This window comes from Bradyrhizobium sp. BR2003, assembly GCF_009720285.1.
Lineage (GTDB): Bacteria > Pseudomonadota > Alphaproteobacteria > Rhizobiales > Xanthobacteraceae > Bradyrhizobium > Bradyrhizobium elkanii.
In genome coordinates this window covers 54,666-111,096 of record NZ_SMYJ01000024.1, presented here as the reverse complement: position 1 = coordinate 111,096, position 56,431 = coordinate 54,666, and the positions used below count along the sequence as shown (strand labels likewise).

Sequence of the window (56,431 nt, the reverse complement as noted above, 5' to 3'; positions counted from 1 at the left end):
GTCGGCGATGTCGTGGACGGTGTGCGGCGCGTGGCGCAGCGGCGAGGCCTCGACCTTCCAGCGGCCCTTCTCGATCTCCGCGATTTCGTCGCGGATCGCGATCATGGCGTCGCAGAACCGGTCGATCTCGAACTTCGATTCCGATTCCGTCGGTTCGATCATCAGCGTGCCCGCCACCGGGAAGCTCATGGTCGGCGCGTGGAAGCCGTAGTCGATCAGCCGCTTGGCGATGTCGTCGACGGTGACGCCGCTGGTCGTCTTCAGCGGCCGCGGGTCGACGATGCACTCATGCGCGACGCGGCCGCGCTCGTTGCGGTACAGCACCGGGAAGTGCGGCTGCAGCCGTGCGGCGATGTAGTTGGCATTGAGGATCGCGATCTCCGTGGCGCGCGTGAGGCCTTCGCCGCCCATCATCAGGATGTAGATGTAGGAGATGGTCAGGATCGACGCCGAGCCGAACGGCGCGGCCGACACCGGGCCGATGGCGTGCGCCGTCGTGCCGTCGGTTGCGGGATGGCCCGGCAAATAAGGCGCAAGATGCGCCTTCACGCCGATCGGGCCCATGCCCGGGCCGCCGCCGCCATGCGGAATGCAGAAGGTCTTGTGCAAATTGAGATGGCTGACATCGGCGCCGTAATCGCCGGGCCGCGACAGTCCGACCTGCGCGTTCATGTTGGCCCCGTCGAGATAGACCTGGCCGCCATGCGCATGCACGATGTCGCAGATCTCGCGGATATGCTCCTCGAACACGCCGTGGGTCGACGGATAGGTGATCATGACAGCCGCAAGGTTGGCGGAGTGCTTCTCGGCCTTGATGCGGAGATCATTGACGTCGACGTCGCCGCGCGCATCGCACGCCACAACCACGACCTCCATGCCGACCATCGCGGCCGAGGCCGGATTGGTGCCGTGCGCGGAGGAGGGGATCAGGCACACCTTGCGGTGCGGTTCACCGCGCGCCAAGTGATAGCCCCGGATCGCCAGCAGCCCGGCATATTCGCCCTGCGCGCCGGAGTTCGGCTGCAGCGAGACCGCGTCATAGCCGGTGATGTCGCACAGCCACTGCTCCAGCCGCTTGAACAGCGCGTGATAGCCCTTGGCCTGATCTGAGGGCGCGAACGGATGCAGATTGCCGAACGCCGGCCAGGTCAGCGGGATCATCTCGGTGGTGGCGTTGAGCTTCATCGTGCAGGAGCCGAGCGGGATCATCGCGCGGTCGAGCGCGAGGTCGCGATCGCTGAGCTTGCGCATGTAGCGCAGCAGCTCGGTCTCGGAACGATGCGTATTGAACACCGGATGGGTGAGGAAGGCGCTCGAGCGCCGCAGATCCTTCGGCAGCGCCTCGTGCGCGCCGGCCTCGATCTCGGCATAGCTGAGCTTGCCGCCGAACACGCGCCACACCGCCTCGACCGTCTCCGGCGTCGAGGTCTCGTCGAGCGCGATGCCGAGCGTGGTCGCGCCGACGCGCAGATTGATCCGCTCCGCCAGCGCGCGGGTGACGAGCTCGCTCTGCCTGCTACCTGCCTCGACGGTCACGGTGTCGAAGAACGCTTCGCTGGTCGGCGCGAAGCCGAGCTTGCGCAGGCCGGCGGCAAGCACGGTGGCGCGGCGATGCACGCTGCGTGCGATATGGGTCAAGCCCTCGGGACCGTGATAGACCGCATACATCGAGGCGATCACGGCGAGCAGCACCTGCGCGGTGCAAATGTTCGAGGTCGCTTTCTCGCGGCGGATATGCTGCTCGCGGGTCTGCAGCGCGAGGCGATAGGCGGGCTGCCCACGCGAATCCACCGAGAGGCCGACGATGCGGCCGGGCAGCGAGCGCTTCAGCGTATCGCGCACCGCCATATAGGCGGCGTGCGGTCCGCCATAACCCATCGGCACGCCGAACCGCTGCGCCGAGCCGATCGCGATGTCGGCGCCGAGCTCGCCGGGCGAGGTGAGCAGCGTCAGCGACAGCAGGTCCGCCGCGACGATCGCAAGCGCGCCCTTGGCACGCAGCGACGCGATGGCAGGCTTGAGGTCGCGCACCGCACCCGATGTTCCCGGATACTGCAGCAGCGCGCCGAGCACATCGGCGTTGTCGAGCTCGGTCAGGGGATCGCCGACGACCAGCGCCCAGCCCAGCGGCGCGGCGCGCGTGCGCATCACCGCCAGCGTCTGCGGATGCACCTCCTTGTCGACGAAGAACACCTTTGCCTTGACCTGCGAGTGGCGCTCGGCGAGCGCCATCGCTTCCGCCGCTGCCGTCGCTTCGTCGAGCAGCGAGGCGTTGGCGACGTCGAGCCCGGTGAGGTCGCAGATCATGGTCTGGAAATTGAACAGGGCCTCGAGCCGGCCCTGACTGATCTCCGGCTGGTACGGCGTATAGGCGGTGTACCAGGCCGGGTTCTCCAGGATGTTGCGCTGGATCACCGCAGGCAGAATGGTGCCGGAATAGCCCTGACCGATCAGCGAGGTGAACACCTGGTTCTGCGCGGCGAGCTCGCTCATATGCGCGAGCGCCTCGGTCTCGCTCAGCGCGCGGCCGAGATCGAGCGGCGCCTTCTGGCGGATCGACGCCGGCAGCGTCTCATTCATCAGCGCCTGCAGGCTCGCGGCGCCGACCGTCTCCAGCATCGCGGTGATGTCGCGCGGCGACGGTCCGATATGGCGGCGGACGAAATCGGTGGCGGCTTCGTTGATCGGCTTGAAGGGCGCGTTCATGGGTGATCCTCGGGGTGATCCTTTAGGCGGTGTGCGCGGCGTAGGCGGCCTCGTCCATCAGGCCGCCGAGCTCGCCCTTGTCTGCAATCTTCATCTTGAAGAACCAGGCCTTGCCGCCGGCGTCCGAATTGACCAGCGCGGGCTCGGCGGCGAGCGCGTCGTTGACCTCGACCACCTCGCCGGTGATCGGCGCGTAAACGTCGGAGGCGGCCTTGACGGATTCGACGACCGCGGCGGCCTCGGCCTTCTTCAGGCTGCGGCCGATCTTGGGCAGTTCGACGAACACGACGTCGCCGAGCTGCGACTGCGCATAGTCGGTGATGCCGATCGTGGCGACGTCGCCTTCGATGCGGAGCCATTCGTGGTCGGACGTGTACAGCGTCGTCATGGGGATCGATCCTTTGGCGTTTAGCGTTTGTAGGTATTGGGGACGAAGGGCGTGGCGGCGACCTTCAGCGGAAGCCGCTGGCCGCGCACTTCGGCGAAAACGGTGGTGCCGACCGTGGAAAGGGCGGTGGGCAGATAGCCCATCGCGACCGGCGCATTGAGGCTCGGGCCGAAGCCGCCCGAGGTCACCTTGCCGATCTGCTCGGTCGAGGCGGCATCGGCGAACAGTGCGGCGCCTTCGCGCACCGGGGCGCGGCCGTCGGGCTTCAGGCCGACCCGCCGGCGCGCGGCGCCATCTGCGAATTGCGCGAGAATCTTGTCGGCGCCCGGGAAGCCGCCGGCGCGGGCGCCGCCGCTGCGGCGAACCTTCTGCACCGACCATTCCAGCGCGCCTTCGACCGGCGTCGTCGTGGTGTCGATGTCATGGCCATAGAGGCACAGCCCGGCTTCGAGCCGCAGGCTGTCGCGCGCGCCGAGCCCGATCGGCAACACGTCGGGATTGTCGAGCAGCGCGGTGACCAGGGCTTCCACCTTGTCTGCGGGCACGGAAATCTCAAAGCCGTCCTCGCCGGTGTAGCCGGAGCGCGAGACGAAGCAGTCGACGTCGCCGACGCGGCGCGGACCGGCGTCCATGAATTTCATCGAACTGACATCTGCACAAAGTTTCGCCAGCGCCGATTCGGCCTTCGGCCCCTGCAGTGCGATCAGCGCGCGGTCGGCCAGCGATACGATTTCGCAAGCGTCGGCGAGACTAGCGCGCAGATGCGCCTCGTCCTCGGCCTTGCAGGCGGCGTTGACCACCAGGAACAGGTGATCGCCGAAATTCGCCACCATCAGGTCGTCGAGCAGGCCGCCGTCATTGTTGGTGAATTGCGCGTAGCGCTGCCGTCCCGGCGCGATACCGACGATGTCCTGCGGCACCAGTTTCTCCAGCGCGAGCGCCGCGTCGGCGACCTTGCCGGATTTGGCCTTCAGCACCAGCTGGCCCATGTGCGACACGTCGAACAGGCCGGCTTCCTTGCGGGTGTGCAGATGCTCCTTCAGCACGCCGGCCGCATATTGCACCGGCATGTCATAGCCGGCGAACGGCACCATCCTGGCGCCGCGCGCCAGGTGCAGCGCGTGCAGCGGGGTCTGTTTCAGCGGGGAAGTTTCGTGTGCAAGCATCACAGGGCCCTCGCGGTTCCCGTCGGGGATCTATTTCCCCTTGAGAAACCTGCAGAAAGCCCCATCTGTCGCTGTGCCTGAGAGTATTATCCCGTCGGCGGACGCATCGGGGCGAACCCCAGCGTCTCTTTCCAGATGTCAGACGTCACGCGGTCCTTTTGCCTGAGAGTTTCCGGGGCGGTTGCTCCTTCGGCGCCGGCGATAAGGCCGGTCTCTCCCGACGTGACTAGGTATAGGTAGGTAGAAAACACGGCGCCACCAAGACTGTCAACGCAGCTGCAGCAACTATCCAATGGGCTTTGTGCTGCCGCGGCAAGCCCATGATCCGCCTGCACAGTTTCTGGACACCGCAGCTGGCAATGTCTAAAAGCGTTCGGCCGGAAAATGACGCCTTTTTGCGGCTGGCCGGCCCCTTTTTCCGATTGGATGAACATGAGCAGCGTCAACGACATCAGGTCGACATTTCTGAACTTCTTCAAGGAGAACGGGCACGAGATCGTGGCCTCGTCGCCGCTGGTTCCGCGCAACGACCCGACCTTGATGTTCACCAATGCCGGCATGGTGCAGTTCAAGAACGTCTTCACCGGCGTCGAGAAGCGCGGCTATCAGCGCGCCACGACGTCGCAGAAGTGCGTGCGCGCCGGCGGCAAGCATAACGACCTCGACAATGTCGGCTATACCGCGCGCCATCTCACCTTCTTCGAGATGCTCGGCAACTTCTCGTTCGGCGATTACTTCAAGGAGCGCGCGATCGAGCTCGCCTGGAATCTGATCACGAAGGATTTCGGGCTGAAGAAGGACAAGCTGCTGGTCACCGTCTACCACACCGACGACGAGGCGGCCGGCTACTGGAAGAAGATCGCAGGCTTCTCGGACGACCGCATCATCCGCATCCCGACCTCGGATAATTTCTGGGCGATGGGCGACACCGGCCCGTGCGGTCCGTGTTCCGAGATCTTCATCGACCGCGGCGAGCACATCTGGGGCGGCCCTCCTGGCACTCCGGAGGAGGATGGCGATCGCTTCCTCGAATTCTGGAACCTGGTGTTCATGCAGTACGAGCAGGTGACGAAGGAGGAGCGCGTGGCGCTGCCGCGTCCCTCGATCGATACCGGCATGGGGCTGGAGCGCATGGCCTGCATCCTGCAGGGCGTCGAGAGCGTGTTCGAGACCGATCTGTTCCGCAACCTGATCGATGCCGCCGCGTCCACCCTCGGCCACGGTCCGAACGAGCAGAACGTTGGGTCGTATCGGGTCATCGCGGACCATCTGCGCTCGTCGGCGTTCCTGATCACCGACGGCGTGCTGCCGTCGAACGAGGGCCGCGGCTACGTGCTGCGCCGGATCATGCGCCGCGCGATGCGCCATGCGCAGCTCCTGGGCGCGAGCGAGCCGCTGATGCATCGCCTGGTCTGGGCGCTGGTCCGCGAGATGGGCCAGGCCTATCCGGATCTGGTCCGCGCCGAGAAGCTGATCGAGGAGACGCTGCGGCTGGAGGAGACGCGCTTCCGCAAGACGCTGGCGCGCGGCCTGTCGATCCTCGACGAGAAGAGCGCCGGCCTCAAGAAGGGCGACATGTTCGACGGCGACACCGCGTTCACGCTGTACGACACCTACGGCTTCCCGCTCGATCTGACGCAGGACGCGCTGAAGTCGCGCGGCATCAGCGTCGACCAGGCAGCGTTCACCGACGCGATGGAGCGGCAGCGCGTGAAGGCGCGTGCCTCCTGGGCCGGCTCGGGCGAGGCGGCGAGTGAGGCAATCTGGTTCCCGCTGCGCGAGAAGCTCGGCGCGACGGAGTTCTTGGGCTACGAGACCGAGAGCGCGGAAGGTGCGGTGACGGCGCTGATCAAGGACGGCGCCGAGGTCGAGAGCCTGAAGGCCGGCGAGAGCGGCGCGATCGTGCTGAACCAGACCCCGTTCTACGGTGAGTCCGGCGGCCAGGTCGGCGACACCGGCGTGCTGACCGGCGAGGGCGTCAAGTTCCGCGTCACCGACACCCAGAAGAAGGCCGGCGATGTGTTCGTGCATCTCGGCACGGTGGAGCAGGGCACGCTCGGCGTCGGCACCGCGCTGCAGCTCGAGGTCGATCACGCCAGGCGTTCGTCGATCCGCGCCAACCATTCGGCGACGCATCTGTTGCACGAGGCGCTGCGCCAGGTGCTCGGCGATCACATCGCGCAACGTGGCTCGCTGGTGACGCCGGACCGGCTGCGCTTCGACTTCGTGCATCCGAAGCAGATCACGCCGGAAGAGCTCGCCCGGATCGAGGACATCGCCAACGATGTGGTGCTGGAGAATGACGAGGTCACCACCCGGGTGATGGGTGTCGACGATGCCCGTGAGGCCGGCGCCCGCGCGCTGTTCGGCGAGAAGTACGGCGACGAGGTCCGCGTCGTGTCGATGGGCAAGGGTGCCCGCGATCACGGCCAGAATGCGCTTGGCTGGTCGGTCGAGCTCTGCGGCGGCACCCATGTCCGCCGCACCGGCGACATCGGCATGATCTCGGTGACCAGCGAGGGCGCGGTGGCGTCCGGCGTGCGCCGCATCGAGGCGCTGACCGGGCATCATGCGCGCAAGCACGCCAACGACACCATCGCGCTGGCCAAGACCGCGGCGCTGGAGCTGCGCACCACGATCGAGGACGTGCCGGCGCGCATCGCCGCGCTGATGGAGGAGCGCAAGAAACTCGAGCGCGATCTGTCTGACGCCCGCAAGAAGCTCGCGATGGGCGGCGGCGGTACGTCGAACGGCGCCACCTCGGCCGTTCGCGAGGTCGGCAACGTCAAGCTGCTCGCGCGCGCGGTCGAGGGCGTCGAGACCAAGGATCTCAAGAGTCTCGTCGACGACGGCAAGAAGCAGATCGGTTCGGGCGTGGTCGCGATCGTCGGCGTCACCGAGGACGGCAAGGCCGGCATTGTGGTCGGCGTCACCGCCGATCTGACCGCGCGGTTCAACGCGGTCGAGCTCGTGCGCAAGGGCTCCGAGGTGCTCGGCGGCAAGGGCGGCGGCGGCCGGCCCGACATGGCGCAGGCCGGCGGGCCCGACGGCGCCAAGGCGGACGCCGCGCTGTCGGCGATCGAACAAGCGATGGCCGGCGCCTGACGGAGAGGCTGATCGTGACGATGGCTCCGCTCAAGCCCACGATCAGCGATCCCCGGCTGCGCGACCGTCTCTACGAGCTGCTCGAGCGCGATGATCTGCCGCATTCGGGCGGTTTGCGGTTTGCCCGGACCATCATCGCCATCATCGCCGTTGACGTGCTGGCGGCGATCCTGGCCTCCATGCCCGAGATCGACGTGCAGTTCGGCTGGCTGCTGACGACCATCGAGATCGCGGCGGTCACCGCCTTCGCGCTGGAATATGCCGCGCGGCTGTGGAGCGTGGTCGGCCACTCCCTGCGCGACATGACGCCGGCGCGGGCACGGCTGGAATACGCCTTCTCGGCGCTCGGGGTGATCGACCTGCTGGCCTTCCTGCCGTCGGCCATTGCGCTCGCAATCGGCGACAAGACCGCGCTGGTGCTGCTCGGCATGCTGCCGTTCCTCAAGCTGGTGCGCTATTCGACCGCGATGCGCTCGCTGCTGGCGGCGCTGCATGCCGAGCGGCGCACGCTGTTCGGCTGCGTGGTGATCCTGACCGGCGCGGTTCTGCTGTTTGCCTCGCTGCTCTATGCCATCGAGCACAACGTGCAGCCGGACAAGTTCGGCACCATGCCGCAGGCGATGTGGTGGGCGATCGTGACGCTCGGCACCGTCGGTTACGGCGACGTCGTCCCGATTACGCCGCTCGGCCGGACCGTCACGGTGGTCGCGATCGTGGTCGGCTTTGCGATGATCGCGCTGCCGGTCGCGATCATCTCGACCGCGTTCGCCGACGAGGTCCGGCGCCGCGACTTCGTCGTGACCTGGGGCATGCTGGCGCGGGTGCCGCTGTTCTCGCATCTCAACGCAGCTGATATTTCCGACATCATGCGCCTGCTGCGGTCGCAGACCATCGAGGCCGGCGAGGTGCTGGTGCGGCGCGGCGATGCGGCCTCATCGATGTATTTCATCACCGCGGGCGAGGTCGAGATCGACCTGCCGAGCCAGCTTGTGCGGCTTTCCGACGGCGCGTTCTTCGGCGAGATCGCGCTGCTGCGGCGGACCAGCCGCTCCGGCACGGTGACGGCGACGCGCAAGACCAAGCTCCTGGTGCTCGATGCCCAGGACTTCCATGCCCTCATCGAGCGCATGCCGGCGCTCGCCGCCCATGTCAGGGAGACCGCGGAGGCGCGGCTCGCCGATCCGCTCACGGCCGGCGGTGACCTGGCCGCTGCAGAGATCGCCCAGGCGCCGCGCGAGGCCGACGGCGGCATCCGCGATTAGTCGCGGCGCAGGAAGACGTAGTCGGCGGAGTAGGCCGCGCCCTTCAGCGCGCCTGGTTTGTCGCAGGCGCCGCTGAGCTCGCCGCCCGAGGTGTTGATCCGCTGCACGGTAGCCACACCGGAGAGCAGGCCGTTGCCGCGGTGGGCAATCACCTCGAGCTTCAGCCAGGGAATATCAGCGGCGGTGGTGCCGGGTGCGCTGCCGGCGGTGCGGGCGGTCACGGCGCTGCCGTCGACATGCTCCCAGTTCGGACCCGCATAGTGCCGGCCGACCGTGCGGCCATCGGCGATCAGGGTGGCGATCGGTTCGCGGAACGACCAGGCAAGCTTGCCGTCGGTGATCGGCTTGCACTCATAGACCTGCACGCCCTCGGCATGGACCGACAGAACCGGGGACTCGCCGGGCGCCGCGACGGCGTCGGGCAGTGGACCGGCAGCGAAGGCCGCCGACCCGGTGAGCGAGAACGATGCGAGCACGACGGCTCTGACAAGGGCCATGGTCATGCTCGCACCTGTCTTCCCAGGATGACTGCCTCAGGCCGCCATCGCCTTCACGAGGTTATCGGACACCTTGTCGAGGAATCCGGTGGTCGAGAGCCAGCGTTGGTCGGCGCCGACCAGGAGCGCGAGGTCCTTGGTCATGTAGCCCTCCTCGACGGTCGCGACGCAGACCTTCTCCAGGGTGGTGGCGAACTTCGCCAGCGCCTCGTTGTTGTCGAGCTTGGCGCGATGGGCGAGGCCGCGGGTCCAGGCGAAGATCGACGCGATCGAGTTGGTCGAGGTCTCCTTGCCCTTCTGGTGCTCGCGGTAGTGGCGGGTCACGGTGCCGTGGGCGGCCTCGGCTTCCACGGTCTTGCCGTCCGGGGTGAGCAGCACCGAGGTCATCAGGCCGAGCGAGCCGTAGCCCTGGGCCACGGTGTCGGACTGCACGTCGCCGTCATAGTTCTTGCAGGCCCAGACATAGCCGCCGGACCATTTCAGCGCCGAGGCCACCATGTCGTCGATCAGGCGGTGCTCGTAGGTCAGGCCCTTGGCGTCGAATTCCTTCTTGAACTCGCGGTCGAACACGTCCTGGAAGATGTCCTTGAAGCGGCCGTCATAGACCTTCAGAATCGTGTTCTTGGTCGACAGATAGACCGGGTAGTTGCGCATCAGGCCGTAGTTGAACGAGGCGCGGGCGAAATCGGTGATGGAGTCGTCGAGATTGTACATCTCCATCGCGACGCCGGCGCCGGGCGCCTTGAACACTTCCTTCTCGATCACGGTGCCGTCCTCGCCGACGAACTTCAGCGACAGCGTGCCCTTGCCGGGGAACTTGATGTCGGTGGCGCGGTACTGGTCGCCATAGGCATGGCGGCCGATGATGATCGGCTTGGTCCAGCCGGGAACCAGGCGCGGCACGTTCTTGCAGATGATCGGCTCGCGGAAGATGCAGCCGCCGAGGATGTTGCGGATGGTGCCGTTCGGCGACTTCCACATCTGCTTCAGGCCGAACTCCTTCACCCGGGCCTCGTCGGGGGTGATGGTGGCGCATTTGACGCCGACGCCGACCTTCTTGATGGCTTCGGCGGCGTCGATGGTCACCTGGTCGTTGGTCTCATCGCGGTATTCCATGCCCAGATCGAAATAGAGCAGTTCGACATCCAGGAACGGGTTGATCAGCTTGTCCTTGATGTACTGCCAGATGATCCGGGTCATCTCGTCGCCATCGAGTTCGACGACGGGGTTGGATACCTTGATTTTTGCCATGACGGGGAGGCCCTCTTGGGAACGGCGCGCTTTTGACGGCGGGGGTGGAAAATACGCCTGCGCTATAGCACCGCCCGGGGGCGGGCGGAAGCGGAGGGGGTATGCACTTTAAGCCCATCTTTTCAGCTAAAACGCCGCCTGCGTCGCGGTCCCGGCCACGATGTACCAGGTCACGAACAGGCCCGCGATCAGGGCCCCCGGCAGGCTCGATCCGGTCCGCCGCCAGGTGAAGGTCGCGATCACGGCGACGATCGCGAGCAGCGGCACGAACTGGATCGCGACGATGGTCGAGAGCGGCACGAAACCGGGGTCCGGGACCGGGTTGAACAGCTTTCCCGTCAGCCACAGCGTGCCGTATTGCAGCACCAGCAACACGATGAAACCGAACGTCAGCGCCAGGATGTTGGTCAGGTACAGCGCCCCGCGCGGCGCATCCATGGTCGAGAAATTCCGGTGCAGCACGTGCAGCGCCACGACGAAAAACGCCGTGAACGGAATCAGATAGATCAGGAAGATGAGGAATTGCTTCGCGCTCATCAACTTGAGTGCGACAATCCAGAAGCGGAAGTCGATCTTGAAGGCGAGGTCGGCGAGCCACAGCGCGGCGTAGCCGACCGCGACCGAAGCCAGCGCGATCACGACGGATTGACCGACGAGGCCGGTCCGGCTGGCGCGCTTCGGGGCGAACCGCATCAGGGCGAGCGTGATCAGGCCGTTGATGATGGCCCAGACCAGGATCTGGTTGGTGATGCCCTGCGGCAGGAACGCGCTCGGGGTGACGAAAGTGCCGCCCAGCGCAAAGGCCGGGTAATAGGTCAGCGCCGGGATGAAGGCGGACAGGATGAACGCCGTGGTCCAGCGCCGGCCGCTGGCGGCCTGATGCGGCGGCATGGTGCCGTCGGCAACCGCCGGCAGCCGCAGGCGGGAGAACGTCCTGGCTTCCAGCAAGCCGTCGAACGTCCCGATGACCAGGGCGATGAAGCCGATCAGCGCAACCAGCGTGCCGATCTCCTTGCGGAACCAGATCTGGTCGTCGACCGGCCGCGGCGTGCCGCCCTTCAGTGTCTTGGCGAACCAGTCGAGGCTGTAGCCGATCGCCTCATGCGAGATGTGCTCGGCCGGATGGGTCAACGCGGGGGTGTACAGCACTCGCGCCGTGCCGTTGGCCGGATCGCCATAGAGCTTGCCCGGTTCGACCGCGCCTTGCGTGCCGAACAGCGCCCAGAGCTTTGGGCTCTTGGTGACGTCGCGGGCGAGCTGGACGCTCCACATCAGGTCGGGGAATTCCTCGTACTGCGCGAACACCAGCGCGGTGTTGCGCGGCCAGCTCACGGTGCCCTCGGCGGCGAATGGCTTGCCGGTGGACGAGCCCTCGAGCACCATCGACTTGTAGTCGTTGGGCATCGCTGCCGCGGCGGCGAGCACGGTCCAGCCGCCCATCGAATGGCCCTCGAGCCCGATATTCTCCTTGTCGACGAATTGGAGGCTGCGCAGATAGGCAAGGCCGTCAGGTCCGCCAAAACCGTTGGCAAAGGAGGGCGGGTCGCTATAGCCGTGGCCGGTCTGGTCGAGCGCCAGCACCACGTAGCCGCGGCGGGCAAACTCGATGGCGAAGCCGTCCTGGGTCTCGCGCGAATTGATATAGCCGTGGACGGCGAGGATGCCGGGCGCCGGAATCTGCGGCGTGGCATTCGGTGGGATGTAGAGCAGGGCGCTCATGGTATTGCCCTTGGCGCCCTTGAAGCGCACATCCTCGATCCGGATGCCGCCGGCGGTCTGCGTGAAGTGGGCGAGCAGGCCCCCCGCCACGATCAAGACCAGGCCCACAACCGCCAGCGTCCATCTGCCCCGCATCGTCGTCCCCCCAAGGTGCCTCGCCGTTCAACCGGCGTCTCAAGCGTGCCTTTACAGCTTCGCTTTGGTTGTGGTTGATAGCCTATCCGAAGGCCAAGTGCGCGCAAGCGGCAGCCTTCGCTTCGTGCGATCGGGACTCCGATTGAGGATTCGCAAACGCCGCTAACCCTGTTATCTCCTTGGCGAAAATGGTCCTGCGCAAAACCGGTGCAAAGCTGGTTGCGCCGCCCTGCATGAGAGTTTGAATCAGCCGCTTCGGAAGCTGATTCAAAATCTTCAGACGTTGAATCAGAAAGTGAAGTGAGATGTCCGGCACCGACAAGACCAAGGCAGGGCACGACCTTGCCGGTCCCGTCGTCATCCTGGTCGAGCCGCAGCTTGGCGAGAACATCGGCATGGCCGCGCGTGCGATGGGCAACTTCGCGCTGTCGAGAATGCGCATCGTCAACCCGCGCGACGGTTGGCCGAACATTGCCGCCCAGCGCGCCGCCGCCGGCGCCGACCACATCATCGGTTCCGTCGAGCTGTTCGACACCGTCGAGCAGGCGATCGCCGATCTCACGCTGGTGTTTGCGACCACCGCCCGGGCCCACGACCAGGCCAAGCCGGTGGTCGGGCCGGAAGGCGCGGCGGGCGAGATCGTCAGTCATGTCGCATCCGGCGGCGGCGCCGGCATCCTGTTCGGACGCGAGCGCGCCGGCCTGACCAATGAGGAGGTCGCGCTCGCCAACCGCATCATCACCTTCCCGGTGAATCCAGGCTTCGCCTCGCTCAATCTGGCGCAGGCAGTGCTGTTGATGGGGTACGAGTGGTTCAAGCTGTCGACCGCGGGGGCGCTGCCGTTCGCGATGCCCGAACGGTCCGAGCCGGCCTCCCAGCACCAGATGCAGGCGTTCTTCGACAACCTCGTCGCCGAGCTCGACAAGGTCGAGTTCCTGCGGCCGGCGGAGAAGCGCGACACCATGCTGGTGAACCTGCGCAACATCTTCACCCGGATGGATCCGACCAAGCAGGACATGCACACGCTGCATGGGGTGGTGATGGCGATCGCCGAGGGCCGCAAGGGCCCCGCCAAGGGCGGGGTGCTCGACGGCGCCCAGGCGACGCGCTTGCGGGCGCTGCTCGCCGAGCAGGGGCAGGGTGGCGCGACCGCCGACAGCAGCAGCACCGTGCGCGGGCTCGCTCGGCTGCTCCGCCGCAACCCGACCGACGCCGAACGGATCTTGTGGCAGGCGCTGACGCGGGACCGCCGCTTCGCCGGCCAGTTCAAGCGCCAGACCCCGGTCGGCCGCCACATTCCCGACTTCGTCTCCTTCGTGCACCGGCTCGCGATCGAACTGGTCAACCCGAACGAGAGCGAGGCCATCGGAGCCGACCGCGCCAAGCGCAGAGCCTGGCTCGAGGCGCGCGACTATCGGGTGGTCGACATGCAGGTGGCCGAAGTCGAGCGCGATCTCGACGGCGAGCTCGCGCGGCTGGAGGCGGGGCTGCGGCAGGGGCGGTAGCATGGCAACACCTCCTCAAGGAAGTGTTGCACTTCATTTGTGAACTCAGGGGATCCATAACCACCGCATTGGATTGTGAAAGGGATCGTGGCCGCAGCGTCGCGCAACAATTGAGATCTGGGGTAATGGATTCCTGCTTTCGCATGGACGACACGGTGTTTGTTGCGCGGCCGGTGAGTCTCACATACGCGTTCTCGCGACGCGCTTCGCCCGAGCCACAGGCGCGGTGCGGCGCGGATGGCGTGATAGCTGCCTTTACAGTCCAGAAGGCGGCGTCTCGCTAGGCTGACGCCGACACGAGCCAGAGACCCACATGCAGGCCGCGCCCATCCGCTCCGATGCTTGCGGCGAGCGCGTTGCGTACCGCTTCCATGGCGCGATGACGTTGATCGACCGTGGCATTCTCGAGCAGCGCAGGCAGCGGGCCGGCCTGCGTGATGAAGGCCATGCTTTGCGCGATGTCGCCGCCATGGATCGGCACGTCGATGGCCTTCAGTGCAATCTCGTGAAACCCCGCCTCGGTCAGGATACCGCGAACGCGCTCCTCGCGCGCGAACGAAAACATCCCAGGCGCCAATGGATCGAGCGGCGGCTGAGGCGGCACGTGCGGTCGCGCCGCCTCGATCGGCACGCGAAACCACGGCGACTCCGGCATGGTGCGAAAACAGACGAACACCAGCCGCCCGCCCGCCTTCATGCCGCTGCGGATGTTGGCGAAGGCCTTGACCGGGTCATCGAAGAACATCAGGCCAAAACGCGAATACACCAGATCCGCCCGGCGAGGTTCGAAGCCGTAGATCGTCGCGTCGGCCAGTGCACAAGTGACGTTGCCAAGTCCCGCCTCGGCGACACGATGCCTGGCCAGATCCAGCATCGGAACCGAGATATCGACGCCCAACACGGCACCTGACGGACCAACAATCCTGGCGAACGCCAACAGTGTGTCACCGGTGCCGCATCCGATATCGATCACATGATCACCCGGTTTTGCCGCCGCAGCACCCAAGCTGACGCTGGTGACCGACGTGAAGACATCGCTGATCACGGCTTGCTGTGAAACCCATGAGTGCCCCATGGTGCTGTTCCAAAACTCTGCTCCTCGGGGGTTTGCGGTAGGTGTCTGCATTTGATCAATCTCCTGGTGCTGAAAATCCGACCGAGTGTCGGCTGAAATAAACTTCAAAAATTCCAAATGGATGCGAACTACAGCCGGCGGGCAGCTGAATGGAGGTTGAGTTGGCCCGACTCACTTGCCCACTGCCGCGTGGACGGCGCGGCAATGTTGTACCAGAGCTTCGTGCGAGACCACGAATTGCTTCAGCGGCGTGTTGATGTCGTAGAAGTAGATGTTGGCCACGAAGCCATAGATGCCGGCATCGACGGTCGTCGGTTTGTCGCCATGCACATAGCCTTGGCTCGGGATCAGGCTCGCCAGTGCGGCGAGATCGGCGAGCCCGCGGGCCATCGCGGCGTCGGGCTCGAAGCGGCCGATGCCCTGATAGTAATAGCGCCGGGCGTTGAACTCCTTGGCCTTCATCAAGCCGTCGTCGGTGAGGCCCGGATGCTCGCGCTTGAGCGCATCGCGGAACAGGGGCCAGTAGCGCTCGTCCTGCCAGCGCGAATAGGACATCACCCAGTAGAGATCGTCGAGCGTCCGCGTGACGAGGAAATTGGTCGTGCGCTGCGCCGGCGTCAGCGCGGCATCCAGCGTCACGCCATATTTTCCGGTGACAAAGGCGAGGATGGTCTCGCTGTCGCCGACAGTGTCACGGCCGTCGACGATATAGGGCAATTGCTGGCGCGGTGCCTTCGAGGCATCGAAGATGTGCTCGTGCCGGAACGGCACACCGGCGAGCTTCAGAAAGGCGAATACCTTCAGGCCATAGCCATTGTTGTCGGCGACGCCGAACAGCGGCGGATAGGAATAGAGCGTGAGCATGGCGGCTCGTCACGTTCAAGGGTGGCTGCAGGCTACCTCAAAACTGGTCAGCTGGAAATGACAGGCAGGGAAGGCCGCGTCGGGACAAGACGGCACAAACACTGCCTCGGGTCATAAGCCGCGGATGACGATCGGGCTGAACATCGTCGGCTTCGTTGCCGGAAGCCGACGTTGATGAGTACACGTCCCCAAACGATCAAGCCTTCGAGATGCCGCCGTCGATCACCGGCCCCAGGATCTCGTAGCGTTCGCCGCTGAAGCGCACCAGTTGCAACTGCTCGAGCGGGTAGTAGTCGGTCGGCGAGGTGTTGACCTTGATGCCTGACAGCAGGAGGTCGGATTCGAAATCCCTGAGGTTCGCCGCCTGTTTGATGATGCTTTCGGACGAGACATCGTCGCCGCACTGCTTGAGCACCTGAACCATGACCTGGCTGACGACATAGGCGATCGCGGCGTAGATGTCGTTCTTGGCCGCCGCCGGATCGTATTTGTCGAGAAACGCCCGCCACTTCACCACCGCGGGATCGCTGTCCCAGGCGGCGTCGACGGGGTCCTTCATGTAGGCGCTCGAGATGATGCCCTTGGAAATGTCGAAGCCCGCGGCCTTCAGCGTCGAGCCAGCGGAGGAGGCGTTGTTGCCGATATAGTGCGTCGGCTGCCAGTTCAGCTCGGCGACCTTCTTGATGCCCTGGGCCGCGAATTTCGGCGTCGTCATGCTCATGAACACGTTGGCGCCGGCGGATTTGCATCGCACCACCTGGCTGTCGATGGTCGGATCCGACGTCTCATAGGACAACTCCGCCACGATCGACGATGTCCTGCCGCCAAGTCCGTCCTTGAACCCCTTCAAGACGTCGCGGCCGAAATCGTCGTTCTGGTAGATGATGCCGATCCTGGCATCGGGCTGGGTCGCGAGTACGTGCTGCGCGAAGGTCCGCCCCTCGATCTGATAGCAGGGCATGAAGCCCATCGTGTACGGGAAGTTCTTGTGGTCGCCGAACTTGGTCGCGCCGGAAGCGATGAACAGATGCGGGATCTTCTTCTGGTTCATGTATTTCATGATCGCCGCATTGGTCGGCGCACCGAGCGGCGAGAACAGAACGTCGATCTCGTCGCCTTCGACGAGCTTGCGCGCCTGCTCGACGGTCTTGGCCGGGCTGTAGGCGTCGTCATAGGTGATGTATTTGATCATGCGGCCGTTGATGCCGCCTTGCTCGTTGATCATCTTGAAATAGCCGCCGGGCGTGCGGCCGATCGACGAATAGACCGCAGCCGGTCCCGAATAGGCGTCGATATTGCCGATGACGATCTCGGTCTTGCCCTCCGCCTTGCCCTTGGCGATGGCGGGCTTGCCGAACAGCAGCGTGGCTGACGTGGCGGCGGCGCCCTTGATGAGATGACGGCGGGTTGGCCGGGGTGAACGGGGCCTTGTCATTGTGTTCCTCCGCTTCTTCTTGTTGGCCGTTTGGCATTATTGGCCGTTTTGGCAGCCTCTGACGGGCATGTCGGCGTGAAGCATTTCACAGTGCCCAAGCCGGATCAAACCAGTCTATGAAAGGAGCGCGGTGGAACTTGTGCGCAGTCGCTATCATCAGAAATATTCGGCAGCCGCCGCGGCGCGACGGAATGCTTTTCCACCCTCGGTTACCGAAACGCCGCCCCGAATTGCTATACTGCGGCAGATATCGTGGCGATTTCGGCAGGGTGGACCGATGGCGAAAGCACTGGAAGGCAAGGTGGCGGCCGTGACCGGCGCGGCGTCGGGCATTGGACGGGCGAGCAGCGAGGCGATGCTGATCGCGGGCGCGCGCGTGGTGATGGTCGACCGCGACGCCGCCGCGCTGCAGGCGCTCGGGCGCAAGCACGGCGATGCGGCAATCCCGCTGTTGCTCGACCTGCTCGATCCCGGCGATTGCGCGACGCTGCTGCCGAAGGTGCTCGAGAAGGCCGGCCAGCTCGACATCCTGCACGCCAATGCCGGGACCTATGTCGGCGGCGACCTCGTCGATGCCGACACCGCTGCGATCGACCGGATGCTGAACCTCAACGTCAACGTCGTGATGAAGAACGTGCACGATGTGCTGCCGCACATGATCGCGCGCGGCACCGGCGACATCATCGTCACGAGCTCGCTCGCCGCGCATTTCCCGACGCCGTGGGAGCCGGTCTATGCGTCGTCGAAATGGGCGGTCAACTGCTTCGTCCAGACGGTGCGCCGCCAGGTGTTCAAGCACGGCATCCGAGTCGGCTCGATCTCGCCCGGACCCGTCATCAGCGCGCTGCTGGCGGACTGGCCGCCCGAGAAGCTTGAGGAGGCCAAGGCGGCCGGAAGCCTGCTGGAAGCCAGCGAAGTTGCCGAGGTCGTGATGTTCATGCTGACCCGGCCGCGCGGCATGACGATCCGCGACGTCGTGATGCTGCCAACCAATTTCGATCTGTAGCGCGGCGGGTGCTTCACGCGGCGCCGCGCTCGGCGGCCGTGGCGGGGCGCTTCTGCGAAAGGCGGCGGAGCGCGGCGACGTTGGTTGCGACGGACGCCATGCGGCACCGTGCCTTGCCCTCCAATTTCGCTTCGTAAAGTGCGGCATCGGCAACGGCCAGCAACTCCTCGGCCTCCGTGCCGTGCTCGGGCGAGATGGCGACGCCGACACTGACGCCGACTTGCGCCGTGACGCCGCCCGCGAGCTGGTAGGGCATCGCGACCGTCTGGATGATGCGCAGCCCGACCGCGCGGGCCTGCTCGGCGGTGACGCCATTCGCCAGCACCACGAACTCGTCGCCGCCGAGCCGCGCGATCACGTCAGTCTCCGGCAGCGCGCGCAGCAGTCGCTCGGCAGCCAGCATCAGCACCTGGTCGCCGGCCGCATGGCCATGGGTGTCGTTGACCGGTTTGAAATTGTCGAGGTCGAGGAACAGCAGTGCGAACGGCCTGCAATTTGCAGCCGGGGCCGCCAGCTTCGCGTTCAGCGCGGCGACGAAGCCGGCGCGATTGCGCAGGCCGGTCAGGGTGTCGTGATGGGCGAGATGGCCGTTCTCGCGCTCCGCGCGCATGGTCGCGATCAGCATCTTGTTGAGGCGGAAGGCCGCGACCGTCATCGCCGACAGATAGAGCGGCACTTGCAGGAAGACGATGAAGAGCAGCGGCTCGCGGGCCAGCGCGGCGCCCGGGACGATCGGGCCGAGGCTGAGCAGGATCATCGTTCCGGCAAGGCGGGGAGCGCTGAAATTGCGGAAGCAGATCCCGCCGACCATCGCCGCCGCCGACAACGAGGCCAGCATCGCGACCACCCAGTCGCCGCTTGCGAGGCTGATCAGGATGCCGAAGCCGACGCTGGCGCTCCAGGCGAGCGCGAGCACGAGGTGCAGATCGGTCGGCGTTGGCCGCCGCGTACGCGCCGCACGATGGGCGCGGACCAGCACCGCCAGTCGCGCCAGGCAGAGGACGAGCTCGAGGATGACCCAGGTGATGAATGGCGCGGTCGGCTCGCGGATCGCAATCACGGCGGCGACCGCCACGGTGTTGACGGCACCCGCGGCGAACACCGGCAGCGAGCCGTAGAGATCGGCGATCAGCGCCGCCCGGATGTCGTCCGGTACGCCCGCACCCGCATCGGCGAGCCAGCGTGTCACGCCCCAGCGCGGCTGGCTGTATCGTCCTGTTTCGGACTGCATTGTTCCTGCCCCGTTTTTCAGGAGCACCTGACCCTGCCGGCCCTAACGGGCTTTTAAGGCCGGCCCGGATCGCGCGGCGTGATTGACGACAGGTAAATCCGGGCAGGGGGATGGCATCGCTGAATGGCGATGCCGGATGAATACCGATGTCGGAGGCTGCGATGCGCCGGCTGGTCGCGACGATCCGTCCGGCCAGCTGCGATTTTTCGAGGACCGCGGGATTATTCCGCGCCAGCGGATAAAGGTCTACACCTCGGGCACCCGGAGCGGAGCCGAACTTCGCTTGCCACGATCAGACGATAACATGTGATGAGAGCAGGGTCCCCGCTGATTGCGGCGGCCCTGCGTTACACGGCAAGAAGTTGTTGCTCCGCCGCGCTGCCCGCGCGCTTGGGCTTCTTCAGCTTCGCCGGCGCGAACAGATTATCGGCGGCGAGGCCCGCGGTGTCGGCGACGGTCGGATCGCACGACACCATGGCGGCGACGATGGCGCCGTCGATCAGCAGCGCGAGCTGGTGCGCGAGCACGGCCGGCTCGGCCGCGCCCATTTCGCCGGCGAGCTTCTCGATATGCGCCAGCACCGCCTTCTTGTGCTTCAGCGCGATGTTGCGGAACTGCTTGGCGTCCTTGTCGTGCTCGGCGACCGCGTTGATGAAGGGGCAGCCGTAGAAGCGCTCCTCGGCGAACCAGGTCTTCAGGGCAGGGAAGATCCGCGACAGCTTGGTCTGCGGATCGCCGCCGCCGGCCTCGATCGCGCCGATGAACCATTCGCGCCACTGCCGGCCTTCGTTCTCCAGCACCGCATGCACGAGGTTGGTCTTCGAGCCGAACAGCTTGTAGAGCGTGGTCTTCGCGGTTCCGGCCTCGTCGATGATCGCATCGATGCCGGTGGCGTTGATGCCGTTCTTGCAGAACAGCCGCGTTGCGGCGTTCAGCAGGCGCCCGCGCGCCGATTCATCGTCGCCGGCGGTGAACGCCGCGGCAGTTTTTTTCTTCGCAAGCGATTTGGCCATGCGCGGCAGTAAATCGGAGCGCGGCAGAATCATCAAGTCGCATCTTCATGCCCCTATCGATGCGCTGAAAATCATCGCGGTCGCGCGGCATTTGCTTGGCGATTGAGCAGGCCGGCACTGATCAATCCGCAGGCAGCTCCGCTTAAGCGCCTGCGGGATTTCGCCTTTTGATTTGCGGCGGGACTGGCACGCTTCGTGCAGGAAACAGACCGTTCGGTATCCTGACCAATTCCATCGCTCCCAGGGAGAAAACTGATGACCGCTGTCGCCCAGAAAACCGCACTGACCGGCTGCCTCGCGCCGATCGACAGAGGCGGGCTCGAGCAGCTGATTGCCAATGGCAAGGCCAACCCGAAGGTGATCAAGACCTTGAAGTGCAAGACGGTGGCCGAGGGCAAGTTCCGCCATGCCAACTACATCCGCAACCTCGCGCCCTACATCGTCGACGAGCCGCCGGGCCTGCTCGGCGACGACACCGCGCCCAATCCCTCCGAGGCCTCGCTCGCCGCGCTCGGCTCCTGCCTCGCTGTCGGCCTGCACGCCAACGCCGTGCATCGCGGGTGGGTCGTCAACAAGCTCGAGCTCGAGCTCGAGGGCGATCTCAACATCACTGCGGTGTGGGGCACCGGCGACGTCAGCGAGAAGCCGGTCGGCTTCACCGACGTCCGCGTCAAGGTCGACATGGAGTGCGAGGGGGTCTCGCAGGCCGAGATCGACGCGCTGGTGGCGCATGTGAAGAAGTGGTCGCCGGTCGCCAACACCTTCACCCGTCCCGTCAATCTCGAGGTCAGCGCGTAAACGCCCGGCCGGCAATTCAAGGTGCGGAGATCATCCATGGGTTCACTGGCTTTGTCGCGGGTCGCAGCTCAAGATCCCGCACCGACCATTGCGGACGAGGTTGCCCGCCTTGCCCGTCAGGAGCTGGCGCCGATCGCAGCCGCGGTCGATGCCGGCTCGGTCTATCCCGGCGAATTCCTGCACCGGCTCGGCAAGGTCGGCGCCTGGAGCAGCCATGTGCCGCAGGAAGGTCCTGCCGACCTGCGCTGGGCCATCCAGTCGATGGCCGCGCTCGGCGAGGTCTGCGGCGCCACCGCCTTCATGGCGTGGTGCCAGAACACGCTGGTCTGGTACGTCGCCAACTCCACCAACATGAAGCTCGCCGCGCGCTTCGGTGACTGCTTCTCGCGCGGGCGCGTGCTCGGCGGCACCGGGCTCTCCAACCCGATGAAGAGCTTCTTCGGCATCGAGCGGCTGAAGCTGAAGGGCCGCAAGGTCGAGGGCGGCTACATCGTCCGCGGCGCGCTGCCCTGGGTGTCGAACCTCGGGCCCGGCCATTACTTCGGCACGATCTTCGAGCGCGAGGACGAGGGCACCAAGGGCCAGCCGGGCGCCATCGCAAGCGGCGAGCCGGGCGGCATCGCAAGCGGCGAGCCGGGCGGCACCGTGATGTTCCTCGCCGACTGCTCCGATCCCGCGATCACGCTGACGCCCTGCAAGCCGTTCCTGGCGATGGACGGCACCGGTACCTATGGTGTCCAGTTTCGCGACGTGTTCGTGCCGGAGGAACTGATCCTGGCCGAGCCGGCTGCGCCGTTCGTCAAGAAGATCCGCGCCGGCTTCATCCTGTTGCAGGCCGGCATGGGTCTTGGGTTGATGAAGGATTGCATCAACATCATGGACGAGGTCCATGCGCCGCTCGGACACGTCAACCGCTATCTGCCGCAACAGCCGCTGCAATTCCGCGAGCTCTATGCCGAGTTCGAGAAGGAGGCGATGGCGCTGGCAAGCGATCCCTACAATGCCGATGACAGCTACTGGCGCCGCGTCGTCGCACTGCGGCTGCGGATCGGCGATGCCAGCGTCGCATTCGCACATGCCGCGATGCTCCATTGCGGCGCGCGCGGCTACCTGATGAGCCACCGCGCCCAGCGCAGGCTGCGCGAGGCCTATTTCGTCGCCATTGTCACGCCCGCCACCAAGCAGCTGCGCAAGATGCTGGCGGACGGCTGAAGCATGATCCGGAAAAGTGGAAACCGGTTCTCCCTCGCGACGAACGCGGAACGCGTTTTGCGCGGAGATCATGCTCAAACAAGTTCGGGACCACCACAACTGCAACCACAGACAGGAGAGGCTGCCATGACGGACGTTCTGATCACCGCCGGCGAACTTGCCGAGCTCGTCAAGAAAGACCCGTGTGTCATCATCGACACGCGGAATCCGGATGCCTTTGCGGCCGGCCATCTGCCCGGTGCCGTCAATGTGCACGACATCTTCACGTTCCTTGCGACCTCGACGCCGGAAGGCATCCACGAGCTGAAGACCAGGTTCGCGGATGCGTTCGGTGCCGCCGGTCTTTCCGGCAAGGAGACCGCCGTGATCTACGAGCAGTCGATGAATTCCGGCTTCGGCCAATCCTGCCGCGGCTACTATCTTCTGACGATGCTGGGTTATCCCATGGTGAAGGTGCTGCATGGCGGCTTCGATGCCTGGAAGGCGGCCGACCTGCCGGTGACCACCGACGTTGCGGCGCCGGCGAAGGCCTCCTTTGCGATCGTGCCGGAGGCCGGCGACATCATGATCGACGCCAAGGCGATGCTGGCGGCGGTCGGCAAGCCCGGCGTTGCGATCCTCGACGTGCGCGACGTCGACGAGTGGATCGGCGAAAGCTCCTCGCCCTACGGCAAGGATTTCTGTCCGCGCAAGGGCCGCATCCCCGGTGCGGTGTGGCTGGAATGGTACCGCATGATGAAGCCGACCGCGGAGGGCCCGCGCTTCAAGTCGAAGGATGAGATCCTGGCGGAGTGCGCCACCGTCGGCATCTCGCAGACCACGCCGGTCTATCTCTACTGCTTCAAGGGGGCGCGCGCCTCGAACACCTTCCTGGCGTTGAAGAATGCCGGCGTGAAGGACGTGCGGATGTATTTCGGCTCCTGGAACGAGTGGTCGCGCGACCCGTCGCTGCCGATCGATGAGGGCCTGCCGACCGCGCCCGTCGTCACCGGCAAGGCGGCATAGAACCTGCATGTTTGTTGGTGTCCGGCGGCGCAAAACGCGGCCGGACACCGATCGATGAACCGGATCGCGGAGCTCTCTGCGTTTCGGTGCGACAATGGGGCGCAGTATGTCCACCTCAGATGATCCCTTCGACGCCGACCGCGTGCTCACACGATCGGGTTGCGCCTGCGGCTGGCATCGCTCAGCCGCCGAGCATGAGCAGGCCGCGCGCACGCTGCGCTGCGAGCCGGTCGCCGATCTCAGCGAACGGAAGCGCTACGAAGGCATCGTCGCGTCGGCGGTGATGCGGGCGGTGTTTCCGCAGGATGTCGCGCGCCGCGCTTTCCTGAAATCGGTTGGCGCCGCGACGGCGCTCGCCGCGCTGTCGCAGTTCTTCCCGCTGAAGACGGCGACGGAGGCGTTCGCCGACGCCGGACCGCCGGAGAAGAAGGACCTCAAAGTCGGCTTCATCCCGATCACCTGCGCGACCCCGATCATCATGGCGGCGCCGCTCGGCTTCTATGCCAAGCAGGACCTCAACGTCGAGGTGGTGAAGACCGCCGGCTGGGCGGTCATTCGCGACAAGACCATCAACAACGAATACGACGCCGCCCACATGCTGGCGCCGATGCCGATCGCGATCTCGCTCGGCCTTGGCGCCAACGCCATACCGTTCACGGTCCCTGCGATCGAGAACATCAACGGGCAGGGCATCACGCTGGCGATGAAGCACAAGGACAGGCGCGATCCGAAGGACTGGAAGGGCATGAAGTTCGCCATTCCGTTCGACTACTCCATGCACAATTATCTGCTGCGCTATTACCTCGCCGAGCACGGGCTCGATCCGGATACCGACGTGCAGCTCCGCTCGGTGCCGCCGCCGGAGATGGTCGCCAATCTGCGTGCCGACAACATCGACGGTTTTCTCGCGCCCGACAATATCTGCCAGCGCGCGATCTATGACGGGGTCGGCTTCCTGCACATACTCTCCAAGGAGATCTGGGACGGCCATCCCTGCTGCAGCTTTGCCGCCAGCCGCGAGTTCATCACGACGGCGCCGAATTCCTTCGCGGCGCTGACCCGCGCGATCGTGGATGCCACGGGTTATGCGGCCAAGGCCGAGAACCGCAAGCAGATCGCGGAAGCGATTGCGCCGGCCAACTACATCAACGCGCCGGTGACGGTGCTGGAGCAGGTGCTGACCGGTACCTACGCCGACGGGCTCGGCGGCGTGAAAACCGATCCGAAGCGCGTCGATTTCGATCCGTTCCCCTGGCAGTCCTTTGCGGTGTGGATGCTGACGCAGATGAAGCGCTGGGGCCAGATCAAGGGCGACGTCGACTACAAGGCGGTCGCTGAGCAGGTCTATCTCGCCACCGATACCAGGAGGGTGATGGCCGAGATGGGGCTCGCGCCACCCGCCACCTCGTACAAGTCGTTCTCGGTGATGGGCAAGAGCTTCGATCCGGCCAAGCCCGACGATTATCTCGCGAGCTTCAAGATCAGGAAATCGTCGTGAGGCGAAAAATTCTAACCACGCCGTCGTCCCTGCCAAAGCAGGGACCCATACGCCGTGCTTTCTCGGTTAGGCGCGCGGGGAGACACTCAGCGCAACAATTGGGGCCGGTGGTTATGGGTCCCTGCTTTCGCAGGGACGACGCGGGGAGGGAGTGCTCGTGACCTTCTCCCTCCGTCTCCGCGCCGCGATCGTCTCGATCGCGCTGCTTGCCGCCTTCCTCGGCGCCTGGCACCTCGCCACCCGCAGCAGCGGCACGACGGGGGCGATGAGCCCCGAATACGCCAGGCTGATGGGGCTGACCGCGACGCAGGGCAAGTCGGCGATGCCGGGGCCGCTCGATGTCGGCGCCAAGCTGTGGGAGCACCTGAAGCGGCCGTTCTACGACAACGGCCCGAACGACAAGGGGCTCGGCATCCAGCTTGCCTATTCGATCGGGCGCGTCGGGCTCGGCTATCTGATCGCGGTCGTCGTCGCGATCCCGCTCGGCTTCATGATCGGCATGTCGCCCCTGATCAGCAAAGCGCTCGATCCCTTCATCCAGGTGCTGAAGCCGATCTCGCCGCTGGCCTGGATGCCGCTCGCGCTCTACACGATCAAGGATTCCTCGATCTCGGCGATCTTTGTCATTTTCATCTGCTCGGTGTGGCCGATGCTGCTCAACACCGCGTTTGGGGTCGCCGGTGTGCGCAAGGAGTGGATCAACGTCGCGCGCACGCTCGAGGTCGGCACCATCAGGCGCGCCTTCACCGTGATCCTGCCGGCGGCGGCGCCGACGATCCTGACGGGCATGCGGATCTCGATCGGGATCGCCTGGCTCGTGATCGTCGCCGCCGAGATGCTCGTCGGTGGCACCGGCATCGGCTATTTCGTCTGGAATGAGTGGAATAACCTGTCGATCACCAATGTGATCATCGCGATCCTCGTGATCGGCCTCGTCGGCATGCTGCTCGACCAGGTGCTGGCGCGGTTCACCCGCATGGTGACGTTTCCGGAGTAGCGATGACCGACAAGTTCATTTCCATCGAGGGCATCGCCCGCCGTTATCCCGGCGCGGGCTGCGGCACCACCACGGTGTTCGAAGACTTCTGGCTGTCGATGGCGCGCGGCGAGTTCGGCTGCGTGATCGGCCATTCCGGCTGCGGCAAGACCACGGTGCTGAACATCCTCGCCGGCCTCGACGAGCCGAGCGAGGGCACGGTGATCGTCGATGGTCAGGGGATCGAGGGCACCAGCCTCGACCGCGCTGTGATCTTCCAGAGCCATGCGCTGCTGCCGTGGCGCACGGTGCTCGGCAATGTCGCCTATGCCGTCAGCTCGAAATGGCGCAAATGGGATCGCGCGCGGGTGAAGGCGCATGCGCAGACGTTCATCGATCTCGTCGGGCTCACCGGCTCCGAGCACAAGCATCCGTCCGAGCTCTCCGGCGGCATGAAACAGCGCGTCGGCATCGCGCGGGCGCTGTCGATCACCCCGAAGATCATGCTGATGGACGAGCCGTTCTCGGCGCTGGACGCGCTGACCCGCGGCACGCTGCAGGACGAGGTGCGGCGGATCTGCCTGGAGACCGGGCAGACCACCTTCATGATCACCCATGACGTCGACGAGGCGATCTTCCTCGCCGACAAGATCTTCCTGATGACCAACGGTCCCGGCGCGGTGCTGGCCGAGATCGTCGAGAACCCGCTCCCGAAGGAGCGCGGCCGCATCGACCTACACCGGCATCCCTATTACTATGCGCTACGCAACCATATCGTCGATTTCCTGGTCAGCCGCAGCAAGAGCTTTGCCGCCGAGGTGACCGGTCACGATCCGCGCCACGTGCCGACGGTGCGGCCCGGCGTCGGCGAGCCCGTGATCGTCTCGCCGCCGCGCGTCGTCGAACCCAATCCCGCGCAGAGCGCTGCGCGCTGAAGCCTGAGGAGGAAACCTGATGAAACGCGAAGACCTCACCGAGAAGCTGCTCGACATCAAGCGCGAGAAGGGCTGGAGCTGGAAATACATCTGCGAGAAGATCGGCGGCTATTCCGAGGTGCTGATCACGGGCGCGATCCTCGGCCAGATGAAACTGACCAAGCCGCAGGCGGCGAACGCCGGCGAATTGTTCGGGCTGTCGAAGGCTGAGATCGCGATGCTGAACGAGACGCCGATGCGCGGCATGCCGATGCCGCCGACCGATCCCCTGATCTACCGCTTCTACGAGCTCGTAATGGTCAACGGCCCGGCCTGGAAGGCACTGATCGAGGAGGAATACGGCGACGGCATCATGTCGGCGATCGACTTCGACATGGTGATGGAGCGGTTGCCGAATCCGAAGGGCGACCGCGTCAAGATCACCATGAGCGGCAAGTTCCTTCCGTACAAATATTACGGCGCCAGCGGCAACGTGCCGGAATACGGCTTCAAGGAGGAGTGAGGCGAGGGGGCGAATGGCGAATAGCGAATGGATCGTTGTCCATTTGCTATTCGCACCTCACGATTCGCTACAGGATCGTTCCCGGCGTGTAGCGCGCCGCCTCAGGCTTGGCCTTGGCCAGCGCCTCGACCTGCTCGGCGAAGTGATCGACCTGGGCGGCGGCGTCGCCGGAGTTGGCGCGACCCTGCTCCAGCACCTGCTGCAGTTCGGCTGCGCTCAAGCCGAGACGCTTGTCGGCGGCGAGACGCTGCAGCAGATCGTTCTGCACGATCTTGCCGGTGCGCAGATCGCCGATGGCCGCGACGGCATGCTCCTTGATCGCCTCGTGGGCGCCTTCACGGCCCGCACCCTTCTTGACCGCTTCCATCATCACTGTGGTGGTCAGCAGGAAGGGCAAATAACGGTTGAGCTCGGTCTCGACGACGGCTTCGAACACCTCCATCTGGTCAAGTACCGTGAGCAGGGTTTCGAGCAGGCCATCCATGGCGAGGAAGGCATCGGGCAGCATGACGCGGCGGACGACCGAGCAGGAGACGTCGCCTTCGTTCCACTGGTCGCCGGCGAGCCCGGCGGCCATCGCCAGATAGCCCTTCAGGATCACATGCAGGCCGTTGATGCGCTCGCAGGAGCGGCTGTTCATCTTGTGCGGCATCGCCGAGGAGCCGACCTGGCCCTTGGCAAAACCTTCGCTGGCGAGTTCGTGGCCTGCCATCAGGCGGATGGTCTTGGCGAAATTGCCGGGTCCGCTGGCGAGCTCGGTGAGCACGCTGACCGCACGGAAGTCGAGGCTGCGCGGATAGACCTGGCCGACGGCATCGAGCACCTTCGGCAGGCCGAGGTGAACGAGGACGCGCTGCTCAAGCGCGCGCGCCTTGCCGGCATCGCCGTTGAACAGCGTGATCTGGTCGAGACGGGTGCCCACCGCGCCCTTCAGGCCGCGCGCGGGATAGGTTTGCAGCACGTTGACCAGGCTCTGATGCGCCAGCAGCATCTCCTCGCCGGACATGGCGATGCGCTTGCCGAGCGTCGTGACCTGCGCGGCGACGTTGTGGGTGCGCGCGGTGAACGGGATGTCGCGCAATTGCTTCGCGCGCCTGGCAAAGCGGATGAGCGCGGCGATGCTCTTGGTCTCGATGAGCTGCAGCGCGCGGTAGACCTGCAATTGCTCGACGTTCTCGGTGAGGTCGCGGCTGGTCATGCCCTTGTGCAGATGCTCGTGACCGGCAAGCTCGCAGAACTCCTCGATGCGCGCCTTGACGTCGTGGCGGGTGACGCGCTCCCGCTTCATGATGGAAGCCAAGTTGATCTGGTCCTTGACGCGCTCGTAGCTTTCGATCACGCCATCCGGCACAGCGATGCCGAGGTCGCGCTGGGCCTTCAGCACGGCGATCCAGTAGTCGCGTTCGAGGCGGACCTTGCCTTCGCCACTCCAGATGGCGCGCATGGCGGGCGAGGCGTAACGTTCGGCGAGGACGTTGGAAATGTGATCTTTTGACATCCCGCTCTCTTGGCATTGCCTGAGGCTGGCTGCAAGCCGCGACCTGCGATGAATCGTCAGGTCTGGTAACGCCTCGGCCGGGCTTGCGGTGCCGGCGCCAGCATACCAGATTCTGGAGGGCGCCGCCTCGGGCAATCCGGGGCGGCGCAGGCATGGCGCCGCGGTGGCCGGCAGCGCACCTCGCGATGAGGGGGCGATCAGTTGAATGCCGCGCGGACCTCCTTCACCTGCGCCATGTCGCGGACGAAGCTGAATGCGCCGTTGTCCTTCATCTCGCGGGCACAGCGCAGGAACGCAGCCAGCGCGTGGCGCTGCATTGCGCCGCCGACGCTGATGCGCTTGACGCCGGCAGCGGAGAGCTGCTCGACGGTCAGGGTCGGATCGGCAAAGCCCATCACGAGGTTGAACGGCTTCTTGACCGACGACACCACGGCCTTGATGGTGGCGAGATCGTAGAGGCCCGGCGAATACAGCACGTCGGCGCCGGCGGCCTCGAACGCCTGCAGCCGCTTGATGGTGTCGTCGAGATCCTTGCGGCCGTGCAGGAAGTTCTCCGCCCGTGCCGTCAGTGTGAACGGGAAGGGCAGCGCCCGCGCGGCCTCGACTGCGGCCTGCACCCGCTCGACGGCGAGCGTGAAATCGTAGATCGGGCGCTGCGGGTCGCCGGTCGAATCCTCGATCGAGCCGCCGACCGCGCCGGCTTCGGCGGCGAACCGGATCGCCTCGGCCGCGAGCTTCGGCATGTCGGCGCCGCAATTCTCCAGATCGGCATTGACGGGCAGGTCGGTGGCCTCGGCGATCACCCGGCAATTCTCGATGATCTCGTCGAGGCTGACGGTCGAACGGCCAAGCGTGTTGGCGAGCCCGAGGCTGGTGGTCGCAAGCGCCTCGAAACCCATGGATGCGAGCAGCTTCGCCGTCCCGGCGTCCCACGGATTTGGAATGATGAAGGCGCCGGGCCGCTGATGCAACTCGCGAAACCGTGCTGCCTCGTCCGCCTGGGTGCGCATGTGAACTCCTGCTGTTGTCAAAAGCGACTGGCAGCAGCGATAGGGCGGTTTCGTCCATCAGACAAATTTGTTATTTCTCTCGATATCATCAGCTTTTTGCATAAGGGTTCGGCATGGACAGCGACGCGCTCAACACGTTCCTGGTGGTGCATCGGCGCGGCGGGATCTCGCATGCCGCCAAGGCGCTGCATCGCTCGCAGCCGGCGATTTCCCGGCGCATCGCGCTGCTCGAGCAGGAGCTCGGGGTGCCCCTGTTCGAGCGGATCGCGGGCAAGACGCGGCTGAGCGACGCCGGGCGGGTGATGGTGCCTTATGCCGAACGGGCGGTGGCGGCGGCGCAGGATGCCGAGAACGCCGTGCGCGCGCTGCTGCGCGACAATTCCGGCCCGGTGGCGCTGGCGGTGACCGGCACGCTCGCCGGCGAGCGGCTCTCGAACGTGTTGAAGCGCTTTGCCCGCCGGCATCCGGACGTTGCGCTGACGCTGCGCACCGCGACCAGCGCCGAGGTCAGCGAGCTGATCCGGCGCGGCGAGGCCACGATCGGGTTGCGTTATGACCGCGACCGCTCGCGCGACCTCGATTGCGAGGTGCTGTTTGCCGAGCCGCTCGGGGTGGTCTGCGCGCCGGACCATCCGCTGGCGGGACGCCGGGTCGGCAAGCTTGCCGATCTCAGGGATGAGCGGTGGATCGCCTTCCCGGAGGTGCCGGGGCGCCGCGAGATCACGGCGTCGCATGTGTTCGCATTGTTCCAGACGCACGGGCTCGGCGAGGTGGACTGGACGCCGGTCGACAGCCTTACGGCGCAGAAACGCCTGGTCGAGGCCGGGCTCGGGATCGCGCTGCTGTCACAAAGCAATGCGGCGGAGGAATTGGATAGCTCCAGGATCGCGACGATCCGCGTCGGCGATCTCGCCGCAAGTCACGAGGTCGTCGCCGTGACTCGGCATGGCGGCTTTCTCAGCGCCGCCTCACGCCGTCTGCTTGATATCCTCCGTGCCGACTTCACCAAGACGAGAGGCACAAGCACGTCGCGCCGGAACGGTGTCCGGCGCGCATAAAAGCCGAGTTGGCAGTGTCCCGGAAACTCAGCTTCCCGCCTTGACCTGGGCCGCGGCCACCGCCAGCAGCTCGTCCATCTTGGCGCGGATATCGCGCTCGGTGACGGCCTGCCCCTTGGCGGTGAGGTCTTTCAGAACCTTGTGCAGCACGTCGTTATCGCCGGCTTCCTCGAAGTCGGCGGCGACCACTTCCTTGGCATAGGCGCTGGCGGCATCGCCCGTGATGCCGAGCTTCTCGGCGGCCCACAGCCCGAGCAGCTTGTTCCGGCGGGCTTCAGCCTTGAACTTCTGCTCCTCGTCGAGGGCGAACTTCTTCTCGAAACCTTCCTCGCGCTTGTTGAATTCGCTCATGGCTGAAGTTCCAATTCCCTTGCTGATTGAGGGCCGCCGCGCGTTGCGGCAGCCCCGATGCCTGCCTAGATAGGTGGGAGGAATCGGCAAGACAACGAGCCGTTAAGCCGCAGGCAAAACTGGCGGAATCGGCCCTTTATGATAGGGCGGTATAAGTGCCCTCAAGGGGGCACTATCGATTGTGCTGGATGGGCCAATCGGATAGGTTGCCAACAGGCATGGTTCTTGTTCTGTTTCCAGTTGGATTGCCCAGGTTCCAGGCCTCCGCGGCAGCTCCGTCGTGGGTCGTAACCCCAAGTCATCCGGAGCACCCAAATCCATGGATTTCAACAAAACACGGTACATCCCAATGAGCCGTCGACGCCGTATTTATGAAGGCAAGGCCAAGGTGCTTTACGAAGGCCCCGAGCCGGGAACCCTGATCCAGCACTTCAAGGACGACGCGACCGCGTTCAACGCCAAGAAACACCAGGTGATCGAGGGCAAGGGCGTCCTCAACAACCGGATTTCGGAGTACCTGTTTCAGCACCTCAACGATATCGGGGTGCCGACCCACTTCATCCGCCGCCTCAACATGCGCGAGCAGCTGATTCGCGAGGTCGAGATCGTGCCGCTCGAGGTGGTGGTGCGGAACGTCGCCGCCGGCTCGCTGTCGCAGCGGCTCGGGATCGAGGAGGGCACCCAGCTGCCGCGCTCGATCATCGAGTTCTATTACAAGAACGACCAGCTCAACGACCCCATGGTGTCGGAAGAGCACATCACCGCCTTCGGCTGGGCGACGCCCCAGGAGATCGACGACATCATGGCGCTGGCGATCCGCGTCAACGACTTCCTGACCGGCCTCTTCCTCGGCATCGGCATCCGCCTCGTCGACTTCAAGATGGAGTGCGGACGGCTGTTCGAGAACGAGATGATGCGGATCATCGTCGCCGACGAGATCTCGCCGGACTCCTGCCGGCTGTGGGACATCAAGTCGAACGAGAAGCTCGACAAGGATCGCTTCCGCCGCGACCTCGGTGGCTTGCTCGAGGCCTATACCGAAGTGGCAAAACGGCTCGGCATCCTGATTGAAAATGAACGGCCGGCCGGCAGCGGCCCGGTGCTGGTGAAGAGCTAAGCTGAAGGGGCGACCGTGAAGGCACGTGTGACTGTGACATTGAAGTCGGGCATCCTCGATCCGCAGGGCAAGGCGATCGAGGGCGCGCTGAAATCGCTCGGTGTGGATGGCGTCGCCAGCGTTCGCCAGGGCAAGGTGTTCGACATCGAGCTCGCCGCGACCGACAAGGCCAAGGCGGAGGCGGCGCTGAAAGCCGCCGCCGACAAGCTGTTGGCGAATACCGTGATCGAGAACTACCGGGTCGAACTGCTCTAGGCCGCATCGCACATGAAATCAGCCGTCCTCGTCTTCCCCGGCATCAACCGCGAGCGCGACATGGCGCGCGCGCTCAAGCTCGCATCCGGCAATGAGACCGCGATGGTCTGGCACGCCGAGACTTCGCTGCCCAAAGGCACCGACCTCGTGGTGGTGCCGGGCGGCTTCTCCTATGGCGACTATCTGCGCTGCGGCGCGATCGCGGCGCGCGCGCCTGTGATGGACGCGGTGCGCGACTTCGCAGCCTCGGGCGGCCTCGTGCTCGGTGTCTGCAACGGCTTCCAGATCCTCTGCGAGTCCGGGCTGTTGCCGGGCGTGCTGATGCGCAATGCCGGGCTGAAGTTCATCTGCCGCGACGTGCATATGCGGGTCGAGCGCTCCGACACCCCGTTCACCCGCGGCTACAATGCCGGCCAGGTGATCCGCGTGCCGGTGGCGCACGGCGAAGGCAATTACGAGGCGGACGAAGAGACGCTGAAGCGGCTCGAAGGCGACGGGCGGGTGCTCTACCGCTACTGCTCCCCGGAGGGCGTGGTCGACGAGGCCTCCAATCTGAACGGCGCCGCGCATTCGATCGCCGGCATCGTCAACGAGCGCGGCAACGTGCTCGGCATGATGCCGCATCCGGAAAACCACGTCGAAGAGATCATGGGCTGCACCGACGGCCGCGGCCTGTTCGCAGGGCTGGTCCAGCAGTTCGAAAAGGCGGCGTAACGATCATGCTGCGGCGGTGGTGCGTTGCCGCGGCGGCGGCGCTTGTGCTTGCGACGTCGGCCTACGCCCAGGACTTCCCGAAGCGTCCGATTACGATGATCGTGCCGTTCACGGCTGGCGGCACCTCCGACGTCATCGCCCGCGCGGTCGCCGACCAGATGAGCGCTGCGCTCGGCCAGAGCATCATCATCGAGAATGTCGGCGGCGCCGGCGGCTCGACCGCACTCGCCCGCGCTGCGCGCGCCGAGCCGGACGGCTACACCATCGCGATCGGCAATGCCGGCACCAACGCCGCGACCTACACGATCTATCCGAAGCTGCCGTTCACGCCCGAGTCCTTCGCGCCGATCGCCATGGTCGCCAAGACCTTCGGCATCGTCGCGCTGCGCAAGGATTTTCCGGCCAAGGACCTCAAGGAATTCATCGACTACGCTAGGAAGAATCCGGGCAAGGTCAATCTCGGCCATGCCGGCGTCGGCTCGTCGAACTATCTGATCTGCAAGAGCTTCGTCCATGCCGCTGGCATCGACGTGCAGCTGGTCGGCTATCGCGGCGCGGCGCTCGCACTGACGGATGCGATCGGCAGCCAGATCGACGGCGTCTGCGATGCCGCGGCCTCGGTGTCGCAGGCGATCGACGACAAGCTGGTGAAGGCGATGGTGGTCGGCTCGACCGTGCGGCTCGCCTCGCTGCCGGAGGTGCCGACCTCGGCCGAGGCCGGCCTGCCGGAGTTCGAGGCGCAGGGCTGGAACGGGCTGTTCGCGCCGAAGGGCACCCCGCCCGAGATCATCGCCAAGCTGAACGCCGCCGCGCGCGCTGCGGTCGCGAGCGAGGCGGTGAAGAAGCGGTTCGTCGACCTGTCGACCGTCGCGCCCGATGCCAATGAGCTGGCGCCCGAGGTGCTGCAGCAGCTGGTGACCCGCGACGTCGCGAAATACCGCACGCTGCTGGCGGACGACAAGAAGTAGAAAGTCACCGTCGCTGCATCGCCTCTGCTGCCGACGCGGTCGCCGGGGCGGCGAGGGCGTGCGTCAACCGTTCGCCAGACTGGCCTGAATTTTGCTGGTTATCTCCCGATCGACCAGGACGGGAGACGCATCATGCTCATTCGCAAGGCTTACTGCACGATAGCGCTGCTATGCGCGCTGCTGTCGTCGCATTCGGCGATGGCCGAGACCACGCTGCGTATCGCCATGACGGCGTCCGATATCCCGACGGCGACCGGGCTGCCGAATAACGGCTTCGAAGGCATGCGCTTTCTCGGTTATCCGATCTTTGAAGGTTTGGTGCTGTGGAATCTGAGCGGAACCGACCGCTTGGCGACCTTGCGTCCTGGACTCGCGGAGAGATGGGAACAGGACCCCGCCGACAACAAGACCTGGATTTTCCATCTGCGCCAGGGCGTCAAATTCCACGATGGTACCGATTTCAATGCCGATGCCGTGATCTGGAATCTCGATCGCTACTTCAACAGCGAGAGCCCGCAATTTGAACCGCCCAACTCGGCAATGTCGCGGGCGCGGGTCCCGGTGATGGGCAGTTACCGGAAGATCGATGACGCAACGGTGGCGATCACGACGACGAAGCCGGCATCCTATTTTCCCTATATGGCGGTCTATCTTCTGTTCACCTCGCCGGCCTCATTCGAAAAGGCCGGCCGCGACTGGGCCAAGGTGGCGACGTTGCCGGCCGCCGGCACCGGGCCGTTCCGCATCACCAGGGTTGTGCCGCGGCAAGAGGCGGACCTGGCGCGCTGGGACAAGTATTGGGACACGAGCAAGACAGCGAAGGTCGACAATGTCGTCTTGCTGCCGATCCCCGAGGCCAATTCGCGGCTGGCCGCCTTGCGTGCCGATCAGGTCGACTGGATCGAAGTGCCGCCGGCCGATGGTGTCGACTCGCTGAAATCCGCCGGCTTCACCATTACCACCGGCTCCTATCCGCATGTCTGGCCGTGGTTCTACAACATCGGCGCCGCCAACAGCCCATTCAAGGACGTCAGGGTTCGCCAGGCCCTGAACTACTGCATCGACCGTGACGGGCTGGTGTCCCTGCTCAACGGGACCGCAGAGCCGTCGGTCGGCTGGCTCAAGGCCAGCGATCCCGATTTCGGCACGCCGGTCAATCACTACAAGTTCGATCCGACCAAAGGCAAGGCGCTGCTTGCCGAGGCGGGTTACACGTCGGCAAAGCCATTGGCCTTCAAGGTGCTGATCTCGAATTCAGGCTCGGGGCAGATGCTGCCTCTGCCGATGAACGAATTCCTCCAGCAGAACCTGAAGGAAGCCTGCGGGGTCAATGTGGAATTCGACGTGATCGAATGGCAGGTGCTCTTGACGGCGGCCCGGGCCACGCCCGACAGCCCAACTCTGCGGGGCGCCATGGCGCTCAATATCAGTTCGCCTTCATCGGATGCCGGCGTGATGGCGCGCTATTTCCTGGCCGCCAATTTTTCACCGAACGGTTTCAATTTCGAGCAATGGAAGGACGACGAGTTCGAAGCCGCACTCAAGACGATCTCGGAAGCGACCGATCCGAAAGTAATCTCGGCGGCTTATCGCAAGGCGCATGAGCGCCTCGTCGACGACCCGCCCTGGCTCTATATCGTCCACGATCTGAACCCTCGCGCGATGAGCCCGAAGGTGAAGGGTTTTGTGTCGCCGCAGTCGTGGTTCGTCGACCTCACGCTGGTCAGCATGCAATAGGCCGGGATACAGCCTTGCGCGGCTCGAAACGCGCTACTGCTTTCGCAGCCAGCGCTTGACCGCCTCGGCCGGCACCGTCATCGCGGCGACGCCGGCCATGACGAGCAAGAGGCCGAGCGCGAGGTTCGACGGCACGGATTCCCCGAGCAGGATCACCGACAACGCGACGCCGATCGGAATCCGCAAATAGCCTTGCGCATTCGTCGTCAGCGTGCCGAGCCGCGTCAGGCACATGTAGAACAGCATCAGGCCGAATGCGCTGGAGAAGATGCCCATCACGACGGTGGCGACCAGCGCTTGCGGCGTCGGGTGCAGGGTCCAGGGATGGTCGACGATCAGCGCGACCGGCAGCAGCACGGTGCCGCCGAACAACAGCGAGCCCGCAGCGACCACCATCGGATCGTAATCCGACAGCCGAAGTCCGAAGATCGTGGCGCAGGCGAACGAGACGGTGGCGAGCAGGATCGCGATCTCGGCGAAGATCTCCTTGCCGAAGCCTGAGAGCGCGTCGAGGCCGATGATCGCGACCGTGCCGGCGAGGCCGAGGATCGCGCCGACCAGCTTGAGCAGCGAGGCCGGCTCGTGCCGCGTGATCGCCCAGGTGATCAGGAAGGCGAAGATCGGCGTCGTCGAGGCCAGCACCACGGTGTTGGATGCCGGCACGTAAAGCTGCGCCCAGGTGATCACCAAAAAAGGGATCGTGGAGTTGATGGTCTGCTGGAAGGCGAACAGCTTCCAGGCCTTGATGTCGGTCGGGATGCGGATGCCGCGAACGCGCAGCACGATGAGCAGGAAGGCGGCCGCCACCAGCGAGCGCGCGGAAATGAAGGTGACCGGCGGGATCGAGCCGAGCCCGATCTTGGTCAGCGGGTAGGTCGAGCTCCAGCAGCAGGCCAGCGCCAGCAGCAGCGCATAGTCGCGCCAGCCGCGCGCGCCCGGCGTTGACGTGGACGGGGTGGATGTAATCGCGGGAGCCGTCACGCCGCCCGTTTTCGCTGTGCTCTTCGGCACCTTGATTTGGCTCCCTTCGCGCATTGGCGCGCGAAGCAGCAATCTAGCGTGGCGGTGCGGTGCAAGGCTAGGGTATTGAATTTACGCCGATATCCCGTTTGGAGGAATTGGCCGGCTGCGTCTGTGAGATTGATGCTGGCGTCGTCCGGGTACCAATCCAACGCCTCCGGCGTATGTTACCGTTTTGTGACTTGGCCCACACGGGCGTCTGGCGCGTCCTGCTAGGCTCAGCATCATGACGAAACATTTCAGATTACCGATCATTTTCACTGCGCTCGTCGTCGCAACGCAATCCTTCGCTGCGGAGACCAAGGGCGCCGGCTCAACCTTCGTGGCGCCGGTGATGGCGAAATGGATCGATGCCTACAAGGCAAAGACCGGCAACACCGTCAGCTATCAATCGGTGGGTTCGAGCATCGGCGTCGGCCTGATCAAGAAGGCCGCCGTCGATTTCGGGACGAGCGATATGCCGCTGGACCCGAAAGAGCTGGATAGGCTCGGCATGGTGCAATTCCCGATCGTGATCGGAGGCGTCGTGCCGGTGGTCAACATCGCGGGCGTCAAGCCCGGCCAGATCCAGTTCACCGGACAACTGCTCGCCGACATCTATCTCGGCAAGGTCAGATCGTGGAGCGATCCGGCCATCCAGGCGGTCAATCCCGATCTGAAGCTGCCGCGCACGGCGATCACCGTCGTGCATCGCCTCGATGGATCGGGGACGACGTTCAATTGGTCGAACTATCTTGCGAAAGTCAGCGCACAGTGGAAGGCAAGCGTCGGAGAGGGCACGTCGGTCGAGTGGCCGGTCGGGCTCGGCGGCAAGGGCAACGATGGCGTCGCCTCGCTCGTCGGTCTGATTCCCGGGTCGATCGGCTATCTCGAATACGCTTACGCGCTACAACGGCTCGACCGGATTTCCTTCGGCCTGGTGCAAAACAGCGCCGGCAATTTCGTCACCCCGGACGCCGCATCGTTCCAGGCTGCGGCGTCGAGCGCGGACTGGACGGCGACGCAGGATTTTTACCTGGTCCTCACCAACGCTCCCGGCGAGGACGCATACCCGATCACGGCCACGACCTTCGTCCTGATGCACAAACAGCCGAAATCGCCCGACGGGTCAGCAACCGCGATCGACTTCCTGCGCTGGTCATTGCAGAGTGGCAAGCCGCAGGCTCAATTGCTCAACTACGTTCCTTTGCCAGCCACGCTGGTCGAGCAGATCGAGCAATATTGGCAGCACAATTTCGAGGCGCTCACGGCTTCGGCAGCGGCGTCCGGAAGGCGCTGACGCCGTATCTGTTGATTGCAGAACGATGGACGCCGCTCCGACGTCCATCGCGTGAGCTTCGCCTGAAATGCCGGACCATGCGCTAGCGCAGGACCTGGCCCAGCACCTCGCCGTCGACCTGCTGCGGTGCCGAGCCGAGGATCCGCATGATGGTCGGCGCCACGTCGATATTGCGCATGTGCCGCACCACGGTGTCCTTGCGGATTTGCGGCCCCGCGGCGATGAACGTCGCGCTCATCACCGGAAGCTCGGGGTCGTGACCGTGGGCGCCATAGAAGTTCGGCATCGACAGCATGGTGGTTGCCGCGTTGAACGGCGCGTCGCCCTGGCGCGCGACGCCGGGGTTCTGGATGCCGTCGAAATTGTAGCCGGGCGCCATCAGCGCGAACACGTCGCCATAGTCCTGGCCGATGGTCTTGCTGATGCATTGTCCGGTTCCGGCGTCGCATTGCAGCGGCCGGGTCTCGACGACAGTGAAGATGCGCTGGTCCTTGAGTGAGTAGTTGAAGCGGGCGTTGGGGTCGACCGCGTTCTTCACCGCGTCGGTGATCTGCGCCACCAGTGTGCGGTAGGTCGCGAGATCGACGGTGCCGCCGAGCTCGCGGTTCTGCAGGTTGACGTAGATGTCGGCGGCGGGGCCGGACGTGCGGATCCCGACCTTGCTGGTGTCGATCCCGGCGTTGCGCAGGATGTTGGTGAGATTGACCGAGGTGTGGAACGGCGCGAAGCCGTGGTCCGACACCACGATCACGTTGCTGTCGCGGCCCGCCGCATCGGCAATCTGCTTCACCGCTCTGTCGGCTGTCTGGTAGGCGAAACGGATGTAGGACGCGTAGCGCTTGACCTTGGCAGCATCCTGGTTGGCGCCGATCGAATTCGGGTCGGTCGGGTTGGTGCCCTGGCGGGGATCGGTCAGCAGGAACTGGTGCTCGGAGCCGTCGGGCTGCTCGATATAGACCATGACGAGGTCGGCGTCCGGATGCGTCTTGATCGCGCGCTCGGCGATATTGGCCTGGTAGCGCACGAAGGTCTTCACCATGTCCTCGTACATCGTCTCGATCTCGACGTCGGGGAAATTGGTGAAGCCCGGGCTCAGCCGCTCCGGAATGCGGAAGTCGGCCTGCGGACGCCAGAACCCGATGTTGTTGTTGATGTCGTCGACGTCGGCGAGAACGGGCGTGTTGCGCGGGATGTAGTTGGCGCCGTAGCGGGCGAAGCGCACCACCGAGAGATCGGGAGACAGCGCAGAGACGAAGTACGCGGCACCAACCTTCGCCCCGCTGCCTTCAAAAAAGAACGGTGCGTTCTCGCTGCCAAACTTGACATAGGCCGGCCCGGTCGACGGCGCGTGGAACGGGCCTGCGGTGATGCCTCTGATAGCATCGAAGAACACCAGCGTGTCGTAGTTCACCTTGCGATCGTTGGTGGTGTCGATCGCGGCCACGCGGATCGAATATTTCACGTCGAGCGTCGAGGGGTTGGTGCAGGTCGCGGTTGCCGCGGCGGAGCAGGAGAACGTCTCGATCGGTGCCGAGGTCACCAGCACCGGGCTGAACGAGAAATGGCCGGCAGCCTGCAGCGCGGCCACGATGCTCGGGTCGGCCGTGAAGTCGCCTCGCGACAGCGAGAAGCCCTGAGCCCCGATGCCGCCGAACGCGCCGAACGGGACTGTGAAGTCGGTGATGCGGGTCGGCTGGGCCGGCTGCACCACGGTCTTGTTGATGGAGATGTCGGCGCCGTCGCCGCCGGGCCAGGTCGCCGTGACGACCTTCTTGCCCTGCTGGCGCAACTGCACCCACAACGGCACCGCCGTCGGATGCGGCGATGGCCCGAGCGGGTTCTCGCTGTAGCCGCCGATCGGCGCCGCAAAGCCGCTGATGCTGCCGGAGATCGGCCCGACGATCGGCTCGAACGTATTCGAGGGGATGTCGTTGTGGACCGCCGTCGAACCGGTCGCGATCGCGATATGCGACACCGCGGTGAGCGACGGTGACGCCGTGACGTTCTGCAACGCCACCGCGCCGCGCCGGCTGAGCCGGGCGAGGCCGCCGTCGCGCGGCAGTACGCCTTCCTCGATGAACTTCTGGATGAAATCTGGCTTGGCACCGTCGAGCGAGATCATCACTACACGCGGCTTGCGGCCATGATGACCACCGTCATGGTCCTGATCCTGATCGGCATCGTGACCGCGAGCATCGTCAACGCCGCGAACACCATTATCGCCGTCTTGACCGGCGCGCGCCGGAGTTGCAGTCCACGCCAGCGATGCGACAAGCGACATCGCCGTCGTCACGGAAACGAACGTCTTCAATTTCATGAGAATGCCCCAATTTCGCTGCGCGAACGCACAAACGGAAACGTCGAGCAATCTTCGGGGGCTTGGCTGACGGGCATGTGACGCGCGCGCGACGACGCAACGACAGTGCGTCGATGCGTCACAACGGCAGTTCGTATTGCCTCACGCGAAGAACGCGCGTGAACACAACGCGCTAGGGCCGCGCTTTCGATTCAAATTTGTGCCGATGTAACGGCTGGATGACGGCGTGTGTCCACAGCTGCCACGACCTTTACGCCGTTGCCTGCGCCGGCGCTCTGCGCTTCACCCGCTTGATGGTGCCGGAGAAGGTGAACAGCGGCCGCTCCGCCGATGTCAGCATGCCCCGCACGAAGATCAGCGACATGCCGGCGCGGGTGACCTCGCCGGTGCACTCGATCAGGTCGCCCTCGCGGGCGGCATCGAGGAATTCCGAGGCGAACGACACCGTGACGCCCGGGCCCTGGAGGACCGAGCCGGCGAGCGCGAACAGGCAGTAATCGGCGAAGGTCATGAAGCAGCCGCCATGGACGTTGCCGGAGCCGTTGAGGTGCTTCTTGCCGACCCGGAACGCGCAGGTGATGCGGCCGTTCTCGTCCATGCGGTGGTAAAACGGACCGGTATGGGTCTCGAAATTGTCCCGGGTCCAGGTTCGCCAGCCGGCGAATTCGCCCTCGGTTTCGACGTGCAGGTCGGGGCGGCGGTTGAATGCGGTTTTGGCGAGCTCGTTCACGAAATATGGCCTTCAATTATCGGGTTCGGGTCCTTAAATCCGATCCATCCCCGTTGTGCAAATCCGGATGTAAATCCAAGTGCAAATCCCGGGCCGCGGCCAGCTGCCGCAAAGCTCTGGACAGGCCGGAAATGGGCCCTAAAAGGCCTTTTCGCCCCCGTTCGATATACCTATTAAGGGTCCCATGAACGCGCCCAAGAACGACCCCAGGAACGAGCCCCAAATCACCCCCGAACTCGTCGCCGCCCACGGGCTGAAGCCGGACGAGTACGAGCGCATCCTCAAGCTGATCGGGCGGGTTCCGACCTTCACCGAGCTCGGCATCTTCTCGGCGATGTGGAACGAGCATTGCTCGTACAAGTCGTCGCGCATCCATCTGCGCGGGCTGCCGACCAAGGCCCCTTGGGTGATCCAGGGTCCCGGCGAGAATGCCGGCGTGATCGACATCGGCGACGGGCAGGCCGTGGTCTTCAAGATGGAGAGCCACAACCACCCGAGCTACATAGAGCCCTACCAGGGCGCGACCACCGGCGTCGGCGGCATCCTGCGCGACGTCTTCACCATGGGCGCGCGGCCGATCGCCTGCCTGAACGCACTGAGCTTCGGCGCGCCCGAGCACCCCAAGACCCGGCATCTGGTGTCCGGCGTGGTCGCGGGCGTCGGCGGCTACGGCAATTCGTTCGGCGTGCCGACGGTCGGCGGCCAGGTTCGCTTCCACACCCGTTACGACGGCAACATCCTGGTCAACGCGATGGCGGTCGGCCTCGCCGACGCCGACAAGATCTTCTACGCGGCGGCCTCCGGCGTGAACATGCCGATCGTCTATCTCGGCTCCAAGACCGGGCGAGACGGCATTCATGGCGCCTCGATGGCCTCGGCCGAATTCGACGACGCCTCCGAGGAGAAGCGGCCGACCGTGCAGGTCGGCGATCCCTTCGCCGAGAAGCTCTTGCTGGAAGCCTGCCTCGAGATCATGGAAAAGGGTTGCGTGATCGCGATCCAGGACATGGGCGCGGCGGGCCTGACCTGCTCGGCCGTCGAGATGGGCGCCAAGGGCGATCTCGGCGTCGAGCTCGACCTCAGCGCGGTGCCGACCCGCGAGACCGGCATGAGCGCCTACGAGATGATGCTCTCGGAGAGCCAGGAGCGCATGCTCATGGTGCTCAAGCCCGAGAAGGAAAAAGAGGCCGAGGCGATCTTCCGCAAATGGGGGCTCGATTTCGCGATCGTCGGCTACACCACGCCGACCAAGCGCTTCGTCGTCAAGCATGCCGGCGACGTGATGGCCGATCTGCCGATCAAGGAGCTCGGCGACGAGGCGCCGGTCTATGACCGTCCGCACGTCGCCTCGAATGCGCTGCCGGTGATCCGCGGGCAGGACGTCACGCCGCCGGTCGGCATCGCGGACGCGCTGGAAAAGCTGATCGGCACGCCCGAGCTGTGCTCGAAGCGCTGGGTGTGGGAGCAGTACGACCACGTCATCCTGGGCAATACCATGCAGCGCCCCGGCGGCGATGCCGCGGTGGTTCGGGTCGAGGACGGGCCGAAAGGCCTTGCGCTCACCGTCGACGTCACGCCGCGCTATTGCGAGGCCGATCCGTTCGAGGGCGGCAAGCAGGCGGTCGCCGAAGCCTGGCGCAACATCACCGCGGTCGGCGGCCGGCCGCTCGCGATCACCGACAATCTCAACTTCGGCAATCCTGAACGGCCCGAGATCATGGGCCAGTTCGTCGGCTGCCTGAAGGGCATTTCGGAGGCCTGCCGCACGCTGGATTTCCCGGTCGTGTCCGGCAACGTCTCGCTCTACAACGAGACCAACGGCCGCGGCATCCTGCCGACGCCTTCGATCGGCGGCGTCGGCCTGCTCGACGACTTCACCAAGTCCGCGACCCTGGCATTCAAGGCGGCGGGCGAGGCGATTCTCCTGGTTGGCGACACGCAGGGCTGGCTCGGCCAGTCGGTCTATCTGCGCGACGTCTGCGGCCGCGAGGAGGGCGCTCCGCCGCCGGTCGATCTCGCTGCCGAGAAGCGCAATGGCGACGTGGTGCGCGGCATGATCCATGCCGGCACCGCGACCGCGGTGCACGACGTCTCCGACGGCGGTCTTTTGATCGCGCTCGCCGAGATGGCGATCGCAAGCGGCATCGGCGCGCAGCTCCTGGCCGCGCCGTCCTCGATCGTGCCGCATGCCTATTGGTACGGCGAGGATCAGGCCCGTTACATCGTCACCGTGCCGGCCGCCGACGCAGGCCTGGTGCTGGCCAAGATGAAGGGTGCCGGCGTGCCCTGCGCGCGCATCGGCACGACCGGCGGAGATGCCATCGCCGTCGCCGGCGAGGCGCAGGTATCGATCGAGAGCCTGTCGCGCGCCTTCGAGCACTGGCTGCCGAACTATATGCGCGGCACTGCCGCCTGATCCGAATGGATCAGGCGCTGCGGCGCATAGCAAAGATCTCAATGGCGCGATGAACCCTTCATCGCGCTATTTCTTTTCCGGGCATGATCCGGATCAGGCCTTACGTCGCGCCGCGGACCGCGCGCCAGGCAAAGATGATGATGCAGGCGCCGATGAAGCCGGCGACGAGATAGCTGAGCCAGCCTCCGCCGAGCGATACGCCGAGCAGACCCAACAGCCAGTTCGCCAGCGCGGCGCCGACGATGCCGAGGATGATGTTCATGAAGATGCCGGTTCCCGACTTCATGAACATCTCGGCGAGCCAGCCCGCCAGTCCGCCGACGATGATGGCGGCGATCCATCCAACTTGTGGGTCGTTCATCTCAGGACTCCCTAGGGTCAAGCAGTCCGGCCAGCATACCCGAGAATCATCTGGCGGCATGTGACCAAAGGCAGGTTGTGCGCAACTTGTCGGCCGCGAAAATGCCGTCAGCCCCGCCGCTTGCGCCGCGCCCGGCGTTCGGCCGCGGTGATCAGGATGCGCGGGCCCGGCCCCTGGGCGCCGAGCTTGTCGTCGCAATTGCGCAGCGGGCAATCGGTCACCGACAGGCAGCCGCAACCGATGCAGTTGAACAGCTTGTCGCGGAGGTCGGTGAGATCGTTGATGCGCTGCTCCAGCGTCTCGGTCCAGGCGCGCATCGCGCGCTCCCACTCGCGCACGGTCGGCGCGCGATCGAGCGGTATCGCGGCGAAGGTCTGCCTGATCTCTTCCAGCGGGATTCCGGCGCGCTGCGCGATCCTGATCACCGCGATCCGCCGCAGCACGCCGCGCATGTAGCGGCGCTGGTTGCCGCCGGTGCGCCGGCTCGCGATCAGCCCCTTGCTCTCGTAGAAGTGAAGGGTGGAGACGGCAAGCCCGCTGCGCCGCGCGACTTCGCCGACTGAAAGCTCCTGCGCAAGCGTCATTGACCAGCAATCCCGGATTGGAAGTCCTGCACTGGAAGTCGTGCATTGGAAGCCTTGCATTAGAAGTCTTGCAAGCTGCCAGCCTTGACCTCAACCATACTTGAGGTTCTATATCAGTTGCGGGCTTGCAGGGGCAAGCTTCCGGCCGACACGCCGGGGTTCGTTCTTGGAAGCGATATGCCGTCCGCATCATTTTCGTCGCGCCGCTGGCTCGGGCTTCGTGCCAAGCCGTTCGGCATCACCGTTCTGTTGCTCGTCTGTGCCGCGGCCGGCTTGTTTGCATGGCGCGCCGGCGGATCCAGCGCCTCGGCCAAGGCCACCGCCGAAGCGCCGCCGACACCGGTGGCGGCGATGGTGGTGCGGGCCGAAACCTTGCCGCGGTCGATCGAGGCGATCGGCTCGCTGCAGGCGGTACGGCAGGTGATTCTGGCGCCGGAGGTGGCCGGCCGCGTCACCGCGATCAATTTCGATGCCGGCACCGATGTCGCCGAGGGCGCGCCGCTGGTGCAGCTTTATGACGCGCCGCTGCGCGCGGCGCGCGCGGTCGCGGTCTCCAAGGGACGCTTTGCGCAGCTGCAGGAGAAGCGTTCGCAGGGGCTGGCGCCGTCCGGCTTCGTGACCCAGGAGACGCTGCAGCAGCGGCAGGAAGATCTGAAGCAGGCCGACGCCTCGCTCGACCAGCTCGATGCGCAGATCGCGCAGATGACGATCCGCGCGCCGTTCGCGGGCCAGATCGGCCTGCGCAAGGTCAATCTCGGCCAATACGTCAATGCCGGCGATGCGCTCGCGACGCTGACCGCGCTCGACCAGCTTTATGCCAATTTCACCGTTCCGCAGCAGCGCCTGTCAAATCTGAAGGTGGGAGGCGCGGTGACGATCCGTACCGATGCTTTCCCCGATCGGGTGTTCGAGGCAAAGATCAACGCCATCGAGCCGCAGGTCGCCGAGGACACCCGCAATGTCCTCGTGCAAGCCCTGTTTTCCAATCCCGACCGGCTGCTGCGGCCGGGCCTCTTCGTGATGGTGGACGTCGTGCTGCCGCCGCAGCCGGACGCCATCGTGGTGCCGGTCACCGCGATCCAGACCAGCGCATCCGGCGAGAGCGTGCTTGTCGTGCGCGACAACAAGGCGGTCGGCGTCGCCGTCAAGACCGGGCAACGGATCGGCGAGCGCGTCGTGGTGGAGCAGGGGCTTGCACCAGGCGATCACATCGTCACCGCGGGCCAGCTCCGCGTCATGCCGGGCGCGGCCGTCCAGACGACCATGGCGCAGACGCCGGAGAAGGGACGCTAGCCCCGCGCGCGGCGCCCGAGGAATCATCATGCATTTCACCGACATCTTCATCCGCCGGCCGATCCTTGCGACGGTCGTCAGCCTGCTGATCCTCCTGATCGGCGCCGCGGCCATGGTCTCGCTGCCGGTGCGGCAATATCCCAGCATGGAGAGCGCCACCATCCAGGTCGACGTCTCGTTTCCCGGCGCGACCCAGGACGTCATGCAGGGCTTTGTGACGTCTGTGATCGCGCAGTCGATCGCGACCGCCAACGGCATCGAGTACATGACCTCGAACTCGACGCTCGGCCTCAGCCAGATCAAGGCCAAGCTGGTGCTCAACGCCAATGCTGACCGCGCCATGACCGAGGTGCTCGCCAAGGTGCAGCAGGTCAAGTACCGGATGCCGGCCGGCGTGTTCGACCCTGTCATCACCAAGATCACCGACGGCGCGTCGGCGGTGCAGTACATCGCCTTCACCAGCGACACGCTGACGCCGGCGCAGATCACCGACTTCGCCACCCGCGTGGCGCAGCCGCTGCTCACCTCGGTGCCCGGCGTGGCGTCGGCCGACACCTCGGGCGGCTCGTCGCTGGCGATGCGGGTGTGGATCGATCCGTTCAAGCTCGCGGCGCGCGGCTTGACCGCGGCCGATATTTCCGCCGCGCTGCGCTCCAACAACGTGCAGGCCGCGCCCGGGCGATTGCGCGGCGAGATGACCGTCACCAACATCACGGCGGCGACCGATCTGCGCAATCTCGACGATTTCCGCAAGATGGTGATCAAGACCAGCGCCGGCGGCGGAGGCCTGGTGCGGCTCGGCGACGTCGCGGCGCTCGAGATCGGCGGCGAGAATTACGATTCCAATGCGCGCGACAGCGGCAGGCCCACCGTCTACATCGCGGTGCAGCCGACCCCCGACGGCAACCCCCTGGAGATCGTCGCCGCCACCGCCAAGGTGATTGAGGACCTCAACCGTGTGGCACCGCCCGGTTTGAAGGTCGCCGACGTCTTCAACATCGTGCACTTCGTCAAGGCCTCGATATCGGAGGTGCAGCATTCGCTGGCCGAGGCGATCGCGATCGTGGTGGTGGTGATCCTGTTGTTCCTGGGCTCGTTCCGCTCCGTGCTGATCCCCGTGGTCACCGTGCCGCTGTCGCTGGTCGGCACCGCCGCGATGATGCTGGCGCTCGGCTTCTCGATCAATCTCCTGACCTTGCTCGCGATGGTGCTGGCGATCGGGCTGGTGGTCGACGACGCCATCGTGGTCGTGGAGAACATTCATCGCCACATCGAGGAAGGACGGAGCCCCGGCGACGCGGCCCTGATTGGCGCACGCGAGATCATCGGTCCCGTGATCGCGATGACGATCACGCTCGCCGCGGTCTATGCGCCGATCGGCCTGATGGGCGGCCTGACCGGCAGCCTGTTCCGCGAATTCGCCTTTACGCTGGCGGGCTCGGTGGTGGTCTCGGGCGTCATCGCCCTGACCTTGTCGCCGATGATGAGCGCGCAGCTGCTCGGCGAAGCCACCTCGCACGGCCGGTTTGCCCGCTTCGTCGAGCATCAGTTCTCAAGGCTGTCGCGCGGCTACGGCCGGCTGCTGGCCGCGACGCTCAAGATGCGCGCCGCAGTGCTGCTGTTGGCATTCAGCGTGCTAGCGGCGATCCTGGTGCTGTTCCTCGGCAGCCAGCGCGAGCTCGCGCCCTCCGAGGACCAGGGCTATGTGTTCACGGTGCTTCGCGCGCCGCAATATGCCAGCGTCGACTACACCACGCGCTCCTCTGACCAGATCGACCAGCTGTTTCGCTCGTTTCCCGAATACCACGCGAGTTGGTTCATCAACGGTACCGACGGGCAGAACCACGCCTTCGGCGGCATCACCCTGACCGATTGGGACAAGCGCAAGCGCTCGGCCAACGACATCCAGAACCAGCTCTACGGCATGTCCTACGGCGTGCTCGGCGCCAGCGTGACGCCGTTCCAGCCGGCCGCGCTGCCGGCGGCGACCGGCGGCCTGCCGTTCCAGATGGTGGTGCGCTCGGCCGGCGATTTCGCCACCATCTACCAGGAGGTCGAGACGCTGAAGCAGGCTGCATGGAAGAGCGGGCTGTTCGCCTTCGTCGACAGCGATCTTGCCTTCGACAGCCCGACCGCGCGGATCACCATCGATCATGCCAAGGCGGCCGAGGCCGGGGTCAGCATGCAGACCATCGCCGACACGCTCGCGGTGCTGGTCGGCGAGAACTATGTCAACCGCTTCAATTTCTTCGAACGCTCCTACGAGGTGATCCCGCAGGTGCGCCAGGCCGACCGGGTCACACCCGAAGGGCTCGGAAACTTCAACGTCCGCTCGAGTTCGGGGCAGATGTTCCCGCTGTCGACGGTGATCAAGGTCAACGTCAAGCCGGAGCCGAACCGGCTGCCGCAGTTCAATCAGATGAACGCGGCGACGATCTCGGCGGTGCTGAAGCCCGGCGTGACCATGGGGCAGGCGGTGTCGTTCATGCAGGCGCAGAAGCTGTCGCCGGGCATGACTGTCGACTGGCTGTCGGACAGCCGGCAATATGTGCAGGAGGGCAACCGCCTGATCGTCACCTTCGGCATGGCGCTGATCGTGATCTTCCTGGTGCTGGCGGCGCAGTTCGAAAGTTTTCGCGATCCGCTGGTGATCATGGTCACGGTGCCGCTCGCGGTTTGCGGCGCGCTGCTGCCGCTGTATTTCGGCTTCACCACGCTGAACATCTACACTCAGATCGGCCTCGTCACCCTGATCGGGCTGATCTCCAAGCACGGCATCCTGATGGTGAGCTTCGCCAACGAGATCCAGCATCATGAAGGGCTCGACCGGATCGCCGCGATCCAGAAGGCGGCCGCGGTGCGGATGCGGCCGGTGCTGATGACGACAGCCGCAATGGTCGCGGGCCTCGCGCCGCTGCTGTATGCCGACGGCGCCGGCGCGGCGAGCCGCTTCGCCATCGGCATCGTGGTGGTGATGGGCATGCTGATCGGCACGCTGTTCACGCTGTTCGTGCTGCCGACCTTCTACATCCTGATCGCGCGCGACCATCGCGCGGCGGCCGCCCCGCGGCTCGAAAGCGTCGCGGCGAGGGGCGAGATTGCGGCGTGATTAGAGCACGTATTTCGAGCCGGGAATCTTGCGCAGCACGGCTGTGACCGCCCAGCTCAGCGCCACGGTGGCGAAGAAGGCGATCGCGGCCTTGGCGAACGCCGGCAGCTCCATATCGAACAGCCAGTATTGCAGCCACAGCACGATCGGATAGTGCACCAGGAACATGCCGTAGGCGTCGCCCTGCATGCGGTCGAGCAGCGTCGGGCCCGACGATTTCGATTGCAGGAAATAGGCCAGGATCGCGAACAGGATCGAGGCGCTGAACAGCACGTAGAAGCTGCCGTAGATGGCGAGATACCAGCCGGGCAGCGGATCGGGGTTACCGATGATCATGCGCTTGATGTAGATCATCACCCACATCAGGCAGTAGGGGATCAGCGTGATGCCGGTCCAGAACCAGCGCCGTTCGGTCAGCCGTCCGTGCGCGCTGAGCACGCCACCCTCGAGGTTCGCCGCGCCGATGCCGGCGCCAATGAAGAAATAGGCGGCATACAGCAGCACGCGGCTCGCCTGCACCGAAAACGGTCCGAGCTCGAACCAGTAGTTCTGGCCGTAATGGACAAGCATCGGCAGGTAGACGGCGGCGCTGACGACAACGAGGAACAGCCAGAATTTCGAGGGACGCTCAAATCCCTTGATCGAGAGACGGTTGATCGGGTCGAGCAGATGCGGCGACACCCGGTATAGCAGGCTCGCCGTCAGGTCGAAGGCCATCAGGACATAGACGAACCAGATCGGGCCGCTCGGCCATGGCCCGAATGTCATGGTTCTCCGCCAGAACTCGGAGAAGCTCAGCTCCGGCGTCGCGCGCAGCGCGATCGCGTAATAGGCGATGGGAATCACGGTGAACGCGCAAATCACGAACGGCAGGCCGAGCCGCAGCAGCCGATCGCGCAGGAAGATCGGCCACGACTTGCGGCCGAGTCCGGGCCAGACGAACAGTCCCGACAGGAAGAAGAACATCGCCATGAAGAAGCTGTCGGTGGCGAGCACCACGCAGTCGAAACCGATCCACGATGTCGGGTCGGTGTGCCCGAAATAGGTGTAGGGGATCACCGCGTGGTGCAGCAGCACGACCAGCGTCAGGAAAGTGCGCGCGCGGTCCAGCGCGACATTGCGCTTGTGGAGCTTCGGTGCTGTCTGGACGTCGACGGCCGGAGCCGCGTGAGCAATCGATTTCATGGTGCCACCAGCCGGGTCTGCAGCCTGATGTTGCAATCGGGAACCTGATTCAGCAAGGCCCAATCGGCCGGATGGGGGAGAATCGAGGTCGGTCATCTCGGCGAAGCTGTTTCGTTTTTGGAACTGCGGTCGGGTGCGCGCGTTCTCGTCCGACCTGGCGGACACGCGCGGCTATGAGGTGCGAGCAATGACAATTCTGAAATGGGCGCTGATCTTCCTTGTTGTATCGATCATCGCGGGTTTGCTTGGCTTCACCGGCATTTCCGCCGCCTCCGCCGACATCGCCCGCTTTCTGTTCTATGTCTTCGTCGTGATCTTCCTGGTGCTCCTGATCCTCGGGCTCACGATATTCAGGGTATAGTCGGGATCGGCCCGAACGCTCCCGACGTCATGCCGCGGCCTCGCCCGGGCATTGCCGTTTTGCAGGCTAGGTCAGCGCGCGACGGAAGGCCGGGCGCGACACCCGGCGCTTGCGGCAGGCGACGATTCCCCTAGGCGACTTCCTCGATCTTGACCTTGTCCGGATAGAAGGCGAGGTGGCCGGCGATCTCGGTCATGGCCGGAAAGGGCTCCTCATAGGTCCAGATCGCGTTGTCCAGCGTCTTGCCGTTGGCCTTGATGCTGAAGTAGCTCGCATCCCCCTTGTACGGGCAATGCGTGGTCCGCTCGGTGCGGGTCAACAGCTCCATGTTGGCGTCCTGCCGGGGGACATATTGCACGGCCGGATAGCTCGCTTCCTTTAAGGTCAGCGCATGGGTAGTCTCGGCGATCACGACGCCGTCGGCGGTGACGCGGACGCGCTTGGCATTGGGCGTGATCGTGATCGGATGGTCGGGGCCGGGGAGCTTCATGGTTCTGCGCCTCTTCTGGTCATTTCGGCGTGATGGCTTGTGACCGATTGATGCAGGTTTAAATCGCTGGGAATGGGAATATAGTGTGCCCGGGATGACCTAGAAGACCCCAAGCGCTAGGTTTTATCCTTAGGTTTATCTGGCCGAGTCGGCCTGATTCGAACGACCTGACGGAGGTGGACTGGGATGCCGATGGACGCCCGTGATATCGAATCGATGATCAAGGCAGCGATCCCCGATGCCGAGGTGACGATCCGCGATCTGGCCGGCGACGGCGACCACTACGCGGCCACTGTTATTTCCGAGTCCTTCCGCGGCAAGTCCCGCGTCCAGCAGCACCAGATCGTCTACCAGTCGCTGAAGGGCCAGATGGGCGGCGTGCTGCACGCGCTGGCCCTGCAGACCGGCGTGCCGGAAGGCTAGGGTCCCGGCGGCCAGCGGGCGGGGGCCTCGAGCGATGGTGGACAATCCACGCGGTGCGATGTTTCGTGTCATCGTGCCGAACCAGCACAGCCGCGTCACCAATGCCGAGCTGTTCTTCGACCTCGTCTTCGTCTTCGCCGTCACGCAGCTGTCGCATACGCTGCTGCACCACTTCACCCCGCTTGGCGCGGTGCAGGTCACGCTGCTGTTCCTCGCGGTGTGGTGGGTGTGGGTGTTCACCACCTGGGTCACCAACTGGCTCAATCCCGAGCTGACGCCGGTCCGCCTGCTGCTGTTCGTCCTGATGCTGGGCGGGCTGTTGCTGTCGACCTCGATTCCGACCGCCTTCGAGGGCCGTGGGCTGTGGTTCGCCGGGACCTATGCGGCGATGCAGATCGGCCGCACCGCGTTCTGGCTGCTGGCGACGCCGCGGCGCCGGACGGCGGTGCGCCACAACGCGATCCGCATCCTGACCTGGCTCTCCTGCTCGGCCGTGCTGTGGATTCTCGGCGGCTTCGCCGAGCACGAGACGCGGATGTGGTTCTGGATCGCGGCGCTGACCATCGAATATATCGCGCCGGCCGCGCGGTTCTGGACCCCGGGGCTCGGCTTTTCCTCGATCGAGGCGTGGTCGGTCGAGGGCGGCCACATGGCCGAGCGCTGCTCCCTGTTCGTCATCATCGCGCTCGGCGAGGCCATCGTGGTCGACGGCGCAACCTTTGCCGAGCTGACCTGGACGCCGGAGAACATGGCGGCGTTCATCTCGGCGCTGGTCGGCAGCATCGCGATGTGGTGGATCTATTTCCACAAGGGCGCCGAGGCCGGCTCGGACATGATCTCCAAGTCCGAGGAATCCGGCCGCGTGGCGCGGATCGCCTATACCTATCTGCACATGCCGATCGTCGGCGGCATCATCCTCACCGCGGTCGCCGACGAACTGGTGCTGAAGCACCCGTCCGGCCATTCCGATCTGAAGACGATCGTCAGCTCGATCGGCGGGCCCATGCTGTTCCTGGTCGGGACCATCCTGTTCAAATATGTGATCCGCAACTTCCTGCAGCTGTCGCACGGCGTCGGCATCGTCGCGCTGGCGATCACGGCCTATTTCGCGCGCGAGATATCGCCGCTGGTACTCTCGATCGTTACCACCGCGATCATGATCGTGGTCGCGGCGTGGGAGTCGATCTCGCTGCGGTCGACGGGGGAGGAATAGCGGCCGCCGTTACTTGCGGCCGGCCTTTGCGACCAGGTGCTGCCAATAGACGAACAGTGGTGCGCCGATCACTTCGAGCGCGGTGAAGCCCACGAAGGGCAGCGGCGGCAAGCCGACCATCACCATCGACAGCAGTCTGCCGATGCCGCCGAGGAAGATGCCGCCCCATACCACCCGAAACAGCACGCCTTCGCTCTCGATGCGCGGCACCAGCCAGAGCAGCGCGAGGCCGGGACCGAGCCAGACCCCGCCGAAGAAGCGCAGATTGCTGTCGAGCACCGGCAGCGCCGGAACGCCCGAGGAGGCGTAGAGCGGATCGCTGACGCCGAGCATGGTGATGATGCCGGTGAGGATCGGGACCAGGGCGAGCAAGGCCGTTGCGATCTGCAGCGCACGCCGGCCCATGCCCCGTCCCCTTGGTTTGAGTGCTAGTCCGCGACCAGCGCGTGCACCGAGAACATCGTGTTGGCGTCGGTCCAGCTCTCGCGCACCGTCCAGCCCCCGCTGCGGGCGAGCGCGGTGAAACGCTCGAGCGAGTACTTGTAGCTGTTCTCGGTGTGAATGCTCTCGCCGGGCCGGAACGCGAAGGTATTGCCGAGGATGCGCACGGTCTGCGCCTTGCGGCTGATCAGGTGCATCTCGATGCGATGGCGGTCGCGGTTGTAGATCGAGCGGTGCGTGAAGCCCGACAGATCGAAATTGCCGCCGAGCTCGCGGTTGATGCGAACCAGCACATTGAGGTTGAACCGCGCGGTGACGCCGGCCGCGTCGTTATAGGCGTCGTACAGCACGCGCTCGTCCTTCTCGAGGTCGACGCCGATGATCATCTGCGCGCCGTGGCCTAGGATATTGCGCGCGCTGCGCAGGAAGGCCAAGGCCTCGCTCGGCTCGAAATTGCCGAGCGTCGAGCCGGGGAAGAAGCCGACCTTCGGCATCGCGGCGACGGCTTCGGGCAGCGTGAACGGCGTGGTGAAATCGGCCGCGACCGGGTAGATGCCGAGACCGGGGAAATCCTTCCGCAACCCGTCGGCCTGGGCTTTGAGGAAATCGCCCGAGATATCGACCGGCACGTAGGCTGCGAATTCGCAATGCTCGAGCAACAGGCGCACCTTGGTGGTCGCGCCGGCGCCGAACTCGACCAGCGCCGCGCCGTCAGGGATGATCGCGGCGATCTCGTCGCCGCGGTCGTGCAGGATGCCAAGCTCGGTGCGCGTCGGATAATATTCCGGCAGCACCGTGATCTGCTCGAACAGCTCGGAGCCGGTGGCGTCGTAGAAATATTTCGGCGACAGCCGCTTCGGGTGACGGGCGAGATCGCCGATCACGTCGCCGGCGAACACTGATGTCGCTTCGTCGAACGGATACGCTTTGGCCAAAGCGGCGGCATGCACATTCATGATACTCTCCCGAACGCGCTTACCGGCGCGCCATTGATGTCGACAGTGCTTGATCAGGCATAGTCGGCGAGGCGTAACCCCGTGAATTGCCAGCGATGGTGCGGATAGAAGAAGTTGCGGTAGGTGACACGGCTGTGACCTGCGGGCGTCGCCAGCGACGAGCCACGCAGCACGAGCTGGTTGACCATGAACTTGCCGTTGTACTCACCAAGCGCGCCTTCGATCGCGCGGTAGCCCGGGTAGGGCGAATAGGAGCTGCGGGTCCATTGCCAGACGATGCCATAGGCGTCGTTGAGCAGGCCGGCGCGCGCGGCGACCTCCCATTCCATCTCGGTCGGCAGGTGCTTGCCGGCCCAGCGGGCGAAGGCGTCGGCCTCGTAATAGCTGACGTGGCAAACCGGCGCTGACGGATCGATCGGCTGCAGGCCGCCCAGCGTCATGATCCTCCATTCGCCGTCGATCTCGCGCCAGTGGCCGGGTGCCTGCCAGCCCTCGTTGCTCACGGTGCCGAAGCCATCCATCAGCCACAGCGTGGCGGTGGAATAGCCGCCGTCCTTCATGAAGGCGAGCCAGTCGGCATTGGTGACGAGGTTCTTCGCGAGCTTGACCGGGCCGATCAGCGCGCGATGCGCGGGCTTCTCGTTGTCGAAATGGAAGCTGTCGTCGGCGTGGCCGACGGTGTGGATGCCTTCGTTGAGCGTCACCCATTCCTCAGGCCCGCGATGCGACGCCGGGAAGCGCCACGTCGGATCGTAGGCCGGCGGGATCGGGTTCTGCGCGAAGGCATGCAGGATGTCGGTGTACATCAGCTCCTGATGCTGCTGCTCGTGATTGAGGCCGACCTCGACCAGCGGCACCAGCGCCTCGAGCTTGTCGGCTCCGGCTATCTGGAAGAATTTCACCACCTCGGCGTCGACATGGCGGCGGTAGGCGGTGACGTCGTCGGCGGTCGGGCGGGTCAGATGGCCGCGCTGGTGACGGGCGTGCCGCGGACCGGCGCTGACGTAATAGGAATTGAACAGATAAGCGTAGTCCGAATGGAATAGCGTATAGCCCTTGACGTGCTCGCCGAGCAGAAACTGCTCGAAGAACCAGGTGGTATGGGCGCGGTGCCATTTGGCGGGGCTCGCATCTGGCATCGATTGGATCAGCTGGTCTTCGGGCGACAGCGGTGCGGCCCGCCGCTCGGTCTCGTCGCGGACGGCGCGATAGGCCTCCACGAGCCGCTGGGCGAGCGGCCCGGATTCGGAGGACAGTGACGGGGAGGCGGCGGGAACGGCGGCCGCGGCAGAGGCTGGTTTCGTCACAGGGGTCTCCGATTCAAGGGAGAGAACGTTGCTTCGGCAAACTGGTTCCCGACGGACAGTTCGTCCTAGATAGGGGCTCCGTTACGGGAAAAAAGCCTCCCCCCGCGATGATATTGGGGCCGTCAGATAATCTCGGCCCCTTTTGGGTGCCCGGCGCATGCCAGATTTCCGCCATTTTGCTTTGGATGCACAATGGTTTGAGCTACATATATAGTCAGTCACGGGTTAGAAGGGCGGGCCGGCCGCGTTAAGGCCTGAGAGCGCCGCCCCCGAAGGAAGCGAAAATGAGCATCGAGCAATTCATCGACAACGAAGTGAAGTCGAACGACGTCGTGCTGTTCATGAAGGGCACGCCGCAATTCCCGCAGTGCGGGTTTTCCGGTCAGGTCGTGCAGATCCTCGACCACATCGGCGTCGGCTACAAAGGCCTCAACGTTCTCGAATCCGCCGAGCTGCGCAACGGCATCAAGGTCTATTCGAACTGGCCGACGATTCCGCAGCTCTATGTGAAGGGCGAGTTCGTCGGCGGTTGCGACATCATCCGCGAGATGTTCCAGGCCGGCGAATTGCAGCAGCTGTTTGCCGATAAGGGCATCCCGGTCGACGTGGCTGCCTGACCTTGACGGCGCGCCAGATCGGCAAGGCGCGGCTCGAAGTCATCGTTACCGACATCACGACCCTGCGCGTTGACGCCATCGTCAACGCGGCTAATTCATCGCTGCTCGGTGGCGGCGGCGTCGACGGCGCGATCCATCGTGCCGCGGGCCCCGAGCTGCTCGCCGAGTGCCGCGCCCTGCACGGCTGTGAGACCGGCGACGCCAAGGTCACGAAAGGCTATCGGCTCCCGGCCAAGTACGTGATCCACGCCGTCGGCCCGATCTGGCACGGCGGCACCCAGAGCGAGGATGCGCTGCTCGCATCCTGCTATCGTCGCGGTATCGAGCTGTGCCACGT

Annotated in this window: 51 protein-coding genes and 1 riboswitch (2 of these 52 only partly in view); of the genes, 27 read left to right on the top strand and 24 right to left on the bottom strand. The window is 65.2% G+C overall.

Translation table 11 applies throughout. The features are described from left to right. The 3 genes in view from gcvP to gcvT are tightly spaced (at most 22 nt apart) and all read right to left on the bottom strand, a layout consistent with a single transcriptional unit that may run on beyond the window. Positions 1–2,706: the 5' portion of an aminomethyl-transferring glycine dehydrogenase gene (gene gcvP / locus E2I15_RS16675; protein WP_137480060.1), read on the bottom strand. It extends 168 nt beyond the left edge of the window; only the first 2,706 of its 2,874 coding nucleotides appear in the window; it begins with the start codon at positions 2,704–2,706; its stop codon lies off the left edge, out of view. 22 nt (positions 2,707–2,728) lie between these two features. After that, entirely contained in the window at positions 2,729–3,094 is a 366-nt protein-coding gene (gcvH, locus tag E2I15_RS16670; protein ID WP_137480059.1) for a glycine cleavage system protein GcvH, read from the bottom strand. Positions 3,095–3,114: 20 nt separating this feature from the next. Then, a complete protein-coding gene (gcvT, locus tag E2I15_RS16665) occupies positions 3,115–4,260 on the bottom strand; it encodes a glycine cleavage system aminomethyltransferase GcvT (protein WP_155262433.1) in 1,146 nt (381 codons plus the stop codon). A 141-nt stretch (positions 4,261–4,401) separates the two neighbouring features. Further along, positions 4,402–4,490, bottom strand: a riboswitch (glycine riboswitch). A gap of 202 nt (positions 4,491–4,692) precedes the next feature. Here gcvT and alaS point away from each other — a divergent pair. Both alaS and E2I15_RS16655 read left to right on the top strand, forming a co-directional pair. Continuing rightward, complete coding sequence (alaS, locus tag E2I15_RS16660) at positions 4,693–7,365, top strand: alanine--tRNA ligase (protein ID WP_170991612.1); 2,673 nt, start codon at positions 4,693–4,695, stop codon at positions 7,363–7,365. A gap of 20 nt (positions 7,366–7,385) precedes the next feature. Then, entirely contained in the window at positions 7,386–8,627 is a 1,242-nt protein-coding gene (locus tag E2I15_RS16655; protein WP_137480266.1) for a cyclic nucleotide-gated ion channel, read from the top strand. Here E2I15_RS16655 and E2I15_RS16650 read toward each other — a convergent pair. From E2I15_RS16650 to E2I15_RS16640, 3 genes are all read right to left on the bottom strand, one after another. Next, the gene (locus E2I15_RS16650; RefSeq protein WP_170991611.1) at positions 8,624–9,124 is read right to left on the bottom strand and encodes a DUF3455 domain-containing protein; all 501 of its coding nucleotides are present in this window, start codon (positions 9,122–9,124) and stop codon (positions 8,624–8,626) included. The genes E2I15_RS16655 and E2I15_RS16650 overlap by 4 nt on opposite strands. Before the next feature lie 36 nt (positions 9,125–9,160). After that, positions 9,161–10,375, bottom strand: a complete 1,215-nt coding sequence (locus E2I15_RS16645; RefSeq protein WP_137480055.1) for an NADP-dependent isocitrate dehydrogenase — start codon at positions 10,373–10,375, stop codon at positions 9,161–9,163. 126 nt (positions 10,376–10,501) lie between these two features. Continuing rightward, a complete protein-coding gene (locus E2I15_RS16640; RefSeq protein ID WP_155262432.1) occupies positions 10,502–12,229 on the bottom strand; it encodes an alpha/beta hydrolase family protein in 1,728 nt (575 codons plus the stop codon). A gap of 305 nt (positions 12,230–12,534) precedes the next feature. Between E2I15_RS16640 and E2I15_RS16635 the strand changes: the two genes are divergently transcribed. After that, complete coding sequence (locus tag E2I15_RS16635) at positions 12,535–13,734, top strand: TrmJ/YjtD family RNA methyltransferase (protein ID WP_137480054.1); 1,200 nt, start codon at positions 12,535–12,537, stop codon at positions 13,732–13,734. Positions 13,735–14,014: 280 nt separating this feature from the next. Here E2I15_RS16635 and E2I15_RS16630 read toward each other — a convergent pair whose 3' ends face one another. From E2I15_RS16630 to E2I15_RS16620, 3 genes are all read right to left on the bottom strand, one after another. Then, positions 14,015–14,860: a class I SAM-dependent methyltransferase gene (locus E2I15_RS16630; protein WP_137480053.1), complete on the bottom strand. Its 846-nt coding sequence runs from the start codon at positions 14,858–14,860 to the stop codon at positions 14,015–14,017. A gap of 120 nt (positions 14,861–14,980) precedes the next feature. Next, positions 14,981–15,673 carry a glutathione S-transferase C-terminal domain-containing protein gene (locus E2I15_RS16625; RefSeq protein ID WP_137480052.1) on the bottom strand — a complete coding sequence of 231 codons (693 nt, stop codon included), beginning with the start codon at positions 15,671–15,673 and terminating at the stop codon, positions 14,981–14,983. Between the two features lie 196 nt (positions 15,674–15,869). Continuing rightward, complete coding sequence (locus E2I15_RS16620) at positions 15,870–17,108, bottom strand: ABC transporter substrate-binding protein (RefSeq protein ID WP_137480051.1); 1,239 nt, start codon at positions 17,106–17,108, stop codon at positions 15,870–15,872. A gap of 277 nt (positions 17,109–17,385) precedes the next feature. Here E2I15_RS16620 and E2I15_RS16615 point away from each other — a divergent pair, with 277 nt between their 5' ends. Continuing rightward, a complete protein-coding gene (locus tag E2I15_RS16615) occupies positions 17,386–18,114 on the top strand; it encodes an SDR family oxidoreductase (RefSeq protein WP_137480050.1) in 729 nt (242 codons plus the stop codon). A gap of 13 nt (positions 18,115–18,127) precedes the next feature. On the opposite strand, the gene E2I15_RS16610 is transcribed toward E2I15_RS16615, so the two are convergent. Continuing rightward, a complete protein-coding gene (locus tag E2I15_RS16610; protein ID WP_137480049.1) occupies positions 18,128–19,345 on the bottom strand; it encodes a GGDEF domain-containing protein in 1,218 nt (405 codons plus the stop codon). 347 nt (positions 19,346–19,692) lie between these two features. Then, the gene (locus E2I15_RS16605; protein ID WP_137480048.1) at positions 19,693–20,358 is read right to left on the bottom strand and encodes a TetR/AcrR family transcriptional regulator; all 666 of its coding nucleotides are present in this window, start codon (positions 20,356–20,358) and stop codon (positions 19,693–19,695) included. Between the two features lie 255 nt (positions 20,359–20,613). Between E2I15_RS16605 and E2I15_RS16600 the strand changes: the two genes are divergently transcribed. The 7 genes from E2I15_RS16600 to cynS all read left to right on the top strand — a co-directional run bounded on the left by E2I15_RS16600 (position 20,614) and on the right by cynS (position 27,284). Next, positions 20,614–21,156 carry an OsmC family protein gene (locus E2I15_RS16600; protein ID WP_016845029.1) on the top strand — a complete coding sequence of 181 codons (543 nt, stop codon included), beginning with the start codon at positions 20,614–20,616 and terminating at the stop codon, positions 21,154–21,156. 36 nt (positions 21,157–21,192) lie between these two features. After that, a complete protein-coding gene (locus E2I15_RS16595; RefSeq protein WP_155262431.1) occupies positions 21,193–22,368 on the top strand; it encodes an acyl-CoA dehydrogenase family protein in 1,176 nt (391 codons plus the stop codon). A 126-nt stretch (positions 22,369–22,494) separates the two neighbouring features. After that, positions 22,495–23,373: a sulfurtransferase gene (locus E2I15_RS16590; RefSeq protein WP_137480046.1), complete on the top strand. Its 879-nt coding sequence runs from the start codon at positions 22,495–22,497 to the stop codon at positions 23,371–23,373. A gap of 106 nt (positions 23,374–23,479) precedes the next feature. Then, positions 23,480–24,871, top strand: a complete 1,392-nt coding sequence (locus tag E2I15_RS16585; protein ID WP_137480045.1) for a CmpA/NrtA family ABC transporter substrate-binding protein — start codon at positions 23,480–23,482, stop codon at positions 24,869–24,871. A 157-nt stretch (positions 24,872–25,028) separates the two neighbouring features. Further along, complete coding sequence (ntrB, locus tag E2I15_RS16580) at positions 25,029–25,868, top strand: nitrate ABC transporter permease (RefSeq protein WP_137480044.1); 840 nt, start codon at positions 25,029–25,031, stop codon at positions 25,866–25,868. Between the two features lie 2 nt (positions 25,869–25,870). Further along, positions 25,871–26,782: an ABC transporter ATP-binding protein gene (locus tag E2I15_RS16575; protein WP_137480043.1), complete on the top strand. Its 912-nt coding sequence runs from the start codon at positions 25,871–25,873 to the stop codon at positions 26,780–26,782. 19 nt (positions 26,783–26,801) lie between these two features. Further along, complete coding sequence (gene cynS / locus E2I15_RS16570; protein WP_137480042.1) at positions 26,802–27,284, top strand: cyanase; 483 nt, start codon at positions 26,802–26,804, stop codon at positions 27,282–27,284. A gap of 67 nt (positions 27,285–27,351) precedes the next feature. Here cynS and purB read toward each other — a convergent pair whose 3' ends face one another. After that, positions 27,352–28,782: an adenylosuccinate lyase gene (gene purB / locus E2I15_RS16565; protein WP_137480041.1), complete on the bottom strand. Its 1,431-nt coding sequence runs from the start codon at positions 28,780–28,782 to the stop codon at positions 27,352–27,354. Between the two features lie 197 nt (positions 28,783–28,979). Beyond that, entirely contained in the window at positions 28,980–29,792 is an 813-nt protein-coding gene (locus tag E2I15_RS16560) for an isocitrate lyase/PEP mutase family protein (RefSeq protein ID WP_137480040.1), read from the bottom strand. Positions 29,793–29,905: 113 nt separating this feature from the next. Between E2I15_RS16560 and E2I15_RS16555 the strand changes: the two genes are divergently transcribed. Beyond that, complete coding sequence (locus tag E2I15_RS16555) at positions 29,906–30,850, top strand: LysR family transcriptional regulator (RefSeq protein ID WP_137480039.1); 945 nt, start codon at positions 29,906–29,908, stop codon at positions 30,848–30,850. Between the two features lie 27 nt (positions 30,851–30,877). Here E2I15_RS16555 and E2I15_RS16550 read toward each other — a convergent pair whose 3' ends face one another. Continuing rightward, positions 30,878–31,201: a DUF1476 domain-containing protein gene (locus E2I15_RS16550; protein ID WP_016843453.1), complete on the bottom strand. Its 324-nt coding sequence runs from the start codon at positions 31,199–31,201 to the stop codon at positions 30,878–30,880. Between the two features lie 349 nt (positions 31,202–31,550). Here E2I15_RS16550 and purC point away from each other — a divergent pair, with 349 nt between their 5' ends. The 5 genes from purC to E2I15_RS16525 all read left to right on the top strand — a co-directional run bounded on the left by purC (position 31,551) and on the right by E2I15_RS16525 (position 35,992). After that, positions 31,551–32,318, top strand: a complete 768-nt coding sequence (gene purC / locus E2I15_RS16545; RefSeq protein ID WP_016843454.1) for a phosphoribosylaminoimidazolesuccinocarboxamide synthase — start codon at positions 31,551–31,553, stop codon at positions 32,316–32,318. A 15-nt stretch (positions 32,319–32,333) separates the two neighbouring features. Beyond that, positions 32,334–32,573 (top strand): phosphoribosylformylglycinamidine synthase subunit PurS, encoded by a 240-nt coding sequence (gene purS / locus E2I15_RS16540; RefSeq protein ID WP_026192985.1) that lies wholly within the window; start codon positions 32,334–32,336, stop codon positions 32,571–32,573. Between the two features lie 12 nt (positions 32,574–32,585). Continuing rightward, positions 32,586–33,287 carry a phosphoribosylformylglycinamidine synthase subunit PurQ gene (gene purQ, locus E2I15_RS16535; protein ID WP_137480038.1) on the top strand — a complete coding sequence of 234 codons (702 nt, stop codon included), beginning with the start codon at positions 32,586–32,588 and terminating at the stop codon, positions 33,285–33,287. 5 nt (positions 33,288–33,292) lie between these two features. Then, entirely contained in the window at positions 33,293–34,255 is a 963-nt protein-coding gene (locus E2I15_RS16530; protein ID WP_137480037.1) for a tripartite tricarboxylate transporter substrate-binding protein, read from the top strand. Between the two features lie 132 nt (positions 34,256–34,387). After that, positions 34,388–35,992: an ABC transporter substrate-binding protein gene (locus tag E2I15_RS16525; RefSeq protein WP_137480036.1), complete on the top strand. Its 1,605-nt coding sequence runs from the start codon at positions 34,388–34,390 to the stop codon at positions 35,990–35,992. A 33-nt stretch (positions 35,993–36,025) separates the two neighbouring features. Here E2I15_RS16525 and E2I15_RS16520 read toward each other — a convergent pair whose 3' ends face one another. Continuing rightward, positions 36,026–37,003: a DMT family transporter gene (locus tag E2I15_RS16520; protein ID WP_137480035.1), complete on the bottom strand. Its 978-nt coding sequence runs from the start codon at positions 37,001–37,003 to the stop codon at positions 36,026–36,028. 235 nt (positions 37,004–37,238) lie between these two features. Between E2I15_RS16520 and pstS the strand changes: the two genes are divergently transcribed. Then, positions 37,239–38,291, top strand: coding sequence for a phosphate ABC transporter substrate-binding protein PstS (gene pstS / locus E2I15_RS16515; RefSeq protein WP_137480034.1), 1,053 nt, complete (start codon positions 37,239–37,241; stop codon positions 38,289–38,291). A gap of 82 nt (positions 38,292–38,373) precedes the next feature. Here pstS and E2I15_RS16510 read toward each other — a convergent pair whose 3' ends face one another. Then, positions 38,374–40,413, bottom strand: a complete 2,040-nt coding sequence (locus E2I15_RS16510; protein WP_246668185.1) for an alkaline phosphatase family protein — start codon at positions 40,411–40,413, stop codon at positions 38,374–38,376. Positions 40,414–40,434: 21 nt separating this feature from the next. Between E2I15_RS16510 and E2I15_RS39240 the strand changes: the two genes are divergently transcribed. Next, entirely contained in the window at positions 40,435–40,689 is a 255-nt protein-coding gene (locus E2I15_RS39240; protein WP_246668184.1) for a hypothetical protein, read from the top strand. 169 nt (positions 40,690–40,858) lie between these two features. On the opposite strand, the gene E2I15_RS16505 is transcribed toward E2I15_RS39240, so the two are convergent. Beyond that, on the bottom strand, positions 40,859–41,338 hold the full coding sequence (locus tag E2I15_RS16505) for a PaaI family thioesterase (RefSeq protein WP_057018395.1): 480 nt from the start codon (positions 41,336–41,338) through the stop codon (positions 40,859–40,861). A gap of 184 nt (positions 41,339–41,522) precedes the next feature. Between E2I15_RS16505 and purL the strand changes: the two genes are divergently transcribed. Then, on the top strand, positions 41,523–43,754 hold the full coding sequence (purL, locus tag E2I15_RS16500; RefSeq protein WP_137480032.1) for a phosphoribosylformylglycinamidine synthase subunit PurL: 2,232 nt from the start codon (positions 41,523–41,525) through the stop codon (positions 43,752–43,754). Positions 43,755–43,854: 100 nt separating this feature from the next. On the opposite strand, the gene E2I15_RS16495 is transcribed toward purL, so the two are convergent. Together E2I15_RS16495 and soxR are read right to left on the bottom strand one after the other, a co-directional pair. Continuing rightward, on the bottom strand, positions 43,855–44,115 hold the full coding sequence (locus E2I15_RS16495; protein WP_016843463.1) for a GlsB/YeaQ/YmgE family stress response membrane protein: 261 nt from the start codon (positions 44,113–44,115) through the stop codon (positions 43,855–43,857). A 107-nt stretch (positions 44,116–44,222) separates the two neighbouring features. Beyond that, positions 44,223–44,699: a redox-sensitive transcriptional activator SoxR gene (gene soxR / locus E2I15_RS16490; RefSeq protein WP_057018397.1), complete on the bottom strand. Its 477-nt coding sequence runs from the start codon at positions 44,697–44,699 to the stop codon at positions 44,223–44,225. 177 nt (positions 44,700–44,876) lie between these two features. On the opposite strand from soxR, the gene E2I15_RS16485 reads away from it, so the two are divergent. Further along, positions 44,877–45,992 carry an efflux RND transporter periplasmic adaptor subunit gene (locus tag E2I15_RS16485; RefSeq protein WP_137480031.1) on the top strand — a complete coding sequence of 372 codons (1,116 nt, stop codon included), beginning with the start codon at positions 44,877–44,879 and terminating at the stop codon, positions 45,990–45,992. Positions 45,993–46,020: 28 nt separating this feature from the next. After that, entirely contained in the window at positions 46,021–49,101 is a 3,081-nt protein-coding gene (locus E2I15_RS16480; protein WP_137480030.1) for an efflux RND transporter permease subunit, read from the top strand. On the opposite strand, the gene E2I15_RS16475 is transcribed toward E2I15_RS16480, so the two are convergent. Beyond that, positions 49,102–50,286, bottom strand: coding sequence for an acyltransferase family protein (locus E2I15_RS16475; RefSeq protein ID WP_137480029.1), 1,185 nt, complete (start codon positions 50,284–50,286; stop codon positions 49,102–49,104). 187 nt (positions 50,287–50,473) lie between these two features. Here E2I15_RS16475 and E2I15_RS16470 point away from each other — a divergent pair, with 187 nt between their 5' ends. After that, positions 50,474–50,647, top strand: coding sequence for a DUF1328 domain-containing protein (locus tag E2I15_RS16470; protein WP_024582607.1), 174 nt, complete (start codon positions 50,474–50,476; stop codon positions 50,645–50,647). A 130-nt stretch (positions 50,648–50,777) separates the two neighbouring features. On the opposite strand, the gene E2I15_RS16465 is transcribed toward E2I15_RS16470, so the two are convergent. Further along, complete coding sequence (locus E2I15_RS16465) at positions 50,778–51,137, bottom strand: DUF427 domain-containing protein (protein ID WP_016843469.1); 360 nt, start codon at positions 51,135–51,137, stop codon at positions 50,778–50,780. A gap of 186 nt (positions 51,138–51,323) precedes the next feature. On the opposite strand from E2I15_RS16465, the gene E2I15_RS16460 reads away from it, so the two are divergent. Further along, positions 51,324–51,560, top strand: a complete 237-nt coding sequence (locus E2I15_RS16460) for a BolA family protein (RefSeq protein WP_016843470.1) — start codon at positions 51,324–51,326, stop codon at positions 51,558–51,560. Between the two features lie 34 nt (positions 51,561–51,594). After that, positions 51,595–52,773 carry a low temperature requirement protein A gene (locus tag E2I15_RS16455; protein ID WP_137480028.1) on the top strand — a complete coding sequence of 393 codons (1,179 nt, stop codon included), beginning with the start codon at positions 51,595–51,597 and terminating at the stop codon, positions 52,771–52,773. 9 nt (positions 52,774–52,782) lie between these two features. Here the strand turns inward: E2I15_RS16455 and E2I15_RS16450 are convergent, their stop codons facing one another. Genes E2I15_RS16450 through egtB form a run of 3 tightly spaced genes read right to left on the bottom strand, consistent with a single transcriptional unit; the run spans position 52,783 to position 55,477 of the window. Beyond that, positions 52,783–53,178 carry a DUF4345 domain-containing protein gene (locus E2I15_RS16450; RefSeq protein WP_137480027.1) on the bottom strand — a complete coding sequence of 132 codons (396 nt, stop codon included), beginning with the start codon at positions 53,176–53,178 and terminating at the stop codon, positions 52,783–52,785. 23 nt (positions 53,179–53,201) lie between these two features. Continuing rightward, positions 53,202–54,170 carry an L-histidine N(alpha)-methyltransferase gene (gene egtD / locus E2I15_RS16445; protein ID WP_137480026.1) on the bottom strand — a complete coding sequence of 323 codons (969 nt, stop codon included), beginning with the start codon at positions 54,168–54,170 and terminating at the stop codon, positions 53,202–53,204. Positions 54,171–54,223: 53 nt separating this feature from the next. After that, positions 54,224–55,477 carry an ergothioneine biosynthesis protein EgtB gene (egtB, locus tag E2I15_RS16440; RefSeq protein WP_137480025.1) on the bottom strand — a complete coding sequence of 418 codons (1,254 nt, stop codon included), beginning with the start codon at positions 55,475–55,477 and terminating at the stop codon, positions 54,224–54,226. A gap of 284 nt (positions 55,478–55,761) precedes the next feature. Here egtB and grxD point away from each other — a divergent pair, with 284 nt between their 5' ends. Both grxD and E2I15_RS16430 read left to right on the top strand, forming a co-directional pair. Next, positions 55,762–56,094 (top strand): Grx4 family monothiol glutaredoxin, encoded by a 333-nt coding sequence (gene grxD / locus E2I15_RS16435; RefSeq protein WP_016843475.1) that lies wholly within the window; start codon positions 55,762–55,764, stop codon positions 56,092–56,094. After that, a protein-coding gene (locus tag E2I15_RS16430) for an O-acetyl-ADP-ribose deacetylase (RefSeq protein ID WP_170991620.1) crosses the window boundary here: on the top strand, positions 56,091–56,431 show its 5' portion. The gene runs 214 nt beyond the window's last position; the window shows 341 of its 555 coding nt (coding positions 1–341); the start codon lies at positions 56,091–56,093; its stop codon lies beyond the right edge, outside the window. Before grxD ends, E2I15_RS16430 begins: the two co-directional genes overlap by 4 nt.

Bases quoted from the DNA above. Each gene is read 5' to 3' on its own strand.
- gcvH (WP_137480059.1), bottom strand. From the start codon at position 3,094: ATGACGACGCTGTACACGTCCGACCACGAATGGCTCCGCATCGAAGGC.
- gcvT (WP_155262433.1), bottom strand. From the start codon at position 4,260: ATGCTTGCACACGAAACTTCCCCGCTGAAACAGACCCCGCTGCACGCG.
- alaS (WP_170991612.1), top strand. From the start codon at position 4,693: ATGAGCAGCGTCAACGACATCAGGTCGACATTTCTGAACTTCTTCAAG.
- E2I15_RS16655 (WP_137480266.1), top strand. From the start codon at position 7,386: ATGGCTCCGCTCAAGCCCACGATCAGCGATCCCCGGCTGCGCGACCGT.
- E2I15_RS16650 (WP_170991611.1), bottom strand. From the start codon at position 9,124: ATGGCCCTTGTCAGAGCCGTCGTGCTCGCATCGTTCTCGCTCACCGGG.
- E2I15_RS16645 (WP_137480055.1), bottom strand. From the start codon at position 10,375: ATGGCAAAAATCAAGGTATCCAACCCCGTCGTCGAACTCGATGGCGAC.
- E2I15_RS16640 (WP_155262432.1), bottom strand. From the start codon at position 12,229: ATGCGGGGCAGATGGACGCTGGCGGTTGTGGGCCTGGTCTTGATCGTG.
- E2I15_RS16635 (WP_137480054.1), top strand. From the start codon at position 12,535: ATGTCCGGCACCGACAAGACCAAGGCAGGGCACGACCTTGCCGGTCCC.
- E2I15_RS16630 (WP_137480053.1), bottom strand. From the start codon at position 14,860: ATGCAGACACCTACCGCAAACCCCCGAGGAGCAGAGTTTTGGAACAGC.
- E2I15_RS16625 (WP_137480052.1), bottom strand. From the start codon at position 15,673: ATGCTCACGCTCTATTCCTATCCGCCGCTGTTCGGCGTCGCCGACAAC.
- E2I15_RS16620 (WP_137480051.1), bottom strand. From the start codon at position 17,108: ATGACAAGGCCCCGTTCACCCCGGCCAACCCGCCGTCATCTCATCAAG.
- E2I15_RS16615 (WP_137480050.1), top strand. From the start codon at position 17,386: ATGGCGAAAGCACTGGAAGGCAAGGTGGCGGCCGTGACCGGCGCGGCG.
- E2I15_RS16610 (WP_137480049.1), bottom strand. From the start codon at position 19,345: ATGCAGTCCGAAACAGGACGATACAGCCAGCCGCGCTGGGGCGTGACA.
- E2I15_RS16605 (WP_137480048.1), bottom strand. From the start codon at position 20,358: ATGGCCAAATCGCTTGCGAAGAAAAAAACTGCCGCGGCGTTCACCGCC.
- E2I15_RS16600 (WP_016845029.1), top strand. From the start codon at position 20,614: ATGACCGCTGTCGCCCAGAAAACCGCACTGACCGGCTGCCTCGCGCCG.
- E2I15_RS16595 (WP_155262431.1), top strand. From the start codon at position 21,193: ATGGGTTCACTGGCTTTGTCGCGGGTCGCAGCTCAAGATCCCGCACCG.
- E2I15_RS16590 (WP_137480046.1), top strand. From the start codon at position 22,495: ATGACGGACGTTCTGATCACCGCCGGCGAACTTGCCGAGCTCGTCAAG.
- E2I15_RS16585 (WP_137480045.1), top strand. From the start codon at position 23,480: ATGTCCACCTCAGATGATCCCTTCGACGCCGACCGCGTGCTCACACGA.
- E2I15_RS16575 (WP_137480043.1), top strand. From the start codon at position 25,871: ATGACCGACAAGTTCATTTCCATCGAGGGCATCGCCCGCCGTTATCCC.
- cynS (WP_137480042.1), top strand. From the start codon at position 26,802: ATGAAACGCGAAGACCTCACCGAGAAGCTGCTCGACATCAAGCGCGAG.
- purB (WP_137480041.1), bottom strand. From the start codon at position 28,782: ATGTCAAAAGATCACATTTCCAACGTCCTCGCCGAACGTTACGCCTCG.
- E2I15_RS16560 (WP_137480040.1), bottom strand. From the start codon at position 29,792: ATGCGCACCCAGGCGGACGAGGCAGCACGGTTTCGCGAGTTGCATCAG.
- E2I15_RS16555 (WP_137480039.1), top strand. From the start codon at position 29,906: ATGGACAGCGACGCGCTCAACACGTTCCTGGTGGTGCATCGGCGCGGC.
- E2I15_RS16550 (WP_016843453.1), bottom strand. From the start codon at position 31,201: ATGAGCGAATTCAACAAGCGCGAGGAAGGTTTCGAGAAGAAGTTCGCC.
- purC (WP_016843454.1), top strand. From the start codon at position 31,551: ATGAGCCGTCGACGCCGTATTTATGAAGGCAAGGCCAAGGTGCTTTAC.
- purQ (WP_137480038.1), top strand. From the start codon at position 32,586: ATGAAATCAGCCGTCCTCGTCTTCCCCGGCATCAACCGCGAGCGCGAC.
- E2I15_RS16530 (WP_137480037.1), top strand. From the start codon at position 33,293: ATGCTGCGGCGGTGGTGCGTTGCCGCGGCGGCGGCGCTTGTGCTTGCG.
- E2I15_RS16525 (WP_137480036.1), top strand. From the start codon at position 34,388: ATGCTCATTCGCAAGGCTTACTGCACGATAGCGCTGCTATGCGCGCTG.
- pstS (WP_137480034.1), top strand. From the start codon at position 37,239: ATGACGAAACATTTCAGATTACCGATCATTTTCACTGCGCTCGTCGTC.
- E2I15_RS16510 (WP_246668185.1), bottom strand. From the start codon at position 40,413: ATGATCTCGCTCGACGGTGCCAAGCCAGATTTCATCCAGAAGTTCATC.
- E2I15_RS39240 (WP_246668184.1), top strand. From the start codon at position 40,435: ATGATGACCACCGTCATGGTCCTGATCCTGATCGGCATCGTGACCGCG.
- purL (WP_137480032.1), top strand. From the start codon at position 41,523: ATGAACGCGCCCAAGAACGACCCCAGGAACGAGCCCCAAATCACCCCC.
- E2I15_RS16495 (WP_016843463.1), bottom strand. From the start codon at position 44,115: ATGAACGACCCACAAGTTGGATGGATCGCCGCCATCATCGTCGGCGGA.
- soxR (WP_057018397.1), bottom strand. From the start codon at position 44,699: ATGACGCTTGCGCAGGAGCTTTCAGTCGGCGAAGTCGCGCGGCGCAGC.
- E2I15_RS16485 (WP_137480031.1), top strand. From the start codon at position 44,877: ATGCCGTCCGCATCATTTTCGTCGCGCCGCTGGCTCGGGCTTCGTGCC.
- E2I15_RS16480 (WP_137480030.1), top strand. From the start codon at position 46,021: ATGCATTTCACCGACATCTTCATCCGCCGGCCGATCCTTGCGACGGTC.
- E2I15_RS16475 (WP_137480029.1), bottom strand. From the start codon at position 50,286: ATGAAATCGATTGCTCACGCGGCTCCGGCCGTCGACGTCCAGACAGCA.
- E2I15_RS16470 (WP_024582607.1), top strand. From the start codon at position 50,474: ATGACAATTCTGAAATGGGCGCTGATCTTCCTTGTTGTATCGATCATC.
- E2I15_RS16465 (WP_016843469.1), bottom strand. From the start codon at position 51,137: ATGAAGCTCCCCGGCCCCGACCATCCGATCACGATCACGCCCAATGCC.
- E2I15_RS16460 (WP_016843470.1), top strand. From the start codon at position 51,324: ATGCCGATGGACGCCCGTGATATCGAATCGATGATCAAGGCAGCGATC.
- E2I15_RS16455 (WP_137480028.1), top strand. From the start codon at position 51,595: ATGGTGGACAATCCACGCGGTGCGATGTTTCGTGTCATCGTGCCGAAC.
- E2I15_RS16450 (WP_137480027.1), bottom strand. From the start codon at position 53,178: ATGGGCCGGCGTGCGCTGCAGATCGCAACGGCCTTGCTCGCCCTGGTC.
- egtD (WP_137480026.1), bottom strand. From the start codon at position 54,170: ATGAATGTGCATGCCGCCGCTTTGGCCAAAGCGTATCCGTTCGACGAA.
- grxD (WP_016843475.1), top strand. From the start codon at position 55,762: ATGAGCATCGAGCAATTCATCGACAACGAAGTGAAGTCGAACGACGTC.